Raw genomic sequence first — 54091 nt, forward strand, 5'->3', positions numbered from 1 at the left:
ATGATTGCCTCGTGCTGTCGTCGCCCGGGGCGCGCTCCTCTCGGAGCGCTACACCCAGGCTCCTGGCTAGTAGACCGTGCAGAGCAGCTCGCCGCCGACCTTCTGCTTCCGCGCCTCGGTGTCCACCAGGATGCCGCGCGAGGTGGAGAGAATGGAGATGCCCATGCCGCCGAGCACCGGCTGGATGTCGCGCACCGCGACATAGCGACGCAGGCCGGGCTTGGACACGCGGCGGATGCCGGTGATGGCCGGGCTGCGATCCGGGCCGTACTTCAGCTGGACGGTGATCTCGTTCTGCGGAGCGACCTCGTGGATGGTGAAATCCCCGATGTAGCCCTCGTCCTTGAGGACCTTGACGATCTCCACCTTGAGCTTCGAGTGGGGGATGACGACCTTGTCGTGCCGCGCACGCGAGGCATTGCGCAGGCGGGTCAGCATGTCGCCGACGGGATCATTGACCGGCATGAAGCACCTTCAAGCAAAGCAGCGGTCCCATGGGGACTCACCGCATCCGCGGCCACCGCGCCTGCCGGGCCCATCCCGGGGGTTCGCGACAACCGCCACTTCACATCCACTTCAACCGGACACCGCCCTGCCCTCTTCAGGACAGGGACGGGGTTCCGGGTCCAGCGCCTACCAGGACGACTTGGTGACGCCGGTGATCTCACCGCGCAGGGCGCGGTGACGCAGGCAGATACGGCACATCTTGAACTTGCGCAGGAAGGCGCGAGGACGACCGCAGAGACCGCAGCGGTTGTACTGACGCACGGGGAACTTCAGCTTGCGCTTCGCCTGGGCAATCTTGGAGAGCTTGGCCATGATCGATGGGAGTCCTGGGCTCGGTTACTGACGGAACGGCATGCCGAAGTGACGCATCAGCGCGAGGCCCTGCTCGTCGTTCCGGGCGGTGGTGACGAAGCTGATGTTGAGCCCCTTCACCTTTTCGATCTGATCGTAGTTGATTTCCGGGAAGATGATCTGCTCACGCACGCCGAGCGTGTAGTTGCCCTTCCCGTCGAAGGCCTTCGGAGACACGCCCTTGAAGTCACGAACGCGGGGCAGCGCGACGGTGATGAGGCGGTCCATGAACTCGAACATGCGGTCGCCGCGCAGCGTGACGGCGGCACCGATGGCCTGGCCCTGGCGCAGCTTGAAGTTCGCGATGGACTTGCGCGCGCGGGTCACGACCGGCTTCTGACCGGTGATGGCGGCCAGCTGGTCCACCGCCGACTCCAGGATCTTGTTGTTGGCGAGCGCCTCGCCCAGACCCATGTTGACGACGATCTTCTCCAGCCGCGGCACTTCCATGGGGTTTCCGAGCCCCAGTTCCTTCATCAGCGCAGGAACGCCTTCCGCGCGGAAGCGGTCCTTGAGCCGCGCCGAGCGGGCCTTCAGGCCCTCCTCGATGTTCGCGGCGAAGCCGACCTTCTTGGCTTCTTCCTTGCCGCGCTTCTTGCTCTTCTTTTCCTTCGAGTCGGCCTTCTTCTCGTCAGCCATCTTTCAGTCCTCTGCTTCGGAACGCCGTCATGACCCAGCGCGCCCGATCAGTCCTGCGTCTAGAACGTGGAAACACCCAGAGCGCTCAACCATTTCAGCTCTCTGGACGTGCACGCCCGCTTGCCCCACCACGAGGTGGGGCAAGGGGCGCGCATACATGCCCGAACACCGACCCCTAGTCAATCAGGGCGTCACACTGCTTGCAGAACCGCTTGGAGGACTCTCCCTCCTTGCGGATGCCGACGCGGGTCGGCTTGTCGCACTTGGCGCAGACCACCTGGACGTTCGAGAGCGCGATGGTGCCCGGCTTCTCGATGATGCCGCCCTCGGGGGACTGCGGCGTCTTGCGCAGGTGGCGCTTGACCAGGCGCAGGCCCTCGACCGTCACGCGGCCCGCCTCCCGGTCAACCTTCAGCACCTTGCCGCGCTTGGTCGCCGGCGTCTTCTCCGAGCGCTCAGACCCGGAGATGACCTGGATGGTGTCACCGACTTTCAGCTTCTGCATGGCTTCCTCACTCTGGCTGTTCGCCGTCAGGCCTGCGTCCTCTTAGAGGACCTCGGGCGCCAGCGAGATGATCTTCATGAACTTGCGGGCACGCAGCTCACGGGCCACCGGCCCAAAGATGCGCGTCCCGATGGGCTCCAGGTCCTTGTTGATGAGGACCGCCGAGTTGCCGTCGAACTTGATGTAGCTGCCATCCGCACGACCCACCTCGCGACGGGTGCGGACGATGACGGCCTTGGCCACGTCACCCTTCTTCACCTTGGAGTTGGGCAGGGCCTCGCGGATCGACACGACGATGACGTCGCCGATGGAGGCGTACTTGCGCTTGGAGCCGCCGAGAACCTTGATGCAAAACACCTTCTTGGCGCCCGAGTTGTCGGCCACATCGAGCACACTCTGCATCTGAATCATGTGAAGTCTCCTCTTGCTCGAACCCGTCCACGCGCTTCATGGCGCACGGACGCGGTGTGGCCTACCTAGACGTTCTTGCTCTTCTCCAGCACCTCGACCACGCGCCAACGCTTGTCCTTCGAAGCGGGCTTGGTCTCGGCGATGCGCACCCGGTCACCCTCGTTAATGGTGACCTTCTTCGGGTAGTCGTGATCCTCGACGTGCGCCTTGTACTTCTCGCGCAGGCTCATGATCTTCCCGTACTTCGGGTGGGGAGCACGACGCTGGACGGTGACGACCACCGTCTTCTGCATCTTGTTGGAGGTGACGATGCCCACGCGGGTCTTGGGACGACCCCGGGTGGAGGTCTCGGCAGCGGGCGTTTCGGTCGCTTCAGCCATGTTGGTTCTCACTGTCTGTCATGCACCCGGGCCCTCTGCCCGGATGGCCACGGACACCCGGGTGAGCCCGGATGCCCGCGGATGCACTGCTACTACTACCCCGCCTTCGCGGCCCGGGCCTTCTCGCCCAGGACGGTGAGGATGCGGGCCAGATCACGGCGGTGCTGCACGCCCTCCGCAGGGCTGTCCAGCGAGCCGGTCCGACGCTTGAGCCGATCCTGGACCAGCGTGTCGCGCAGCTCCTTCGCGCGATTCTGCAGGTCGTCCGTCGACAGTTCCTTCAGTTCCTTCGCAGTCGCCATCTTGGTCTCCTCGGCGCGGGATGCGGGCGTCCTCCCCTGTCACCAGGTGGAGCGCCCGTCCCGGCGGTGCGTGACTACAGCGAGAGCTCGCTGCGGCGCACGATCTTGGTGAGCACCGGCAGCTTCGCCTGCGCCAGCTTCAGCGCACCGGTGGCGATCTCCGACGTCATGCCCTCCATCTCGTAGAGCACGCGTCCCGGCTTGACGACCGCGACGTAGTACTCCACGCCACCCTTACCGGTACCCATACGGGTTTCGGCGGGCTTCTTCGTGATGGGCTTGTCCGGGAAGATCCGGATCCAGATCTTGCCGCCGCGCTTCACGTGGCGGGTCATCGCGATACGGGCCGCCTCGATCTGGCGCGAGGTGATCCATCCCGGCTGGAGGCTCACCAGGCCGAACTCACCGTAGGTGAGGTCGCTGCCGCGGTGGGCCGAGCCGAACATGCGGCCCTTCTGCATCTTGCGGTACTTGGTTCGAGCAGGCTGAAGCATGGTCGATGTCCTTCGTGCCTCGCGTGCAGGGCGGGCTTCTTAGGGCCCGCCCCACAGGGGCGTCTTACCGGTTGGTGGCCTGGGGGGCCTGGCCGCCCTTGCCGGGGAGGACCTCGCCCTTGCAGATCCAGACCTTGCAGCCAATCTTGCCGTAGGTCGTCTTGGCCTCGGCGAAGCCGAAGTCGATGTCCGCGCGGAGGGTGTGCAGGGGCACGCGGCCCTCGCGGTACCACTCGTAGCGGGCCATCTCGGCGCCACCCAGGCGGCCAGAGCAGGCCACGCGGATGCCCTTGGCCCCGAACTTCATCGCGGTCTGCAGCGCCTTCTTCATGGCGCGGCGGAAGGCGATGCGGCGCTCAAGCTGCGTGGCGATGTTCTCCGCCACGAGCTGCGCGTCGGTCTCGGCCTTGCGGACCTCGACGATGTTCAGGAAGACCTCGTTCTTGGTGAACTGCTGGAGGTCCTTCTTGACGGTCTCGATGCCAGCGCCGCGCTTGCCGATGACGATGCCCGGACGCGCGGTGTGGACGTTGACCTTCACCTTGTTGGCGGCGCGCTCAATCTCCACCTTGGACACGCCCGCGTGGTTCAGCGACTTCTTCACGAACTCGCGGATGCGGATGTCCTCGTGGAGCCACTGGGCGTAGTTCTTGTGCTCGAACCACTTGGAGTCCCAGGTCTTGATGACGCCGAGCCGGAACCCGATCGGATGTACTTTCTGTCCCAAACTGAATCTCCTTGGTGCGTCCGGGCGGGGCCCGACGGGTCCTACTTCTTGGCCTCGGCCAGCACGACGTGGACGTGGGCAGACTTCTTCTGGATGGGCGTCGCGCGCCCCATGGCGCGCGGCATGAACCGGCGCTGGGTGGCGGCCTGGTCCACGGAGATGGTCTTGACGTAGAGGGTATCCACGTCGACCTGGCCCTTGGACAGGTCCGTCGCGTTGGCGACGGCGCTCTTGATGAGCTTCTCCACCGGCCGCGCAGCAGCGCGCGGGGTGAACTTCAGGATGTTCAGGGCGGCCTCGACAGGCTTGCCCCGGATGAGCGCCGCGACGAGGGACAGCTTGCGCGGGCTCATGCGCAGGTGACGCAGATGTGCAGTCGACTCCATGGTCATCTCCTCAGGCTCTCAGGCGTAGGTACGGGCTACTTGCCCGGGGCCTTGGCGACCTTCTTCTCCGCCGAGTGCCCGCCGAAGGTGCGCGTAGGAGCGAACTCGCCGAGCTTGTGGCCCACCATGTTCTCCGTCACGAACACCGGAATGAACTTCTTGCCGTTGTGCACGGCGAAGGTGTGACCCACGAACTCAGGGAGAATCGTGGAGCGCCGGGACCAGGTCTTGACGACCGCCTTCTTGTTCGCGGCGATCATCCCCTCGATCTTCTTGAGGAGGTGATCGTCAACGAACGGACCCTTCTTGATCGAACGAGCCATGTTTCAAATCCTCTTACTGGCTGCGCGCGCCCTGGCGGCGGCCGCTCACGATGAACTTGTCGGTGCGCTTGTTGGTGCGCGTGGTGAGGCCCTTGGTCTTCTTGCCCCACGGAGACACCGGGTGCGGGTTACCCTGGCCGGACTTACCCTCACCACCACCGTGCGGGTGGTCGACAGGGTTCATGGCCAGACCGCGGACGGTGGGCCGGATGCCCAGCCACCGGCTCTTACCCGCCTTACCGATGCGGATGATTTCGTGCTCGATGTTGCCCACCTGGCCGACGGTGGCGCGGCACTCGATGAGCACCTTGCGCACGGCACCGGAAGGCATGCGAACCTGGGCGTAACGGTCTTCCTTGGCCATCAGCTGGCCGGAGGTGCCCGCGGAGCGGATGACCTGGGCGCCACGGCCCGGCTTCAGCTCCACGTTGTGGATGACCGTACCCACCGGGATGTTCTGCAGCGGCAGGCTGTTGCCCGGCCGGATGTCGGCGGTGGCGCCGGCGAACACGGTGTCGCCCACGCTCAGGCCCACGGGGGCCAGGATGTAGCGCTTCTCGCCGTCAGCGTAGTGCAGGAGGGCGATGTTGGCCGTGCGGTTCGGGTCGTACTCGACCGCGACCACCTTGGCCGGCACGCCGTCCTTGTCACGACGCTTGAAGTCGATCGTGCGGTAGCGGCGCTTGTGACCGCCACCCTGGTGACGACGGGTGATGTGGCCGTGAACGTTGCGGCCACCCGAGCGCTTGAGCGGCTCGGTGAGGGCCTTCTCCGGCGAGTCCTTGGTGATGTCCGCGAAGTCGGACACCGTCATCAGACGGCGGGCGGCGCTGGTCGGCTTGTACTTCTTGATGCCCATGGTGTGTTCCTCTCAGGCGGATCTGTCGCCAGTGGCGTCAGACCGCTCCCCCTTCGAAGAGTTCGATCTTGTCACCTTCTTTGAGGGTGACGACCGCCTTCTTGAAGTTGGGGCGCTGGCCGATGCTCTTGCCCACCCGCTTCGTCTTGCCACGCACGATGTTGGTGCGAACACCCTCCACCGTGACCTTGAACAGGGACTGGACCGCGCGGGACACGTCGTGCTTCGTGGCCTTGCGGTCCACGATGAACGAGTACTGGCGGAACTTCTCCCGGGCCTTGTCCAGCTTCTCCGTGATGAGCGGGCCCTTGATGACGTCGTTCAGATTCATGACAGGGACCCCTCGAGCGTCTTCGCGGCGGCGGAAGTCAGGACGATGTGCGAGTGCTTGAGCACGGACTCGAGATTGAGACCCTCGGGCGGCAGCACGTCGAACTTCGCCAGGTTGCGCACGCTGCGGTGCAGGTTGGTGTTGCCACGCTCGTCGATGACCAGCGCGTTCTGGAGCTTCATCCGGCGCGTGAGCACCTCGAAGGCCTGCTTCGACTTCGGGGCGTCCAGCTTGAAGCCGTCCAGGATGATGAGCTGCTTCTCCCGGGCGCGCAGGGACAGCACGGCGCGCAGGGCACCGCGGCGGACCTTGCGGGGCGGCCGGTAGAAGTAGTCACGGGCCTTGGGGGCCATCGCCTTACCGCCGCCCACCCAGTGGGAGGCGCGGATCGAGCCCTGACGGGCGCGGCCGGTGCCCTTCTGCTTCCAGGGCTTCTTGCCGCCGCCGCTGACGAGCGAGGTGTTCTTCACCCCGACCGTGCCGCGGCGCCGGTTGATCTGCTGCATCTTCGCCACCTCGTAGAACAGGTGGGTGTTCGGCTCGGCGCCGAAGATCTCGTCGGAGAGCTCGATCTCCGACACCTTCTTCAAATCCAGGTCGACTACGTCAAACTTCGCCATGGCACTTTCCTCGGGGGTCAGAGTGAAACCACTCCGACGCCATCCCGCTTCCTAGGACTTGATCTCGACGTCAACGCCGGCAGACAGATCCAGCTTCATCAGCGCGTCCAGCGTCTGCTGGGTCGGCTCGAGGATATCGAGCAGGCGCTTGTGCGTGCGGATCTCAAACTGCTCGCGGCTCTTCTTGTCCACGTGCGGCGAACGCAACACGGTGAACTTGTTGATGCGCGTCGGCAGGGGGATCGGACCGGCCACCTTGGCGCCCGTGCGCTTGGCCGTCTCGACGATCTCCCCAGCACTCTGATCCAGGAGCTTCGAGTCGTACGCCTTCAGCCGGATGCGGATCTTCTGTGTCGCCATTCGCAAGAACCTCTTTGAACGACCTCTGGGAACCGTGAGGCGGTACGCCCGTCAACGCCTGGATTTCAGAGAACCGTTTCTTCGGAACGAAGGGGCGCGGTGTGTACCACCACACCCCGTGGGTTGCAACTGGATTCCCACCGGCTCCCCGGAACGGCCCCCAAGGGCCCTACCGGAGAGCTGGCAGCCTGAGTACTACGCGATGATTTCCGCCACGACGCCCGCGCCCACCGTGCGACCGCCTTCACGAACCGCGAACCGGAGCTCCTTCTCCATCGCGACCGGGGTGATGAGCTCCACCTCGATGGCGATGTTGTCGCCCGGCATGACCATCTCGACGTTGTCCGGCAGCTTCACCGTGCCCGTCACGTCCGTGGTGCGGAAGTAGAACTGCGGACGGTACCCCTTGAAGAACGGGGTGTGGCGGCCGCCCTCTTCCTTCGACAGCACGTAAATCTGCGCCTTGAACTTGGTGTGCGGCGTGATGCTGCCCGGCTTCGCCAGCACCTGGCCACGCTCCATGTCCTCGCGCTTGAGGCCGCGGACCAGCGCGCCGATGTTGTCGCCCGCGCGGCCCTCGTCCAGCAGCTTGCGGAACATCTCGACGCCCGTGACCACCGTCTTCTGCGTCGCGCGCAGGCCGACGACTTCGACTTCCTCGCCCACCTTGATGACGCCACGCTCCACGCGGCCCGTGGCCACCGTGCCACGGCCGGCGATGGAGAAGACGTCTTCCACCGGCATCAGGAAGGGCTTGTCCGTCGCGCGCTGCGGCGTCGGGATGTAGCTGTCCACCGCCTCCATCAGCTTCAGGATGGCCGGCTCGCCGATGTCGCTGGTGTCACCCTCCAGCGCCTTCACCGCGGAGCCGGGGACGATGGGGATGGTGTCGCCAGGGAACTCGTACTTCTTGAGCAGGTCCCGGACTTCCATCTCCACGAGCTCGCGCAGCTCGGGGTCGTCCAGCAGGTCCACCTTGTTCAGGAAGACCACGATGTAGGGCACGCCCACCTGGCGCGCCAGCAGGATGTGCTCGCGCGTCTGGGGCATCGGGCCGTCCGCCGCCGACACCACCAGGATGGCGCCGTCCATCTGCGCCGCGCCCGTAATCATGTTCTTCACGTAGTCGGCGTGCCCCGGGCAGTCGACGTGCGCGTAGTGACGGTTCTTCGTCTTGTACTCCACGTGCGCCGTGGAGATGGTGATGCCGCGCTCGCGCTCTTCCGGCGCCTTGTCAATCTGGTCGTACGCCAGGAACGTGGCGCCACCGGTCTTCGCCAGCACCTTGGTGATGGCGGCGGTCAGCGACGTCTTGCCGTGGTCCACGTGCCCAATCGTTCCGATGTTCACGTGGGGCAGGCTGCGATCGAACTTTTCCTTGGACATGAACCGCTCCTCACGACGCCGCCGGTGCGACCCCGGCGGTATAGGACTTCGGGAGAACTTCCGAAGGGTGCTGCGTGTGCTTCAAAGGCGCTGGAACGTCAACAGAATTCGCCCGGCGGCTTCCTCAGCGGGCGGGAGGTCAGTAGCTCGGGTTGAGCGCTGACTTCGGCGCCGGTGCGTAGTGCTTGAACTGCATGGTGTAGGTCGCCCTTCCCTGGCTCTTGCTCCGCAGGTCGGTCGAGTACCCGAACATGGCGGCCAGGGGCACCTCCGCCTGGATGGCCTGCACGCCGCCAGGCCGGGGGGTCATGCCCAGGATCTTCCCGCGCCGGCCGTTCAGGTCACCGATGACGTCGCCCATGGCGGCCTCCGGGGTGACGACCTCCGTGGCCATGATGGGCTCCAGCAGGACGGGGTTCGCCGCGCGGACCGCGTCCTTGAAGGCCATGGAGCCGGCGATCTTGAAGGCCATTTCCGACGAGTCCACGTCGTGCATGGAGCCGTCGTAGGCCTCCACCTTCACGTCCACCATGGGGTAGCCGGCGACGGGGCCGTTCTGCATGGCCTCCTTCGCGCCGTCGCGCGCGGCGTCCACGAACTCCTTGGACACGGCGCCGCCGGTGATGGTGCTGACGAACTCGAAGCCCTTGCCGGGCTCGTTCGGGGACACGCGCAGGTTGATGTGGCCGTACTGCCCCTTGCCGCCCGCCTGGCGGATGTACTTGCCTTCCGCCTCCTTCGTCGTGGTCACCGTCTCGCGGTAGGCCACCTGCGGCTTGCCGATGTTCGCGTCCACCTTGAACTCGCGCAGGAGCCGGTCGACGATGATTTCCAGGTGCAGTTCGCCCATTCCGGCGATGAGCGTCTGGCCCGTCTCCTCGTTGGAGCGCACGCGGAAGGACGGGTCCTCCATGGCCAGCCGCTGCAGGGCCTGGATGATCTTGTCCTGATCCGCGGTCGACTTCGGCTCGATGGCGATGTCGATGACGGGCTCCGGAAACTCCATCCGCTCCAGGATGATCTGCTGCTTGTCGTCACAGAGCGTGTCGCCCGTCGTGGCCAGCTTCAGGCCCACCACCGCGCAGATATCGCCGGCGTAGCACTCCGTCAGTTCATCCTTCTTGTCCGCGCGCATCTGCACGAGCCGGCTGACGCGCTCGCGCTTGCCCTTCACGGAGTTCCACACCGCCGTGCCCGCCTCCAGCTTCCCCGAGTAGACGCGCAGGAACGTCAGCGTCTGCGAGGAGAAGGACGGGTCGTTCATGATCTTGAACGCCAGCGCGCTGAAGGGCGCGTCGTCGCGCGTCTCGCGGATGGCGTCCTCACCCTTGGGCGTCTTGCCGTGGATCGGCGGGACTTCCAGCGGGCTGGGCAGGTAGTCCACCACTGCGTCCAGGAGCGGCTGCACGCCCTTGTGGCGGAACGCCGAGCCGCAGAACACCGGGAACAGCTTCAGCCCCACGCAGCCCTTGCGGATGGCGCCGCGAACCTCGTCCTCGGTGAGCTCGTCGCCGTTGAGGAACTTCTCCGTGAGCGCGTCGTCCTGCTCGGCGGCGGCCTCCAGCAGCTCCCCGCGCGCGGCCTCCGCGGCGTCGCGGTACTCCTCCGGGATGTCCACGACCTCGAAGCGGCTGCCCTGCTCCGCGTCCTGGAACACCAGCGCCTTCATGCGGACCAGGTCGATGACGCCCTTGTGCTTGTCCTCGGCGCCCAGGGGCAGCTGCATGCGCACGGGACGCGCGCCCAGCTTCTCCTTGATGGTGCCGACGGACATCTCGAAGTCCGCGCCCACGCGGTCCATCTTGTTGATGAAGCAGATGCGCGGGACCTTGTAGCGGTCCGCCTGGCGCCACACCGTCTCCGACTGCGGCTCGACACCGTTCACCGCGTCGAACACGGCGATGGCGCCGTCGAGCACGCGCAGCGAGCGCTCCACCTCGATGGTGAAGTCCACGTGCCCCGGCGTGTCGATGATGTTCACGCGGTAGCGCTGGCCCATCCGCTCCCAGAAGGCGCTGATGGCCGCGGAGGTGATGGTGATGCCGCGCTCGCGCTCCTGCACCATCCAGTCCGTGGTGGTGGTGCCTTCGTGCACCTCGCCCATCTTGTGGATGGCGCCTGTGTAGAACAGGATCCGCTCGGTGGTGGTCGTCTTGCCGGCATCGATGTGCGCCATGATGCCGATGTTGCGGTAGCGCTCGAGGGGGAACTCACGGGCCATGACTCGGTTCCTTCCGGACTTCTCTTAGGCTTCTGCCAGGGCAGATAAACAAAACCGCCCGGACGCTGGCAGCGCATCCGGGCGGCAACCGCGAAGCCCCTTTCGGGACCTACCAGCGGTAGTGAGCGAAGGCCTTGTTGGCTTCCGCCATCTTGTGCGTGTCTTCACGCTTCTTCACCGCGTTGCCGCGGTTGTTGGCGGCGTCCATGATCTCGCCGGCCAGCTTCTCCTGCATGGTCTTCTCACCGCGCGCCTTGGCGTAGGAGATGATCCAGCGCATGCCCAGCGCGACGCGGCGGTCCTGACGGACCTCCACGGGAACCTGGTAGGTGGCGCCACCGACGCGGCGGCTCTTCACCTCGAGGACGGGCTTGACGTTGTCCAGGGCCTTCTTGAACGTCTTGAGGGGGTCTTCCTTCGCGCGCTCCTCCATGAGGGCGAAGGCGCCGTAGCACACGCCCTCCGCGATGGACTTCTTCCCCTTGCGCATCAGGTCGTTGACGAACTTGGTGACGAGCCGGTCCTGGAACTTCGGATCCGGGAGAATCTTCCGCTTGGCGACTACGCGACGACGAGGCATCTCTTCCCTTACGCCCCACTCTCCTCGCCTGGAGGAAAGCCTTGTTCAGGGGCTTCAAGAACGACTGCTTGGGAACTTCCAGGGACACTCCCCAGGGTGTGGGGCCAGCGTCCGACACTTCTTCAGGTACCGCGAAGGTGTTCCGCGCCAACGACGCGCGGGAGAACCGGACTAGCTGGGGCGCTTGGCGCCGTACTTGGAGCGGCTCTGCTTGCGACCGGCAACGCCCACGGAGTCCAGCGTGCCGCGGATGATGTGGTAGCGAACGCCCGGGAGGTCCTTCACACGGCCACCGCGGATCATGACCACCGAGTGCTCCTGGAGGTTGTGACCCACGCCGGGGATGTAGGAAGTCACCTCGATGCCGTTGGTGAGACGCACGCGGGCCACCTTGCGGAGGGCCGAGTTCGGCTTCTTCGGGGTCGTGGTGTAGACGCGCGTGCAGACACCGCGCTTCTGGGGGCACTCCTTCAGGGCAGGGCTCTTGCCCTTGATGTTGAGCTTCTCGCGGCCCTTGCGGACGAGCTGGCTGATGGTCGGCACTGAAACCTCTTCTTCGTGGGAACCCCGCGTCCGGCTACACGAAAGCGGAGCATATCTACCTACAGGCTACACAAAAGGCCCGCGAGTATAGGGAGGGCCCCCCGGGTGTCAAGCATGGCCTGCCCCTGGGCCAGAACCGGCCAGAGGACCCGGGTGCATCCCTCACACCCGAAAAACCTGGGACTGCGACGACGGCCGGACGCTCTACTCCCTTAGGGGACTAGAAGTCGAGGACCATCACGATCGCGTCCTCGCCCTCGTCCGCGTAGTAGTTCGGACGGATGCCGACCGGCCGGAAGCCCAGCGAGCGGTAGAGGTTGAGGGCGGACTCGTTGCCCCGGCGCACCTCCAGGGTGGCCAGCGAGCAGCGGCGGGCCACGCCCCGGCGCAGGACTTCCTCCATCACGGTGCGCGCGACGCCCCGGCGGCGGTGTACGGGGGCGGTGGCGACGTTGAGGACGTGGACCTCGTCGTGGACGATCCAGAAGATGGCCAGGCCCAGCAGGGCGACGCCGCCTTCGGGCAGGGGCTCCTCCACGAGGAGGATGGTGGACCAGTCGTGCTGGAGCTCTCGCCCGAGCAGCTCCGTGGACCAGGGGTTCTTGAAGGACGCCTTCTCCAGCGCCATCACCGCCGGCATGTCGTCCACGGTCATCTGCCGGATCAGGAAGCCCTTCCCCTTGTCGGGCGTCCCGTCATCCCGCAGCCGTCTCATCGCCGTGCCTCCCGCGCGAAGGGCGCCACCCGCCGCACCTGCGCCGATTTGCGTACTTCAGCCAGGGCCTGGGCCGCCAGCTCTCCATAGCGCGCCCGGACCAGCTCCTCGCGGATGGCCGTGCGCGCCGCCTGGTCGAACTCACCGGGGTACAGGTCCCGGTGGGCGTCATAATGGTGACGGACCTCCGCCTCGCTCACCTGTGCCTTCAACCGGACCCGGCTGTCGAGGATTCGTTCCGCTCGCAGCCCCCGCGCCAGCACGGCCTCCAGGGCCTCGCGGTTCACGCCATGCCGGTCCAGGAAGCGCCGGAGCCCCTCCTCCCCGCCCAGCCTCGCACGGACGGCGTCCAGCCGGGCCTCCACCTCCGCCGGTTCGGCCGGGAAGGCCTGCAGGCGGTCCGCGCTCAGGACCTGGAGGCGCTGGTTGATGGAAAGCTCCAGCGCCCCCCGGAGCAACTGCTCGTCCAGGGGCAGGGCGGCCGCCTGCACGGCCCCTCGCTGGATCAGCGCCACCCGGGCCTCCATCTCCAGTTCGCTCTGGGTGAGGACCTGGCCTTCGATGACCGCCACGACGCGGTCCACCACCCTGCCTTCCTCCACGGCGGGAGCGGGCGGCGGGGGGGCGGCGTGGGCGGTCCCCCCAGACCCCAGGGCCGCGGGGAGCAGCCCGCACGCCAGCCACAGGGGGGCCTTCCGGCGGGCGCGCGGTGCTGGCATGGCCTTCCTCATCTTGCGGCGACTGTAACCATCGCGGTGCTGTCCGGACATCCCGTGCTGGCGCTCACCGCACCGCTGGTTACGTTCTCCCTTGTCGGGTACTGCACCACCCTAAAAACCTATGGCTGACGACTACTACCAGATTCTGGGCGTGCCACGGACGGCCTCGGCGGACGACCTCAAGAAGGCCTTCCGGAAGCTGGCGCGCCAGCACCACCCGGACGTCAACCCCGGCGACAAGGGGGCGGAGGAGAAGTTCAAGCGCATCAACACCGCCTTCGAGGTGCTGGGAGACCCGAAGAAGCGCGCGCTCTACGACGAGTTCGGCGAGGACGCGGAGAAGATCGGCTTCGACGAGAAGAAGGCCGCGGCCTACCGCCAGTACCGCGCAGCCCAGGCGGCCGGGGGCAGCGGCGGCGGCGGCATCCCCTTCAGCACCGAGGGCGTGGACCTGGGGGACCTCTTCAACGACATCTTCGGGCGCTCGGGTGGAGGCGGCGGGGCCGGCGGCTTCGACATCAACGACCTCTTCGGCCGAGGCCGGGGCGGCAGCCGGTCCACCGCGGCCGAGCGCGGCGATGACCTGACGACCCGCGTGCAGATAACCCTGGCGGAGGCCGTCACCGGCACCGAGCGCACGTTGACGCTCCAGCGGCCGGGCCGCTGCTCCAAGTGCCACGGCGAGGGCAACACCGGGAAGCTCGTGACGTGCCCCACCTGCAACGGCACGGGGCGGGCCCGGCGGGGCGGCGCCATGTTCGGTGGCTCCGGCGTGTGCCCCACCTGCCGCGGCAGCGGGAAGGCGCCGGAGCCCTGCTCCCAGTGCGGTGGCAGCGGCATCAAGGAGGAGACGACCCGGCTGACGGTGAAGATTCCGGCGGGCGTCGTCACGGGCTCCAAGGTGCGGCTTGCCGGCCAGGGCGCGGCGGGCATCCAGGGGGGCCCTCCGGGGGACCTCTACATCGAGACGGAGGTGGCCGAGCATCCGCTGGTCCGCCGCGAGGGCGACGACCTCTACCTGGACCTGCCGGTGACGGTGTCCGAGGCGCTGCTGGGCGGCGAGGTGCGCGTGCCTACGTTCCAGGGGGAGGTGACGCTGAAGGTGCCCGCGGGTTCACAGTCCGGCCGCAAGATGCGGCTCAAGGGACGCGGCGTGCCGTCGCTCCGGGGCGGCACTCCGGGCGACATGTACCTGCTGCTCCAGGTGAAGGTCCCCGAGGAGGCCACGGACGAGGTCCGGGCCGCCGCGGAGACGCTGGCGCGGGCCTACCGGGGCGACGTCCGCCGGGAGCTCGCGTTGTAGTTGTCGTTGCCACTTGTCCTGGAAGGCGCACCGTCCTACATGGCGCCTCCACTCTTCCGAATCCGGAGCGGGTACGTACCTATGGGTCTCTTTGATTTCCTCACGGGCGGCTCGGGCCCCGAAAAAGCCCTCAAGCTCAAGTCCAAGGTGACCCAGAAGTACGGGGAGCCGTCCACGCGACAGAAGGCCCTGCAGCAGTTGGGGGAGATGAAGTACCCCGAGGCCGTCACGGTGCTGCTCAGCCGGTTCACCATCACCGTGGACCCGCTCACCACCGACGCGGACGAGAAGGAGCACACCTTCGAGCTCATCAAGCACTTCGGCCAGGACGCCGTCGCGCCGGTGAGCGCCTTCCTCAAGACGAGCGATCAGGCCACGTCCTGGGCGCTGCGCATCCTCCAGGAGCTGCTGTCCGAGGACGCGCTCATGGGCGTCATCACCGACACGCTCCAGCACCTGTCCTCCCGCTACACGCGCGACCCGGAGAAGAAGGTCGTGCTGCTCCACCACGTGCTGGGCAAGCAGGACCCGCGCGTCGCCCCGGCCGTCCTCCCCTTCCTGGAGGACATGTCCGACGACGTGAAGATCGCCGCCATCAACGTCCTGGGCCCCTTGAAGCACGAGCCGGCGCGCGAGCCCCTGCTCCAGTTGCTCACCAACGACGACACCGCGCGCCGCGTGCAGACCGTGGCGCTGGCGGCGCTGGCGGAGAGCGGGTTCGCCGTGCAGGGCTACCAGGACAAGGTGCAGGCCGCCCTCGTGGAGCCCTACAGCCTGGACAAGGACGGCCGCATCCAGCGCCGGGCCTGAGTCATTCCTGGACCCCAGGCAGGGAAGCGGCCGGGGGGGCCGGGGGGCTGTCGGGCACCTGACACGCTCGGCGTTGATGGAGGGCACCGGGCCCCGGTGCGGTTCCCTCCCACGCGACACATGAAGCAGGATTCGCGCGTGCCATCGAAGAAGAAGGGTCCGCAGCTCGCAGAGGTGGTCCAGCTGCGTCCCGCCACCACCGCGAAGAAGGCCCCACCGAAGCGGGCGGCGAAACCGCCTCCTCCGGTGGACACCGACGCCGCCGCCCAGGCCTTGCTGGAGATGGGCCGGCAGCTCACCGACAACGCGGGCCCCACCGAGGCCCTGCGCGCGCAGCTGCAGACGCTCCACACGCTGCTCAAACCGAAGGTTTGCTACGTCGCGCGCCACTTCCCGTCGCGCAACCAGTTGCACGTGGAGCACGTGCGCGGACGCTACGACGAGCGCGTCACCGCCGCCGTCCCGGGCGAGGGCGTGGTGGGCCGGTGCTTCACCGACAAGGCGCTCCTGCGCGAGGACGACACCGTCGCCGTGCCCCTGGAGGGGCCGCAGGGCGTGACGGGCGTGCTCGTGGTGCTGGGCGCGCGCCGCAAGGCGTCCGACGTGCTGATGCAGTCGCTGGCGTCGCAGCTCACCGCCGCCTACGAGGTGGCCCGGCTGCGCGATGACAGCGCCCGCCGCAACAAGGACCTGCAGACGGCCATCGCGGGCCTGAAGAGCCTGGAGCAGAACCGCGAGGAGCTGCTCGGCAATGTGTCCCACGACTTGAAGAACCCGCTCACCACCATCAAGGCCTACCTGGCCATGCTGGGCCGGGAGAAGCTGGGCACGCTGACGGACGGGCAGCGCCGCGCGGTGCAGATCTGCGACCGGAACGCGGACCGGCTGCTCCAGCAGGTGAACGACCTGGTGCTGATGTCCCGGCTGTCGTCCGGGAAGATGCAGCTCAACCAGCGTCCCTTCGGCCTCAAGGCCGTGGCGGAAGAGGTGGTGCGGGGGCTGGGCGCCGTCGCGGAGCACAGCCGCGTGCGCGTGGTGATTCCCCCCTGCCCGGAGGTGTTCGTCCGGGGCGACCGCGAGCGCATCTCCGAGGCCATCCACAACCTCGTGGAGAACGGCATCCACCACAGCGAGACGGACGACGTCGTCGAGGTGAGCGTGTCGTCCAGCGAGGGCCTGGGCATCCTCACCGTGAAGGACTCCGGCCAGGGCATGACGGCGGAGGCCCTGGAGCACGTGTTCGACTCGTTCTACCGCGCGCAGCCGGGCATGCCCCGTCCGCCGGGCACGGGCCTGGGCCTGCCGCTGGTCGCCAAGATCGTCGCGCTGCACGGCGGCCGCGTGGACGCGACCAGCGTGCTGGGCGAGGGCAGCACGTTCCAGATGGTCCTGCCCCTGTTCGCGAGCGCCGTGAGCGCCCCGGCGGACGTGAACCAGGCCGCGCCCAAGGCGGGCGGCATCCTCCTGGTCGAGGACGACGTGGACTGCCGCGAGGTGCTGGAGCAGGTGCTGGAGCAGGAGGGCTACCGGGTGATGGCCACCTCCGGCGCCGCCGAGGCGCGCTCCATCCTGTCCCACATCCGGCCGGCCATGGTGCTGCTGGACCTGCGGCTGTCGGGGGAGGACGGACGCTCCGTGCTCCACTACATCCGCACCACGGAGTCGCTGGCGGACGTGGTCGTCTACATCATCTCCGGCGCGAGCGACGTTGCGTCCCTCACCTCGGGTGAAGGGCCGGACCGCATCGACGGGTACTTCGAGAAGCCGCTGAAGCTGCCCAAGCTGCTGGACACCGTGGCCTCGGTGGTGCGCCCCAAGAGCCGCGGCCCCGCCGTGCCCTGAACGACGCTCCGGCGCCTTCCCCACAGAAGAGGTGGATGGAAGGCGCCCCGCCTTGGGTAGTATCCGCGCGGTCCATGAGCACTTCTGTCTATAGCCGCTATCGCGCCGCGTTCGCCCAGGCCCTCGCTGGGGCGCTGGGTGTCCCCGCCGCCGACATCGAGCCCCAGGTCAAGCCCGCGGATCCCGCGCACGGCGACCTGAGCTTCGCCACCTTCCCCCTCGCCAAGGCGCAGAAGAAGGCGCCCCCCGCCATCGCCGCGCAGCTCGCGCAGGCGCTCCAGGTCCCCGGCCTGGAGGTCAAGGCCGTGGGCCCCTACGTCAACGCGCGCTTCCTCCCCCTCCCCTTCACCCAGGAGGTCATCGACGGCGTGCGCCTGGCGGGGCTCGCCTATGGCAGCGACGCGGAGGACGGCAAGGGCAAGACGGTGGTCATCGACTACTCGTCGCCCAACATCGCCAAGCCCATTGGCTTCCACCACATCCGCACCACGTTCCTGGGCCACTGCATCGCGAACCTGTACCGCGCGCTGGGCTGGCGCGTGGAGGGCATCAACTACCTGGGTGACTGGGGCAAGCAGTTCGGCCTCGTGGCCGTGGGCTTCCAGGAGTACGGCGACCCGGCGCGCATCGACGACATGGCGCACCTGGTCCAGGTGTACGTGCAGGCCAACAAGCGCGCCGGTGAGGACCCGGCCTTCGACGAGAAGGCCCGCGAGTTCTTCCGCCGCATGGAGGCCAACGAGCCGGAGGCGATGAAGCTCTGGAACCAGTTCCGGGAGACGAGCCTCAAGGGCTTCAAGCGCGTCTACGCGCGCATGGGCATCGACTTCGAGCACATCGAGGGCGAGAGCCGCTACCAGGGCAAGATGGACGCGGTCATCGACCAGATCGCGAAGAAGCCCGGCGTGAAGGAGTCCCAGGGCGCCATCATCGTGGACATGCCCTACGCGGACGGCGAGCCGCCCGTGCTCCTCAAGAAGAACGACGGCAGCACGCTCTACGCCACGCGCGACCTGGCCGCCGCCGAGGACCGCCACGCGCGCTTCAACTTCGACAAGTCGCTCTACGTCGTCGCGCAGGACCAGGCGCTGCACTTCCGGCAGGTGTTCCGCACCCTGAAGGAGATGGGGCAGCCGTGGGCGGACATGTGCGTGCACGTGCCGTTCGGCCGCATCCACGGCATGAGCACGCGCAAGGGCCAGGTGGTGGAGCTGGACCAGGTGCTGGACGAGGCGAAGGAGCGCGTGCTCCAGCGCGTGAAGGAGAACATCGCGCAGGGCAACCTGGAGACGGCCGACGCGGACGCGCTGTCGGAGCAGATCGGCCTGGGCGCCATCGTCTTCGGCGACCTCAAGCACAACCGCGCCAGCGATTACACGTTCGACTGGGACGAGGTGACGAGCCTGGAGGGGCACACGGGGCCCTATCTCCAGTACGCGCACGCCCGGTGCGCGAACGTGCTGCGCAGGGGCGGCGGCGTGCCCACGGCGTATGATCCGGCGCTGCTCACGCTCCCGGAGGAGCAGGCCCTGGTGCGCGAGCTGATGCGGCTGCCGGACACGGTGAAGGCGGCGGCGGAGCTGTACGAGCCCAGCCTGGTGGCGCGCCTGCTGCTGGACGTGGCGGCGGCGTACAGCCGCTACTACACGGCCGGCAACAAGGACCGCGACAAGCGCATCCTCGTGGAGGGGAATGACGCGGTGCGCGCGGCCCGGCTGGCGCTCACGGACTCGACGCGCATCACCTTGGCGGCGGGGCTCACCTTGCTGGGCATCCCGACGCCGGAAAACATGTAGCCTGGGGGGCTGCGATGGACACCGCGCTGGCGCAGGTCGCGACGCAAGGAGAGGCCTTGAAGGAGGAATTCGGTCCCATGTCCCGGGTGCTCGGGGCTCGGTACTTCGACGGGGTGCACTTCCCCCCCGAGGCCGAGAACGAGCTGCGCGCGCTCAGCGCCCGGGGCTTCGTGGTGCACGTCATGCGCACCACCGCGTGGATCAACTTCCTCTACATCGCGTGGGCCATGGTCCGCCGGGCCATGCCGCCCATCCGCGCGGTGGTGAACCTGCGTCCGTGGTTCACCCGCCCCTGGCGCCAGACGGCCCAGGGCGGCGCGGTGGAGGAGCGCTTCCGCTACGCCCGCGAGCAGGGCGGCAGCGGCCTGGTGTTCCTGCGCCGCACGGCGCTCCTGCACGCCTCCGGCAAGGAGACGCGCGAGGACCCCTTCCCCGAGCTGGTGCGGCTGGCGCGCGGCTCCGAGCGCCCGGTGTTCCTGGTGCCGGAGCTGTTCGTCTGGGAGAAGCGCCCCGCGAAGCTCAAGCCGGGCTGGCGCGACGCGCTGTTCGGGAGCCCGGAGGCGCCGGGCTTCGTGCACTCCATGGTGGCGTTCTTCCGCAACTACAAGCGCGCGCAGTTCCGCGTGGGAGAGCCCATCGACCTGCGCAAGTTCATCGAGGAGAACCCGGGCGTCAGCGACGAGGTGCTGGCGCGCAAGGTGCGCAGCACGCTGCACGTGTTCCTCGCGCGGGAGACGCGCGCGGTGTTCGGCCCTCCGCAGAAGCCCACGGACCGGCTGATTGAAGAGACGCTGCGCGACCGGCAGCTGCGCAAGGTGCTGGACGAGCACGCCGCCGCCACGGGCCGCAAGCCCTCCAGCGTGTACCGCGAGGCCCAGCGCAACCTGGAGGCCATCGCGGCCAAGCCCAACCCGTCCGTGCTGGCGCTCATCGCGCCGATGCTGGAGTGGGTGTTCAACCGCATCTACGACGGCATTGGCGTGGACGAGGCCGGCCTGCACCGCGCGCTCAAGGCCGCGGGCAAGGCGCCGGTGGTGCTCTGCCCCAGCCACAAGAGCCACGTGGACTACCTGGTGATGAGCTGGGTGCTCTGGAACCGGGGCTACACCGCGCCGCTGGTCGCCGCGGGCGCGAACCTGTCCTTCTGGCCCCTGGGCGTGCTGTTCCGCCGCTGCGGCGCGTTCTTCCTGCGCCGCTCGTTCAAGGGCGACAAGGTCTACGCCGCGTCTTTCAAGGCGTACATCAAGAAGCTGGTGCATGACGGCATCCACCAGGAGTTCTTCCCGGAGGGTGGCCGCTCGCGCACGGGCAAGCTGCTCACGCCCAAGCTGGGCATGCTCACGTGGCAGGTCGAAGCGGTGCTGGACGGCGCGCGCAACGACCTCTACTTCGTGCCCGTCTCCATCGACTACGAGAAGGTGGTGGAGTCCGACAGTTACTCGAAGGAGCTGGCCGGCGGGGAGAAGAAGCCAGAGGACCTGAAGGCCCTCTTGAGCGCGCCCAAGGTGCTGGCCGCGCGCTACGGCCGCATCCACCTCACCTTCGACGAGCCGCTGTCGCTGGTGGAGTTCATGAAGGCGCGTGGCCTGTCGCCGCAGGAGCCGGTGACGGACGAGCAGAAGAAGGGCCTGGTGCGCGCGCTGGGCAACCGCGTGATGTACGGCATCAGCAAGGTGTCCACCGTCACGCCGCACGCGCTGGTGAGCGCGTCGCTGCTGGCCCACCGCCGGCGCGGCCTCACCCAGCGCGAGCTCACGGACCGGATCAGCCTGCTGCGCCGCATCGCCTCCGAGGACGGCGCGCGGCTCTCCAAGGAGCTGGCCAACGCGCCGAGCAACCCGGAGACGCTGGGCCCCATCCAGGACGCGATGCGCGAGTTCATCTCCGACGAGATGGTGCAGACGCGGGAGGCGCGCGGCGAGGTCAGTTACCAGGTCGAGGACTCGCGCCGTCCGGAGATGTCCTTCTACAAGAACACGCTGATGAACCTGGTGGCCGCGCGCAGCCTGGTGGCCAACGCGCTGCTCGCGGGCACGCCAGCGCCGTACGACACCGTGAAGGCCCGCGCGCTGTTCCTGTCGCGCCTCTTCAAGGTGGAGTTCATCTACCGGGTGGGCGCGTCGTTCGACACCATCTTCGCCGAGTGCGTGGAGCGGCTCGTGCGCATGGGTCTGGTCATCCACGAGGGCGACACGCTCACGCGCGCGCCGGAGGCCCACGCCCAGCCGGACCTGGAGTTCCTGGCGGACCTGCTGCGTGACTTCCTGGAGGCCTACCTGCTGGCCGCCATGACGTTGCCGGACGTGGCCGCGGGCGTGGCCACCGACCGCAAGACGTTCGTCAAGCTGGCGCTGGAGACGGGGCGCGGCGAGTACAACGCCGGCCGCATCACCGCCGCGGAGTCCCTGGCGAAGACGACGCTGGAGAACGCGGTGGAGTACCTGTTGGATCAGCGCATCCTCGTGGAAGAGGACAAGAAGCTGCGGCTGGGCGACCCGGCCTCGGCGGCGGAGCTGCCCCGGAAGAACCCGCTCGCGGAGGAGATCCGCGGCTACCTCCACCGGGCCTGACGAAGCTCCTCGCAGCGCCTCGAAGCGAACGCGGCACCCCACCCCTCTCCGCCTGACGGAGAGGGGGCAGGAGACGACACGGTGGACGAAGCCCCCCCTTCCAGCGACCCGCGGCCGGCGGAGGCCCCCGCGCCGCTGTCGCCGCCCCACCCCGTGCTCGCCGCGGCCCTGGCCTTCGGGCTCTTCATGACGGTGGGCGCCGTCACCCAGCTGCTCAACCCCGCCTTCGGCGTGTGGTTCACGGAGGTGTTCCTCTTCCTGGGGCTCGCGTGGATCATGCTGCGCCGCTCCGGGTACCGGCCCGCGGCGTACGTGGGCTTCACGCCGTTCCTGGGCGCGCCCACGCTGTTCGGCTTCCTGCTGGGCGTGGCCAACTTCGTCGGCGTGGTGGTGCCGGTTCAGTTCCTCGCGCAGAAGGTGGCGCCCGCGTGGCTGCGCGAGATGTTCGACGCCTCGCGCCTCTTCGAGGGCCAGACGCCGGTGGAGCTGGCGCTGCTGTTGGGCGGCGTGTCCGTGGCCGCGCCGCTGTGCGAGGAGTTCTTCTTCCGTGGCCTCTTCCAGCGCTCCCTGACGCCGCCGGCCCCCGCGTCCCCCTGGCGCGCGTTGATCATCTCGTCCGTGGTGTTCAGCGCGTTCCACCTGGATCCGGTGGGCTTCCTCGCCCGCGTGGAGCTGGGACTGCTGTTCGGCTGGCTCTTCTGGCGCACCGGCTCGCTGTGGCCGGGCATCGCGGCGCACGCGGCCAACAACATCGTGTCGTCCGCGCTGTTCCTCATCGCCACGCATTCGAGGCTCGCGAAGGACGGGGCGACGGACGACGTGACGGACTGGCGCGCGGTGCTGGGCCTGGTGCTGGTGGGCTGGACGGCGCTGCTCGGACTGCGCGCGGCCTCCCGGCACTTCCCCGCCGTGTGGGGACGCGGCACTCCGCCCGGCGACGAGGAGGTGCGCGCCACGAAGCCCGTGCCCCTCTTCGCCCTCCAGTTGCTGCCCTGGGTGACGGCGGCCACGCTGTCCCTGGTGGGGCTGGGCCTGGTGGATGGACGTGGCGTGTCATTGAGCGTCTACGACGTCCAGCACCCGGTGGATCCGCTGCCCAAGGACGCGGACCCGGCGCTCAAGGCCGAGCGCAAGGCCATGCGGCAGCTCCGTGACGCCGTCCGCAAGGGCGAGGTGCCCATGGAGGCCTACGAAGAAGAGCGGCTGCGCCAGTCGGAGGCCCATGGCCCCGGCAAGAACAAGCCCCGCCGCTGAGGCCCGGAGGGATGGCTCCCCCCGGGCACCACCCCTGTCACTCTGCCTTGTACGAGCTGACGTGGAACACCGGCCCCACCATGGCGGTGGTGACGGCGTCGCTCTGGATGCTGCCCTCGGCGGAGATGCGCTGACCGTCCTTCTTGATTTTCCGGTCACCGCCCGCGAGCTGGTACGTCCGGCCGTCGTCGGCCTTCAGGACCCACACGCCGCCCTCCAGGTCCTGGTACTGCACCGTGCCGGAGAGCTTCATGCGTCCTCCCGCTTGAGCATCGCGCGGGCGATGACGAGGCACACCACCGTGTTGAAGCCGAGCCACGGCTTCGCCAGGAACGTGAAGGGCATCCACGCCAGCGCCGGAGCGCCCACCCACGCCGCGTAGGCCAGGAAGCCCGCGAAGCCCAACGCCAGGCCGCCCACCGCCGGCCGGAAGCCCCGCCACGCGATGGCCGGCAGCGACAACACCAGGGGGATGAGCGCGCTGTAGAAGAGCGGGTTCACCGCGCTCCGCCCGAAGATGATCTTCTGCCAGTCCGGGATGGGCAGCGCCGCGACGCTCACCACGTCCTGGGCCGCGCCCGCCGCCCCCGCGAACCAGGTGCGCAGGAAGAAGAAGCCCACCGTGGAGAGCACCAGCGGCACGAGGAACGCCGGGCGGAAGAGCACGTTGAGGTAGCCCGGACGCTCGCGGCCGCGCAGCGTGAGCAGCACCAGCGCGAGCAGCGCGGCGGCCCAGCCCAGCGCCGGCCACCGGGGCGAAGCGCCGTTGAAGGCCTTCAGCGAGGCGTTCGCGTTGAGGACGCCATGGCCGTACTCCTCCGACCAGGCCTGGTTCTCTGTCGCCCGGGCGCCCGCGTAGAGCGCCTGCTCCACCTCGTCCGGCGTGGTGGCGCCCGCGCCGTAGAGCATCGCGGCGACGGCGGCCACGTGCGGCGCGGCCATGCTGGTGCCCTGGTACCAGGCGTAGATGGAGCGCGACGGGTCGCGCGGGTCGATGGTGTTCTGCAGGATGCCGCCCGAGTCGCCCTGGCGCTTGTCGCCACCGGGCGCCGCGATGTCCAGCTCCTTGCCGTAGGACGAGTACGGCGCGCGCGTGCCGGACGGGCCCACCGCGCTCACCGCCACCGCGCCCGGGTACGCCGCGGGGAACTCCACCCTGCCGCGCCCGGTGTTGCCCGCCGCGGCCACCACGGTGACGCCCTTCTTGCGCGCGTAGTCCACCGCGCTGGCCATGACCTGCGAATACAGGCCACCGCCCAGCGACATGTTGATGACCTTCGCGTCGTGGTCCGCCGCGAAGCGGATGGCGTCCGCGATGTCCGCGGAGGTGCCGCTGCCGAAGTGGTTCAGCACCTTGAGCGGCATCAGCGTCGCGTCGAAGGCCACGCCCGCCACGCCCTCTCCGTTGTTGGTGGCCTGCGCGATGGTGCCCGCCACGTGCGTGCCGTGGCCGTGGTCGTCGTTGGCGTGCTCGTCGTCGTTGACGAAGTCATAGCCCTTCACGAACGACACGCCCTTCAGGTCCGGCACCTGCTTGAAGTCGTCGTAATCCTCGTAGGCGATGCCCGTGTCGATGACCGCCACCACCACGCCCTTGCCCCGGTTGCCGTCCCAGGCCTTCGGCATGTCGATCATCCGGAGGTTCCACTGGGACTCGAACTGGGGGTCGTTCGGCGTGTAGCTGGTGCGCACCTGCATGAGCGGCTCGGCGGACTCCACGGCCGGGTTCTGGCGGATGCGCTGGAGCACGTCCTCCACGTCGTCCACGCCCACCGCCAGCGTGACGCCCGTGCGGGGGCCCTCCAGGGAGTTGAACTCCAGGTCCACGCCCCACTCCTGCTCCCAGGCGTCGAACTGCTCCTTGGTGGTGCCGTCCTTGAAGTCCACGACGATGGCGCCGGACACCACGTCATCCGAGCCCTCCGCCACCGCCCGGGACACCTCCGCCCGGGCTGCCGCCAGGTCCTCCCCGGCCGGCGCCTCCGGCTCCCGCGACGCGGAAGCGCACGCCGAGGCCGACAGGGCCAGCGCCGCGAGAACCACGTTCCATCGCCTCATCCGCATCGGGACACTCCTTGAACGAAGACGCCTCGAAGACCCACTACGAACGCACGGCGGGACGATTGGGTCTGCGCTTTCAGTCTGTCCGCCTCCCGGCCGGCCGTGCAAGGCGCCGGGGATGAAGAAAGGTGAAGAAGTCCAACGGTTTGCACGCCAACGCCCTACCCGCCCGACAGGCGCTGGAGCCACGCCGCCGCCGCCCGCCCCACCTGGGGAAGGTTGCGATGGAAGGTCGCCCCGGCATCGTCGATGACCTCTAAATCGCCCCCGGCCTCCGCGACAGCCGCAGCCAGCGCCGCCCGGGGCACCCGGGTGTCCTGTGCCCCCACGATCACCAGCAGCGGACACGACAGTCGCACGAGTGACAGCGGGTCCACATCCGGCGCCACCAGACACAGTCCGCCCACGGCCGGGTGCCGCTCCTGGAGCGCCAGCGCCACCCGGGCCCCGCCGTGCAGGGACGCCACCGCGAGTGCCGTCGTGCCCGCGTTCTCCAGCGCCACGCGCATGGCGGCCTCCGCGTCCTCCACCAGCGCCCCACCGGTGCCCCGGACGCCCTGGCTGGCCCCCACGCCCCGGTGGTTGAAGCGCAGGGTGGGAAAGCCCGCCCGCGCCACCGCGAACGCCAATTCCGCCGCCAGGACGTGATCCATCCCGCCCCCCTCCTCCGGCCGGGGCGGGAGGATGAGCAGCGGCGGCGACTTCTGGCCCCGGTGCACCGTGCCCTCCATCACCGCGCCGTCCGAGCCCACGGGGATGAGCGTGGAGCGCTCCAGGAACTGACCTTTCTGGACCATGGCCCCACCATAATCCTCCCCTCCTGTCCTACCCGGCCCGACTTCCGGCAACGCAGTGCGTTGCACACATTCCGTGACCTGCTCGCAACTTTTCGGCGCTTCGGGTGAGAATGGATCAACGCAGCAAGCTTTCCCTCCCCCCTTCAATAATCCGCACACCGCAGGAGCCTCAAGCCATGGGAACCATCGGGCGCACCTCCAACAACACCATCGCGCGCACCACCACGACCACGGGGACCGGCGCGGCCGCCCCTGCCAAGACGGCCACCCCGGTCACGGCGAAGCCGGCCAACACCGTGAAGGACGGCTTCGACACCAAGGCGTCGAACAGCGCGGTGCGCACCGCGGCCCCGGCGGCCGTGTTCACCGCCCCGGCGGGCGCGAAGGACAAGGCCTATGACGGCAAGATCATGGGCAAGGGCGGGCAGGCCTTCGACGCCAGCACCCCGCTGAGCCAGATCCCGGCCTACGAGCCCAAGGGCGGCGTGAAGCAGCCGGGCACCATCATCTACGTGAACGGGATGATGACGGACAAGGCGGGCCAGGAGACCACGATGCAGGCCATCGCGGACAAGACGGGCCAGAAGACCATCGGTATCCACAACTCCACCGAGGGCTTCTTCAAGGACCTGGGCCAGTGCATCACGGACAAGATGGACAAGGGCAAGAACCCGGCCGTGGACACGCTGGCGGACTCGCTCTACACGGAGCTGAAGGCCGGCCGTGACGTGCACCTGATGGCGCACAGCCAGGGTGGCCTCATCACCAGCCGCGCGCTGAACGACGTGGCCAAGCGGCTGCGCATCGAAGACGGGCTGTCCCCCGCCCAGGTGCAGGAGAAGCTGGGCAAGGTCTCCGTGGAGACCTTCGGCGCTGCGGCGGCGACCTACCCGGACGGCCCCAAGTACGTCCACTACGTCAACGACAAGGACCCCGTGCCGGGCCTGTTCGGTCTGGGCACCAGCGGCAAGGGCCCCCTGGACCTGCTCAAGCACGCGGGCAAGGACGCGAAGATCCGCTACTTCTCCGAGAAGAGCATCTTCTCCGGCGCGCACAACATCAACGACACCTACCTCAACCAGCGCGTCCCGTTCGACCAGGCGCGCGCCGGTTAGTTCTAATCCCGGGTCCGGACTGGTATGACTGCACGTATGACGCTCGAAGAAGCCCAGCGACTGGTGCAGTCATTCATCCGGGCCCACGGAGGCGATGCGCAGGCCTCCGGGCTGAACGCGAAGGGATTTGGCGGCGCCGCGCTCGGCGACGCGCAGGTCTACTTCGAACACATGAAGGACTCGGGGGCGCTGAAGTGCAGCGCCCTCATCTACCGCTTCCGCGACGCGCCCCGGCCGGGCGTCATCGACGGGTTCCGTGACGAAGAGAAGAAGGGCACGGACGCCGGCGGCGGCAAGGTGGACTACGAGACCGAGAACAAGTCCCTCTTCCTGAGCCGCACGTACGGCGTGGTGCCGTCGGAGCAGCAGTTCAAGGAAGACGTGGACCGGCTCGTGGAAGCCAGCCTCGTGTGGGGCGACGAAGTGTTCAACCGCGTCGCGGACCGCGTCATCCCCGCGAAGTGATCAGCACGTTCTCCAGCAAGATTCAGTGGCTGCTGTCCTCCATGGGCCTGGCGCGTCCCGCGCCGCCCTCGGGGGGGCCGATGACGCGCGACGCGGCCCGGCAGTTGGTGAAGTGGTACCTCCAGACGCAGGGCGCCGGCGTCACCGAGGGCCTCAACGAGCAGGGGCTGGGCGGCATGATGAACGGCGAAGGCCAGTACGCCTTCGAGCACGTCGAGTCGCCCCCGGCGCTCAAGTGCAGCGCCCTCATCTACCGGTTCCGCGAACCGCCCAAGCCCGGCATCATCGAGGGCTTCCAGCAGCAGCAGGAAGAAGGCACGGACACGGGCGGCGGCAACGTCGACTTCGAGCCCGACACCGGCAATCTCTTCCTGACCCGCACCTACGAAGTCGTGCCGGACGGCCGCGAGTTCACCCGCGACCTGGACCGGCTGGGCAAGGCCAGCGTCGTCTGGGGCAAGGACGTGCTGGACCGCGTGGCCCACAAGGTCTTCGGCACCTGAGCACTCCCGAGCACCACCGGAGGCGCGCCCCATGTCAGGCGCGCCCCGGGGCCGGGCCCTGCCGCTACACCGACTGCATCACGTAGAACTTGAGGTACTTCCCTTCCGGGAACTGCAGGCGCACGGGGTGGTCCGGCGGCTGGTAGCGCTCCTCCACGAGCGCCAGGTCCACGCCGGCCTTGAAGCCCGCCTCGCGCACGGCGCCCATGAACATGTCGCCCGTCACGCGCGCGGAGCACGACGCCGTGGCCAGCAGGCCTCCGGGACGCAGGAGCGCCAGGGCCTGCCGGTTGAGGGACGCGTAGCCGTCCACGGCCGCCTCCACCGCGCGCTGGCTCTTCGCGAAGGCGGGCGGGTCCAGGATGATGAGGTCGAACGTGCGGCCCTCCTCCTTGAACGACTGGATGAGCGCGAACACGTCCGCCGCCAGGAAGTCGTGCTTCGCCGCCGGCAGCCCGTTGCGCGTGAAGTTCTCCCGCGCCAGGGCGATGGCCTCCGGATCCTGATCCACGGAGAAGACGCTGTTGGCCCCGCCCAGCGCCGCGTTCACGGAGAAGCCGCCGCTGAAGCTGAAGCAGTTGAGCACGTCCCTGCCCTGCCCCAGCCGGCGGATGAGGTAGCGGTTCTCTCGCTGATCCAGGAAGAAGCCCGTCTTCTGCCCCTTCCACGCGTCCACCAGGAAGATGGCGCCGCGCTCGCGGATGGGGATGAGCTCCGGGGCCTCCTCGCCCCACAACATCTTCCCGCTGCCGCGCCCGTCGTCCTCCTCCACGTCGTCGCGGCCCACCTCGTCGCGGCCGAGGATGCCCTTGAGGCCCGGGACGCCCGCCTTCAGCGCCTCCACGATGAGGGGACGGTACGGGGTGAGGCCGGCGGAGTAGAGCTTCATCACCGCCCAGCCCGCGTACAGGTCCACCACCACGCCGGGCAGGCCGTCGCCCTCGCCGTGGATGAGGCGGTAGCTGTCCGTGTCCTTCAGGTCGATGAGCGCCGTGCGCGCGGCCAGGGCCCGCTGCACGCGCTGGGTGATGAAGCGCGAGTCCACCGTCTCGCGCGAGTCCCGCGTGAGCACGCGCACCGCGATGGCCGAGTGCGGGTCGTAGTACCCGCGCGCGACGAACTTCCCGTTCTCCGTCAGGTCCACCACGCTGCCGGCCGGAATCCGCGGCGTGTGCTCCAGGGCCTTGCGGAACACCCAGGGGTGCCCCGCACGCAGGTGACGCCCCAGGCCTCGGGCCAGCTCCAGCTTCACGACATTCACGTTGAAACTCCTCGACTGCGACTGCGGGCCGTCCGGCGGCGGGCGAGGAGGGCGGAAGCCAGCTCCTCGAAGCCCCGCCCCTCGGGCGCCCGGGTGATGAAGGCCGGCGGCGCGTCGATGCGGTCCAGCACCGCGCGCACGTTGGCCACGCCCACGCCCAGCTTGAACGCCTGGAACATCGGAGCGTCGTTGAAAGAATCCCCCGCGTAGACGTACCGGCCGTCCGCGGGGTCCAGCTTCTCCCCCCACGCCACCTTCGCGAAGCGGCGCGACGCGGAGAGCTTGTCGAAGCGGCCCAGCCAGCAGTTGACGTGGACGGACGAACGCACCGCCGTCACGCCCCGGGCCCTCAGCAGCGACTCGATGCGGGAGGCCCCTTTGTCGCCCAGCCGGGCCTCCTCGTTGTAGTCCACCGCCAGGTCCACTTCCGTGTACCGGCTGTCCACGGACAGCCGCGCGCCGGGCACCTGGGCGAGCACGCGCTCGACCTCCTTCTCCAGGCGCTGGCGGTTCGCCACGCGCTGGGCGGACGGCTCCAGGTACACCTTGAGCAGCTTCCCCCTGGCGTCCTTGAGGAAGAACAGCCCGCCGTTCTCCACGATGACGCCGTCCACGGGGAGCTGGCGGGCCCACGCCTCGCCCCACCCCGCCGGCCTTCCGCTCACCAGCACCACGCGCAGCCCGGACGCGGACAGCTGCTCCAGGGACCGCACCGTCTGGCTGCGCAGCTTGTGGCCCGTCGTCAGCGTGCCGTCCACGTCGGTGAAGACGCCCTGCACGCCGGACAGGTCCGCCTGCCGCAGGGGGCGCGGCTCCACGGCCTTCCCATTCGCTGGCTTCACATCACGTCCAGTTGCGCGAGCTGGGACTGGAAGGACTCGATGGTGGAGAGCAGCTCCGGCCCCGTGAGCGTGGCGAGCTTCAGCTTGCGCGCCTTGCGCAGGAACGCGTCCATGGTGGGGTCCCGGCCATAGAGCGACTGCGCGCTGGCCGCGGCCTCCGCCAGCGCCTTCGCGGACGCGACCGGATCCTTCTTCGACTGCATCAGCGCGCGCTCCAGCCGCACGCCGCACGCGGCCCACACCTCGCGGTCGTGGAGGATGAGCAGCTGGCGCTGGTTCACCGCGGACAGGCTCCGCACCAGCTCATCCAGCCCTTCGGTCACCGTCAGCAGCCGCGCCTGCTCGGGGGCGGACTCGAGTGCGAGCGCGCCAATCTCCGCGCGGGCCTCCACGATGTGGCGCTTGTCCTGCGCGCGCAGGTTCCGGTACGCGGCGGTGCGGCCGAAGGCGTCCAGCTCCGTCTGGAGCTGCTGCGCGTTCCACAGCACCTCCTCCGGCTTCGCGTCGCGCACCTTGTTGAGCCGCGCCGTGACGATGCGCGACAGGTCGGACGTGATGGCGCGCACCGTGACGGCCGCCTTCACCTCCGCCTCGTAGCCGGGCACCACCTGGGCGCGGGACACCTCGCCGAAGGTGCTCGCGGACTCGAAGACGAGCTGGCTCATCTGTTCGCGGTAGTCGGACCGGAAGCGTTGGATTTCCGCCAACAGCTGCCAGCGGTCGCTCACCACGGACGGGTTGCGCATGGCCTCACCCAGCTGGGTGATGCTCTGGGCCAGCCGGGCCATGCCCTCCTGGAGCATGGCGGGCACGTCCCCGGGGCCCTTGCCGGACGCGGCCGGCGGCGGCGTGCCGGGGAACTGCTCCCGGATGACGTTGAGCAGCGCGTTGACGTCCATCACCGTGTCGCGGATGACGGGCGCCATCTCCTCCCAGAGCGACAGGTCGGGGCTGGCGTCGACGACGGGCGTCTCGTACTTCACCAGGTCCAGGTCGCTCAGCCGGGAGATGGCCTGGGCCGCGGCGAGATACACCGCTCGCAGCCGCGCGGCGAAGGCGCGGTCGGGCAGCGACTGGAGGATTTGTTCGAGCCTCGGGGTCAGGGAGGCCGGCGGTGGATTCTCGGCGGCAGCGGACACGTTGCCCCCACTCTACCGCTCGACATCGCGTCCGGGGAGTTCTAGCAAGCGTCCCGGGCCCGAGAGGTGGGCCGGGGAGTCCACGGAAATGATCCAGGTCTGTCTGTGGGAAGACGGCAGGGTGGTCTCGGGGGGTGAAGAACTGCTCGACAGGCCGGGGCCCAAGTGGATCGACGTCCTGGAGCCGGACGCGGAGGTGATGGGCCGACTGGCCGAGCGCTTCCAACTGCACCGCCTGGCCGTGGAGGACTGCCTGCACCTGGACCAGCGGCCCAAGCTGGAGGAATACCCACACCACCAGTTCATCGTGATGCAGGGCTTCAGCTGCGGCTCGGACGTCACGGAGCTCACGCTGCACGAGCAGCACTACTTCCTCGCGCAGGACTGGCTCATCAGTGTGCACGCACTGCGCCTGCCGGGCCACGACGCCATCCTGCGGCGCGTGAAGGACGACCCCGCGGGTACGCTGGGCCGGGGCGTGGACGTCATCCTCTACCTGCTCGCGGACGCGCTCGTGGACGCGCAGTTCCCCATCATGGACGACTTCGGCGACCGGCTGGACGACCTGGAGGACGCCATCTTCGCCGATCCGGATCCGGAGCACCTGCAGCGCATCTTCCAGCTCAAGCGCGCGCTGGTGACGCTGCGCCGCGTGCTGTCCCCGCAGCGGGACGTGGTGGGCATGCTGTCGCGCCGGGGCATCCCGCAAATCCAGGAGAAGACGACGCTGTACTTCCGCGACGTCTATGATCACCTGGTGCGGCTCTACGAGCAGATCGACGCCAGCCGCGACGTGGTGGGCAACGTGATGGACGGCTACCTGTCCATGGTGGCCCAGCGCACCAACGACATCAGCAAGCAGCTCACCATCTTCGCCACCCTCTTCCTGCCCCTGTCCTTCATCGTGGGGTTCTTCGGGCAGAACTTCGAACAGTTGACGGGAGGAGGCTGGTACACCGCCATGTGGGTGACCATGGTGGGCTTCCCCCTGGGGCTCGTCGGCTGGTTCAAGTACAAGAAGTGGATCTGACGCCGTCCCCTGCGACGGGCCGCGAGGAGGCACGCATGCTGACGGTCGCCGTGGATGGGGTCGCGCTGCACTACCGGGACGTGGGCCAGGGATTGCCGGTGCTGCTCATGCACGCCTTCCCGCTGGATGGCTCCGCGTTCGACCGGCAGGTGGCCGCGCTGTCCGGGCGCTACCGCTTCCTCGTGCCGGACCTGCGCGGCTTCGGGCAGAGCCGGCTGGGTGAAGGCCCCACGGAGATGCGCAAGCTGGCGCAGGACGCGCTCGCGCTGCTGGACGCGCTGAACCTCGACACGGCGGTGGTGGGCGGCGTGTCCATGGGCGGCTACGCGGCCCTGGCGCTCCTGCGCGAGGATCCGGGCCGGGTGCGCGGCCTGGTGCTCTCCGACACGCAGTGCACCGCGGACGACGCCGCTGGCAAGGACAAGCGCGAGGCCACCGCGCAGCAGGCGCTGAAGGAAGGCACGGCGTCCGTCGTCCAGGGGCTGGTGCCCAAGCTGGTCCACGCGGGGCCGGACTCACCGGTGGGCCGCGAGGTGACGAAGCTGGGGCTGTCCGTGTCGCCGGAGTCCATCGCCGCCGCGCAGCGGGGCATGGCGCTGCGGCTGGACAGCAAGGACCTGCTCGCGCGCTACGCGGGGCCCGCGCTGATTGTCGTGGGTGAGCACGACGCCGTGACGCCGCTGGCGAAGGCGAAGCAGATGGCGGACCTGGTGCAGGGCGCGCGGCTGGAGGTCATCCCCGGCGCGGCGCACCTGCCCAACCAGGAACAGCCGGAGGCGTTCAACTCGGTGCTGGACAGCTTCCTCGCGTCGCTGGCCTGATGGACGGCGTCCCCGTCCTTTTGCCAGGGAAGTGCGCGATGCCGAAGTCCCCCGCTCCGGAAAACATGTACCTGCCCGACGTGGAGTCGCACGAGTCCGACGGGCACTACGGGAAGATGATCGCCATGGCGCGGGCCGGGGGCATGACGCCGCCGGGCATCTGGCACCTGTTCGCGTTCAAGCCGCGCATGACGGACGCGCTGTCCGCCTTCACCCACGAGGTGATGAGCGGCCCGTCCCCGCTGTCGGCCGGGCTGCGGGAGCTCATCGCCGCGTACACGTCGCGGCGCAACGCCTGCGTATTTTGAACGGGCTCCCACGCCGCGGTCGCGGCGGAATTGCTGGGCAGCACGCAGCACGTCCAGGCGGTGCTGGACAATGTGAAGACGGCCCCCATCCCAGAGGCCGAGAAGGCGTTGTTCGCCTTCGTGGACCAACTCAACGACGCGCCCGGAGACGTGCGCCGCGAGGACGTGAATCGCCTGAAGGCGGCCGGCTGGTCGGACGAGGCCGTCTACGACGCCATCTCCGTCTGCGCCCTCTTCAACTTCTACAACCGGTGGATTGACGGCACCGGCGTGCAGGGCCTCTCACCGGCCATGTACGAACGGTCCGCGAAGCGCATGGCCGCAGGCGGATACCTGCCCGCGCCCCCGCCCGGTTCCCCGCCGAAGTCCGGAGGGGAACCGGAGCGCTGAGGCTCAGGGCTGGCAGACGGCCTGGTTGTCCTGCACGGCGCAGGACGAGCAATCCGCCGTCTTCACCAGCACGCCCTGCTGGCACGTGAGGAGCGCGGCGCCGTTGGGGCTGCACACGCCCTTGCCTTCCGCGGCGATGGCGCAGCCATCGTTCTCCTGGTTGAGGGACGTGTCGCACCGCACGCTGTCCGCGAGCTCCCGGCAGCCCAGCGGCCCTCGGCACGCGAGCGGACGCCAGGTGCCGTTACGGCACTCCAGGGCCTGTGCGTCGTCCTGGCACACGTAGTCGCCGCCGTCACACGAGTCGCCCGAACCCGGCCCGCCACAGCCAGAAAGAAGGAAGAAACCGACGAGGGACAGGAGCGCGAGGGGAAGACGTTTCATGGGTGCCGGCGACTCTTTTCGACAGGTATTTCGCTGTCAACCGCCGCCGAGCGTCTCTCGAAAGTAACGCCGGAAGTTGCCACCCATCACACGTTCCACCCAGGACTCCGGGTGTCGTTTGAGCAGCGCTTCCGTGAGCCGGGGCAGATCCGTCACATCCCGCATGCCCCGGGGCAGCGCCACCATGCCGTCGTAGTCGCTGCCCACGCCCACCCCTTCCACGCCCATCACGTCCACGGCGTGCTCCACGTGGCGGACCACGTCGTCCCACGTGTCGCCGCCCAGGTACACCGGCGCCAGGATGATGCCCACCACGCCGCCGCGCTGGGCGATGGTGCGCAGGGCCGCGTCGGACAGGTTGCGCCAGCCGCCGCCCGCCGCGCGCACGCCGGTGTGCGAGCAGAAGTAGCGCACCGTGGGGTGCGCGAAGAGGTCCGTGAGCGTCTGCTCGGAGGCGTGCGCCACGTCCACGCTCATCCCCAGGCGGGCCATCTCCTCCATCACCTGGTGCCCCAGCGGCGTCAGCCCCCGGTTGCCCATCATGGGGAAGGACGAACCGCCCAGGTCGTTGTTGGACAGGTGCGTGAGCCCCATGAAGCGCACCCCGCGCCGGTGCAGCTCCGCCAGCCGCTCCACCTGCCCTTCAATCGCGTGGCCGCCTTCCACGCCCAGCACCGCTGAGAGCCGCCCGTGCGCGAGGTTGTCCTCCAGCCCCGCCCCGGTGGTGGCGACGCGCACGGTGTCTCCGGAGCGGGCGCAGAAGGCGTCCAGCTTTTCAATCTGCCAGAGCGCGCGGGTCCACTCGCTCCCGCGCGCCTCTCGGGGCCACTTGCGCCACGCGGCGAACAGCGGGAAGCCGCCAATGAAAGGGAAGCCCCGGGTCACCAGCGTGAAGCACTGCAGCTTCACCCCCGCCTCGCGCAGGCGGGGGAAGTCCACGTGCCCCTCCGTCGACCGCTCGCACAGGTCGCGGTTCCACATCAGCGAATCCGCGTGTCCATCCGCGATGCACCACTGCCGGTGCAGCTCCTTCACGTCACCCATGCCAGCAGTCTTCGCCACGGCCTCCCGCGAAGACAAGCGCCCCCCAAGCGTCTGGCGATGTCCGGACGTCACGCCTCACGTCCAGTCCGCGCCGTCATCATCGCAGCCGTCCCAGAGGTCGTCCTCCAGCGGAAGCCCGGCCTCCGCCGCCCCCGCGGGGTCCACGAGCGCGTCCGTGCGCACCTCCGCCACCTCGCGCAGCGCTTCCGGCGGGCCATAGGGCCGTCCTGAAGCGATCAGCAGATCCCGGAGCGCGTCCCGCAGCTCCGCGCCCGTCTGGAAGCGCAGGTCGCGGTCGCGCTGGAGCACCCGCTGCAGCACCGCCCGCATGCCCGGCGACAGCCCCCGCGTGGCCTGCTCCACGTGGATCGGCGTCAGGCACGCCATGCGCGCGGCCATCAGCGGCGCGGGCAGCCAGCTGGGAGTCTCCGCGCACAGCCCGCGCGTTCCGGGCACGGGCTGGGCCTGCTGCGCGGCGCGCTCCACGTCGTCCAGGTCCAGCAGGTGCAGTCCGGTGAGCAGCTCCAGCAGCACCATCCCCAGGGAGAACAGGTCCGCGCGGCCATCCAGCGGCAGGCCCTCCAGCGCCTCTGGCGACGCATAGGCCACGTCCCCGCGCACGAGCCCCGGCTCCGTCACCACTCGCCCCGGCGTCCGCGACCACGCGAGCGCGAAGTCCGACAGCCGCACCCGCCCGTGCACGTCCACGCGCAGGGAGCGGGGGCTGATGTCGCGGTGGACCACGCCCACGGGCAGGCCGCGCGCGTCCTCCAGCGAATGCGCGTGATGGAGCGCGTCCGCCACCTCCGCGCCCACGTACGCGGCGAACGCCTCCGAGAAGGGCCGCCGCCGCAGCGCCGCGAAGCTGGCCAGCGTCTCCAGGCACGGCCCGTCCACGAACTCCGTCACCAGGTGGGGCGCGCCGTCATGCACCCGCACCAGATACACTGGCGCGATGGCCGGGTGGGACAGCCGCATGAGCAGCTTCACCTCTTCCCGCAGCCGCGCCCGCGCCACGTCATCCGTCACGTCGCGCAGGCGCTTGATGAGCACCAGCCCGCCCGGCGTGCGCGCGTAGTGCCTGCGGGCGAGCAGCAGCTCCCCTCCGGCGCGCGACCCCAGGTAGCGCACCAGCTCATAGGACGTGGCCCCGGTGGTGAAGAGGATGAAGGGCCGGGACGCGGAGGACGCGGGGGGATGGGTGGCCATCGTGGGTGACGCTCCTGACGAAGAGGCGCTTCCCGGGGGTGGGAAGGCATGAGGAACTCCTCACGCCCGCGTCCTACCACCCGGGTCAGACATCCCCATCCGACCCCACCGGGCGTTTCCCCGACTAAAAAGGAAACGGCCCCCACCGCGAGGGTGGGAGCCGCCGCCTTCAAGTATTTTCCCCAGTCCCGGAGGACGTCAGGCGCGTGAGGCGCGGGGTTACTTGTCCATCTTCTTCACCGGCGCCACCAGGGTGACGTCGCGGGCGACCATGTCCTTGCCGTCCATCACGTAGGAGGCGCGCACCTGCGAGCCCTCCTGGATGTCGTCCAGCTTCACCGCGCGGCTGCCGTTGTCCATCACCGCGGTCTTGTCATTGGTCTTGATCTTCAGCTCCTTGTTGGTGCTGTCCACCAGCGTCAGCGTGTCGCCGGACTTGGACAGCACGCGGCCGTTGACGGTGGTGGCCGCCGCGGCGCTGGTGGTGCCGGCCATACCGGAGCCGCCCTCGGCCAGGTCCTCGTTCCGGTTGGCCCGGGCCTCGGCCAGGTCCTGCTCCTCGTCACGGACGTCCTCGTTGGCGCTGGCGATCTTGTCGTTCGCGTCCTGGCGCGCCTCCGCGATGTCCTCGTTGGCGTCCTGCTGCGCCGACGCCAGCTCCTTGCTCTCGTCCTGGCGCGCCTCCGCCGTCTCCTGCGCCGCTTCCTGACGGGCCTCGGCGACATCCTCGCGCTGCGACTGGACGTCATCCTTCTTGCAACCGGTGACCATCGTCAGACCCGCGACCGCCGTGACCGCAATCATGAGCTTCCGCATGTGTGACCGCCCCCTGTGAGTGTGTTCTTGAGTGCCGGTGATTTGTTCCCCGGCGTTGGGCAGAAACTGGTCGCTCCCCCCGTACCTGCACAGCGCTTGGCAACGCAGGCAGCCATGAGCAGGGGCGTCCCGCGCACGAGGGAGGCCCTGGTCGCCCGCCTGCTGGGGAAGCGGAACAAAACGCAAAGGAGCGCGAAAAATCCGTTCCGGTGCGCTGAAGCAGGCCTGTTGCACGGGGGAGGCTGTGCGTTGACAGGGCAGAACCGCCCTTGTACTGGCACCGGCGGGTCCCGTCCGAAGGGAGCCGGAAGGAGCCGTGAGGCCGTGAACGTGTGGGTCAACGGAGAAGCGCGGACGCTGCCGGAGGGCAGCACCCTTTCGTCCCTGCTGGCGCTGTTGGAGCTGGGCAGCGGCCCGGGGGTGGCGGTGGAGGTGAACGCGGAGGTGGTGCGCCGCGCCCGTCATCCCGAGCACCGGCTCCAGGACGGGGACCGGGTGGAGATCGTCACCTTCGTGGGTGGCGGGTGAGCGCAGGCCCTGGAGAGGAGACGGTCATGAGCGGCATCGCGGACAAGCCTTTCACGCTGGCGGGGGTGACGTTCACCTCGCGGCTCATCGTCGGGACGGGGAAGTACCCCAGTCACGAGGTGATGAAGCAGTGCCACGAAGCGTCGGGCGCGGAGCTCGTCACGGTGGCGGTGCGGCGGTTGGACCTGAAGGCGACGGGCGAGGCGTCGCTGATGAACTGGATCGACCGCAACAAGATGCGCCTCCTGCCCAACACGGCGCTCTGCTACACGGCCGAGGACGCGGTGCGCACCTGCCGGCTGGCGGAAGAGCTGGGCATGAGCAAGTGGGTGAAGCTGGAGGTGCTCGGCGACGAGAAGACGCTCTACCCGGACGTCGAGGAGACGGTGAAGGCCGCTCGTATCCTGGTGAAGGAGGGCTTCACGGTGCTGCCATACACCAGCGACGACCCCATCACCGCGCGCAAGCTGGAGGACGCGGGCTGCGCAGCGGTGATGCCGCTGGCGGCGCCCATCGGCAGCGGCCTGGGCATCCGCAACCCGCACAACCTGCGGCTCATCCGTGAAGTGGTGAAGGTGCCGGTCATCGTGGACGCGGGCGTGGGCACGGCGTCCGACGCGGCCATCGCCATGGAGCTGGGCGTGGACGCGCTGCTCATGAACACCGCCATCGCGGGCGCGAAGGACCCCGTGCGCATGGCCGTGGCCATGAAGAAGGCGGTGGAGGCCGGCCGCGACGCGTTCCTGGCGGGCCGCATCCCGCGCAAGGCGTACGGCTCCGCGTCCAGCCCCATCGAAGGGCTCGTGGAGTAGCGGTGCCCGCCCTGCCCCGCCTCGTGGTCATCACGGACTGGCGGCTGCCCCGGACGCGGTTGCTCACCGCGCTGGAGCGGGCGCTGGAGGCGGGGCCGGACGTCGCCGTGCAGCACCGTCACCCGGAGGCCTCCGGGCGGCTGTTCCTGGAGGAGGCTCGGCTCCTGGCGGACATGTGCCGGGGCCGGGCGCTGTTCGTGAACGGCAGGCTGGATGTCGCGCTACTCGTAGGCTCGCACCTGCATCTGCCCGCCTCCGGCCCTTCGCCCCGCGACGTGCGCCCGTTCCTGCCGGCGGGCCGGTGGGTGAGCGTGGCGGTGCATGACGCGCGCGAGGCGGAAGGCGCGGTGGGCGCGGACCTGGCGCTGGTGAGCCCCGTGTTCGCTCCGGGGTCCAAGCCGGGGGATACGCGCGACACGCTGGGGCCTCACGGGTTCAGGGGGCTCGCGGAGCGGTTGCCCTGCCCTGCCCTGGCGCTGGGGGGGATGACGCCGGAGCGGGCCCGCGAGGTGCCGGGGGCCTGGGGTGTCGCGGTCATCTCCGCCGTGCTGGAGGCGGAGGATCCACGTGCAGCGGCACTCGCGTTGCTGGACGCCCACGCGAAGCCTCACGGGCGGCCCGGGCATTGTTCGTGATGGGTGAACCCGGGCGCTGAAGGCGGCGCTATGCTGCGCGGCCGTGACGCCCTCCCCGACCTCCGTCGAGCTGCGCCCGCTCGCCATCGGAGAAATCATCGACCGCGCGGCGACGTTCTGGCGCGCGCACCTGAAGCCCCTGTTCGTGCTGTGTCTGGGGTTCGACCTCCTCAACTACATCGCGGTGAAGGCATTCACCGTCGTGATGACACGCACGGTGGGCGTGCTGCCCGGGCTGGGGAAGGCGCCTCCGGGCGCGGATCCCATGCAGGCACTGGCCCAGTCCGGCATCGTGCTGGGGCTGATGCTCGTGCTGTATGTGTTCCTCGTCTGGAACTTCTGGGTGGCCACCACGGCGGCGGCCCGGTACGTGATTCCCGCGCGGCTGGGTGAACCGGTGCGTCCATCGGAAGGCCTGCGGCGGGCGGTGTCGCGCCTGGGCACGCTGACCGCGACCTACCTGCTGTCGATTCTCTGGTCCGTGGGGGTGACGCTCCTGTTGTGCCTGCCTGGCTCGCTCGTCATGGGGATGGGCGTGGTGGCGGCCGTCACCGGCCGGGGCACGGGCGGCGGCACGGCGTTGAGCATCGCGCTGATCATCATCGGCGCCATCGTGCTGGGCCTGGGCGCTCTGGCGGCGGTGCTCTGGTACTTCCTGCGCTTCATGCTCCTGCCGCCCGTGCTGGCGATGGAGGACGTGGGCGCGTGGGCGGCCTTCAAGCGCTCCGGGGCCCTGCTGAAGGGCCGCGTCGAGCCGGGCTTCATGGGCCGGGGCACGGTGCGGGCCATGGTGCTGTCCACGGTGGTGGGCGGCATCCTCATCGCGGTGAGCCTGGTGTCGGGGCTGCCCGCGTGGATCGTCCGGCTCGCCTACGGTGGCAACCTGTTGGACCCGGCGGCGCAGGCGGCCATTCCGCAGGCGCTGCTCGTCCCCGCGGAGCTGTTGCAGGTGGTGGGGCAGTCCTTCTTCACGCCGCTGAGCTTCGTGGTGTCCGCGTTCTTCTACGTGGACATGCGCGTGCGCCGTGAGGGCCTGGACCTGGAGCGACGGATCGCGACCGCGGAGCCGGCGACGCCGTCCCCCTGACCTCCCGTGCCCGCCCTGCCCCTGCTCCTCCTGCTGGCTGCCCTGCCCCCGTGCGCGGACCGGGAGGCGGTGTCGCGCCGGCTCGAGGACACGGCGCGTTCGCGGCCCGCCGCGCTAAACGCGGAGGTGAACCGGCTGATGGAGGCACTGGACGGCGTGCCCCTGCCCCCTGGAACCTCCGGACAGACGGAGCCCGAGCGGGCCCATCAGATCTCCGTGTACCTGGAGGCCGTGTGCGCGCTGGACGCGGAGCCGGCCGTGTCACCCGGCGTGACGAGCGAACCAGAGCGGCTGCGCGCCATCCTCGACCGGCCTGAGTTCGCGAGGGCCCGGCAGCGCAACAGCGACCTGCTGACGCGCCTTCTGCGCGAGCTGCAGAACTGGCTGGAGGGCCTCTTCGAGTCCCGGGGCGCGCAGGGCTTCGCGGTGGCCACGCGCGCGGTGATGCTGGGGCTGGCGTTGGCGGTGGTGTTGTTCGGCGTGCTGCGGGTGCGCTGGCGCCGGAGCAGGAAGACCGTCACCGCGCAGGGAGTGGAAGGCGAAGCCGCGCCCCTGGAGCTGGACACGCCCGGAGAACATCTGGGCCGTGCGCACACCGCGCTGGAGACGGAGGACGCGCGCGAGGCCATCCGTGAAGGCCTGCTCGGCCTGCTGTCCACGCTGGAGCAGCGCAAGCTGGCGCGGCCGGACCGCGTGAAGACGAACCGTGAGCTCGCCGCGGAGCTGCCCACGCGAGGCGCCCCCGCGCGCGTGACGGGTGAAGTGGAGCGGCTGGTCGGTTGGTACGACCGGGCCTTCTATTCGTTGGAGCCGGTGTCGCGCGAAGAGGCCACGCGCTTCGTGGAGTCCGTGGAGCAGCTGCACGGCTCGCTCGCGGAGGTCCGCCCGTGAGGAACGCGCGCGTCGCGATCGTCCTGGGTTTGATGATCGCCGTGGCGCTGGCAGTGGGCCTGGCCTCGCATGAGGCCCCGCCGGACTCGCCCGTGCCGTCCATCACGAACCCGGGCCCGTTGGGACTCAAGGCCCTCTTCGTCTACCTGGAGGAACGTGGCCGGGACGTCAGCGCGCAGACGTCGTCCCTGGACTCGATCCCCGCCGGCACGCGCACGCTGGTCATCGCCGCGCCGCAGGCCCAACCCGTGACGAAGGAGGAAGTCGTCGCATTGGAGCGCTTCGTCCGGGGCGGCGGCACGCTGGTGTATCTGTCTCCGCACGCGCTGGCGGAACACCAGCCGGGCATGGAGGACTGGCTGCACATCGTCTCCGGCGCCCTGCCCGGCACGAACCACCAGGGCCTTGCCTCCGAGTGGGTGGATCCCGCTGGCGTCACCGTGGACGTGTGGCTGCCCGCGGGCGCGCTGCGCGACCTGTCGCTCCTGCGCGTGGCCCGGGACCGGAGCATCCGGTTGGAGCACGAAGACGCGGTGCCGCTGGCGGGCCTGGGCAGCGCGGGCGTGCTGTGGCGCTGGGGCCTGGGCCAGGGCGAAGTCTACGTCGCCGCGGGCCCGGACCTCGCGGAGAACCGGCGCCTGGAGCTGCTCGACAACCTGCGCTTCTGGGATGCGCTCGCCGCGCGTGGCCCCCTGCGCTTCGACGAGTTCCACCACGCCGTCATCACCCGCCCGCCCCTGTCCCAGGGCCTCTGGGTCTTCCTCGCGCAGAGCCTCGCCGTGGGGCTCGTCTACCTCGTCTCCCGAGGCACCCGCTTCGGCGCGCCCCGGCCCGTGCGCGTGGAGCGGCACCGTTCATCCCGCGAGTACGTGCGCTCCCTGGGCTGGCTCATGCGCCGCGCGAAGGTGGAGGCCGAGCTGCTGCCAGAGCTCGACACCGGCCTGCGGCGTCTGATGCACGAGCGCCTGGGCATCGCCCCTTCCCTGCCGGACATGGAGGCCGCGCGCCTCTTGGAAGAGACGTGCGGCGTGCCCGCGCGCGACTACCTGGACGCGAAGGAAGACCTCCTGCGCGCGCGGGAACGCACGCCCATCCGGCCCGCCGACTACACCCGCCTCGCCCGCCGCTACGCCCTGCTGGAGCGCCGCGTGACGGGCCGCGATGGCGCCCCGCAGGAATGACGAAGGCGCGGTGCCCGGGGCGCTCTCACGCTCCGGACCCGCGCCCTCTTGTCGCCCGGTACCGGACCGGACCTACAGCTTCTTGCCCGCCGCGAGCATCGCCTCACCCACGTGCTGACGGATCTCCGCGACGCGGGCCTCCCAGCTCTCGTGGAAGATCTTCTCCGCGCGCTCCCGGTTCGGGCCCGGGTTGTCCGCCAGCGCGGCGTTGACCTGCTTCACGTAGTCCTCGGGCGTGGTGGCGATGCGGCACAGGCCCACCTTGCGGACCTCCGGCAGATCCGACGACACCACCGGCAGGCCGGACGCCAGGTACTCGCGCACCTTCAGCGGGTTGGAGTTGAGCGTCAGCTCGTTGATGACGAACGGGTTGAGCGCCACGTCGAACGCCTTGTTGTAGCCCGGCAGGTCCGCGTACGGCTTGCGCCCCAGCATGTGGATGTTGGGAACGGCGCGCAGGCGGCTGTCGTCGCAGTCCGGCGTCGTCTTGCCCACGATGACCACCGAGCCCTCAGGGTGCGCCTTCGCGCACGCGATGATGGCGTCCTGATCAATCCAGTCCGCCACCAGGCCGAAGAAGCCGATGATGGGCTTGGGCAGCTTCGCGATGTCCTCCGGAATCTTCGTGGCCGGGTCGCACGCCTTCACGAAGTGCGCGTGGTCCGTGCCGTGGCGCACCAGCACCGTGCGAGGGTTCACGCGCTTCTTGTTCTCATACAGGCGCTCCGCGGACGTGATGCACATGTCCGCGCGCTTCAAGAGGCGCTCCTCCAGCTCCGCGATGTGCTTGCCGTTCGTGTCGCTGAACGCGGAGAACTCGTCCACGCAGTGGTACACGACGAAGTCCTCGCCCAGCGTGCCGGACACCGGCGCGGACGCGGGCAGGAAGCTCCAGGAGATGGGGCGCTCGAACTTCAGCTGCTTCATCGCGCGCAGCACCTGGAGCCGCAGCAGGTGGCGGTTCGCCTGGCGCACCGTCTCCGAGCCGTAGAACGGGATCGCCAGCGGCGCGAGCACGTGCAGGTTGGGCTCCACCTCCTTGATGCCCTGGGTGAACGTCTTCAGCTTCTTGATGATCCGCTGGGCGTCGTGCGCGTTCGCCTTGGGCGCGCGGTTGCCAATGCTGTTCACCCACAGCACGCGGTTGTCCCGCGAGAGGATCCGCATGATGTGGACCTTCGACAGCGGATCCCCGTCCCAGTCGTTGGAGAACACCACCAGGTCCCGCCCGCGAAGGGCCCGCTTCGACAGATCCATCTCTTCACTGCGCCGCATCGTCTACTCCTGAAGTCAAAAGTTCAGTGCTGAAGTCCCTGAAGCGCGCCCTCTCACTCGAAGGCGCCCCAACCCGTCCCCACTCCGTCACGCCGCGTTCACGGTTCCTGCACCTGCCATGCCGGACGGCAGCAACTCCGCGTACAGGTCCAGCATCACCGGCCCCGCATCCGGAGCCGTCACCTTCGCCGGGCCCGCCGCCAGCGCGTCGCGCACCGCCTGCGCCAGCGCCCGCTCGTCCCCGGCCTTGAACAACCGCGTGCCCTCGGGCCGAGCGCACACGTCGCTGGCCACGCACGGCACGCCCAACGCCAGCGCCTCGCGCACGGAGATGGAGTCCCCGTCATGCGTCGTGGGCCGGATGAAGACGTCGCTCTGGGAGATGAGCCCCAGCGCCTTCGCGTGCTCCAGCTCGCCCAGGTCATCCAGGAGCCCCGCCACGCCCAGCTCGCGCGCGTCGCGGATGAACTCCTCGGAGCGCGTGCCTGGGCCGAACAGCGCCAGGCCCACGCCCGGGTGCTCAGCAGCCACGAGCTTCAGCGCGCGGAACATCTGCTTGCGCCCGTACACGGGCGAAGGGTGGTGCGCCATCGCGAGCAGCGGACGGCGCCGGGCCCGCGCGGCCTCCACCTCCGGCGTCACCGGACCGGGCCGCACCTGCGAACCGCAGAAGGCCGGATGCACCACGACCTTCTCCGCCGGCACGCCGCACGCGACCACCGCGTCGCGCACCGCTGGAGAGACAGCCACCACCCGCGCGTAGCCCGCCAGCGCCGAGCGCGCGAACACGCGCCGGGCCTGCGACTCCGCCAGGTAGTCCGGAATCAGCCCGGAGTGCAGCGTGATGACGCGCGGCGAGCGCGGCCCGGGCATGGTGCCCACCAGCGCCGCCAGCACCCACGCCTTCGGGTTGTTGCCACTGGTGTGCAGGTGGACCGTCCAGCCCGCGGAAGTGAATCCCGCGAGCCGCAGGCCGAAGGCGGCGGCGCCGTGCACGGGGAGGACGTCCGGAGCCGGCCGGCCACCCTTCCCGATATCGAGCACCTTCGCCTCGACCCCGCGGTCGCGCAGAAATTGATGGAGTTGACGGACGTGGATGGCCACGCCCCCGTACGGCGGCGGGTAGTCCCCGACGAGCAGCACGCGCATGAAGGAAGCCCTCTTCTCCAGCGAAGCGAAGTGCCTAGCGCGCGGAAGCCTGCGCGGAGGGACGTGGGACCTGGGTGAGCTTCGGCGGCGTGCGCTGGGGCAGCAGGCCCATCTCACGCTGATACGTGGTGAGCGGATCCGCGTCCTGGCGGATGAGCTTAGCGGGCACGCCCGCGACCACCGCGCCCGAGGGCACGTCCTTCACCACCACCGCGTTGGCGCCAATCACCGCGAAGTCGCCCACGTGGATGTTGCCCAGCACCTTGGCGCCCGCGCCGATGCGCACGTAGTCGCCAATCACCGGCGCGCCCTCCAGCCCGGAGCGTCCGCCAATCGTGACCTGCTGCGAGATGAGGACGTGACGGCCCACCTTCGCCGCCTTGTGGATGACCACGCCGATGCCGCCGTAGCCCAGCTGCGTCCCCTCGCCGAGCTCCGCGTCCTCGGGGATGTAGGAGCTGTGCAGGTAGTAGATGGCCTTGCGAAGAACGGCGGGCAGCAACGGCACCCCACGCTTCTTCAGCCCATGCGCCATCCGGTACAACGTCATCGCGTCGAATCCCATCACGCCTCTCCTCGCCCTCGCCCAAAATCCGTGACGCCTGGAAGGTAGGTACCCACGCGTGGGGAGGGAAGTGCCCCCCACGCGTGCGATACCCGACGGAGGATCAGGCCGCGCGTCGGGGACGGAGGGACTGCAAGGCGCTCCACGGGCGAACGCCTTGCGCATACAGCCCCACCACGTACCCCACCACGAAGAGCAGCCCCGCCACCGCCAGTGGCAGCACCCGCCACAGGAAACCCGCGGGCAGGTTCACCCACGTGTCATGCACCCCGGAGCGCAGGAGGAAGATGCTCCCGCCCGCCGCGAACGCCGCCAGCGACGCCTGCGCCAGCTCCCGCCACGGGATGACGTCCTTGAGCGCCAGCTGCCGCTCGGGCGTGGACAGCGCGCGAGGCACGCGGATGAGCAGCATGCCCTTGCCCATCACCTCCGCCAGCGCCCAGGACGCGATGCCGCCCATCATCCCGAAGTGCTTCACCCCGAACCACAGGAGCGGCACCGTCACCACCGCCTTCACCAGGTAGGACGCGAAGATGGCCCGCGTCTGTCCCCGGGCCCGCAGCGTCCCGTCCATGGGGAGAATCGACAGCACCACGCCCAGCACGCTCACCCGGAAGATGGGGACCGCGGGCAGGAACTTCTGGCCGAACATGGCCCCCACGAACTCCGGCGCCGCAGCGAAGAGGAACGCCGCGAAGGGCAGGAACACATACGCCAGCTTGCCGGCCGCCTCCCGGAAGGCCTCCACGCCCTCCTCCAGCCGGCCCTCGCGCTCCAGCTCGCCCAGGCGCACCATCAGCACTTCGCTGGTGGGCGTGTAGAGCAGGTCCACCACCGGCAGCTGGAAGCAGCCCACCCGGTAGAGCGCATACACCGCGGGGGCCACCACGCCCGCCACCGCGTACATGTGCGCGTTCTGCTGGGGGATGGCCAGGCACATCGCGGCACCAAACGGCGCCGCGTACACCAGCTGCTCCTTGAACAGCTTCCAGTCCACCAAGGGGCCCGTGGACCCACGCAGGGACACCACCCACGTGGCCACGTAGCGAAGCCCCGCGAAGCAGGCCACGGCGATCATCATCCCGTGCAGGGAGAAGCCCAACAGCGGCGGCAGCACCATCACGCCGGAGCGCACCGCGTCCGACGCCAGGTACACCACCGCGGACGCCTTCGTCTTCCCCTGGCTGGTGAGCGAAATCTCCAGCGGGTAGCTGCCCAGGAAGAACGCCGTGTAGAGCGCCAGCGCCGCGCGGTGCTCCATCAGCGCCGGGTTGTTGAAGTAGGCCGCCACGTGGCCCAGGAAGAACCACACCAGCCCCGCGGCCACGACGCCCGCGCCCGTGACGAAGAGCAGCGCGTGGCCTAGGTAGGGCCGCTTCGCCTCCGCGCGAGGCAGGAAGTAGTAGAGGCTCTGCGCCACGCCGAACGGCAGCACGTACGACAGCGTCGTGGCGATGAGGAACAGCTGGTAGTAGGTGCCGTACTCGTCCAGGCGAAGCACCCGGGCCAGCACGAGCGGAATGGACAGCGTCAGCCCGGCGGTGAACAACCGGGCCAACACCAACGGGCCGGCCCGCCCCAGGAACGACGGGGACGGGGCCGGCTTGGGTGACGCACTCACTGGAGCTCCTCCGGCTTCGCCGCCTCCGGGGCAAGGGCCACGTTCGGCGCAGCCACGACCTGCGCACCCGTCACCACGGCCGCAACCCGCGGGTCCGTCACGATCACCGGAGCTGTCACATTCACGACGTCCACCGGCGTCGCCTTCGCGAGCGCGGCCTCCGCGGCGGCCGCCTCCTCGACCAGGATGTTGGGGGCGCCGCTCACGGCCGCGGTGAGGATGTGCGGACGGTGGCCCAGCACCGGGTGGCTCATGCCCAGCACACCGAAGCAGTCATCGAACTGGCACACCGTGAGGGCCGACGAGTAGTCCCCCATCATCCCCAGGCTGAAGTTCTCCCACATCACCTTGCGCTTGAGCGCGAACGGGTCGCCGCCCACGCGGTTGGGCAGGTCCTCCGTGGTGACGCCCGAGCGGAAGCCGTTCGCCTTGAGCACGCGGATCATCTCATCCGAGTACCAGCCGTTGCAGTACGCGAAGTCCTTCACCTGGACGCCGACCTCGCGCTCGATGGTCTCCTTGGACTCGACGATCTCCTTCTCCACCACCGACGTGGGCTCCAGCGTCAGCACCGTGTGGCCCAGCGTGTGCGCGCCGAACTCGAAGCCGTCGCGCGCCATCTGGCGCACCTCGTCCCAGTTCATCACGTCGCCCTGCTCGGGCATCAGGTCCGAGCCGCCGCCCAGCTGCTGCTCCAGCGCGTCGATGATGCCGGTGAGCACGCGCGTCGGGTGCTCGCCGATGAAGTCGTCCAGCGCCGCGGACGTCGTCTTCTGTCCGGAGAGGATGGGCCCCAACAACTGCACGGACGGGCCGGGCATGGCCGCGTAGTCCGGGCGGAAGCGGCGCTCCTGCACGCAGCGCAGCAGGTGGAACAGCCGGTCGTGGTTGAAGCGCTTGTCCGTGTTGATGAACGCGGTGGGCAGGTAGGTGATCGCCGGCACGCCCATCTGCTTCAGCACCGGGTACGCATACCGGTACACGTCGCGGTAGCCGTCATCGAACGTCACCACGAACTGGTCCTTCTTCGCCGTGCGGCGGCCCGCCATCACGTCCACCGCGTCGCCCAGGCTCGCCAGCTCGAAGCCCGCGGCGTGCGCCTGCTCCAGGTGACGGCGGAACGTCTCCTGGGAGATGAGCAGCCCCGGGATGGAGCGCTGCAGCTCCCCGGTGAAGTCGCTCACCACGCGGTGGTAGCTGACGATGAGGATGCGCCGGCCCCCCGACTGCGAACGGCGGTACGCCGCCATCGCCTTGCGCACCCCGCTGTAGTGGAAGAAGCCCGCCGCCGCCGCCTTCGCCGCCCGCCGCAACACCCTGCCTGCCATCACGCCTCCCTCGCGGCTTTCGCCGTCTGCCCGCTCCCCCCATTGGAACGAGCCCCGGCCCGCGTGACTGCATGCTGGATGCCAGGGCAGGCAGGTGGTGGAAATCCCCCGTAACCCCAGGAAACTCCGTGCCCAGGAGGGCAGGAACGCCCCTCCAGAGGTCGTACCTGGGTGTACCAGGGCAGTCGAGCGCCCACCCGTGGCGAAAACCTTTCAGTCCCCCGGCGAAAGCGGCGGAAGAAGCAGGCGTAAAAACTTCTTGTCCTCCGGCGGGCGACCCCAGGGGTTTCACTGGTGAACAACGGGGTTTAAGGCTACGAAACGGCCCGCCGATGCCCCCTCTCCCCTCTGGATCAGCGCCCGCGCTCGCCCTCCATGACGTGAGCAAGCGCTATGGGCGAAGGTGGGCGCTGGCGCGGCTCACCTACGCGCTGCCCGCTGGCCGCTCGCTGCTGCTCACCGGTCACAATGGCTCCGGGAAGACGACGCTCCTGCGCCTCGTCGCCACCGCGCTCGGGCCCACCGCGGGCCGCGTGGAGGTGCTGGGCCGGGACGCCGTGACGGACCGTGAAGCAGTGCGCCGCGACGTGGCGCTGCTGTCCCACGCCAGCTTCCTTTATGAAGACCTCACCGCGCAGCAGAACCTGATGGTGCTGGGGCGCCTGTTGGGCGTGGACGCACCCCAGGACGCCGCGGACGCGCTGCTCAACCGCGTGGGCCTCACCCGCCGCACGGACAGCCCGGTGCGAGGCTTCAGCGCTGGCATGCGCAAGCGCCTGGCCATCGCGCGACTCTTGATGAAGGCACCGGCCCTCGCCCTCCTGGACGAACCCTTCGGGGAGCTGGACCCCCAGGGCATCCAGGACATGGAGGGCGTCATCGCGGAGCTGAAGGCGGGCGGAACCACGGTGGTGCTGGCCACGCACCTCATCGAACAGGGGTTGAGCCTGTGCGAGGAGCGGCTGCACCTGCAGGATGGCCGGGCGGTGGCGGCATGAGCGCCCCGAATGCGAAGCGCCGTCCGGGCCTGCTGACGACGACGCTCGTCCTCTTGCGAAAGGACCTGCTCATCGAATGGCGCACCCGCGCGCGGCTCAACGCGCTGGTGTTCTTCGCCATGGCCACGCTCTTGCTCTTCTCCTTCGCGCTGGGCCCGGACACGAAGCTCCTGGAGCGCAACGCGGGCGGCTACCTGTGGTTGGCCATCCTCTTCGCCAGCGTGCTGTCCCTGGGCGAGTCCTTCCGCGTGGAGACGGAGAACGCCTGCCTGGACGGCGTGCGGCTGGCCCCGGCGGACGCGCGCGCCATCTTCCTGTCCAAGGCGCTGGGCAACGCCCTGCTGCTCCTGGCGCTGGCGGTCGTGCTGGTGCCGGTGATGGTGGCCCTCTACGGCGTGCGCATCGTCACCGGGGTCGGTGACCTGGCGGGCATCCTGGTCCTGGGCAGCCTGGCGCTCAGCGCCCCGGGGACCGTGTACGCGGCCATCTCCAGCAATGCCCGGGCACGGGATGTGCTGCTTCCTCTGCTATTGTTCCCGCTCGTCATCCCGGCCCTCCTCTCCGCCGCCAAGGGCACCACGCTCGTACTCCAGGGTGACCCGATGCAGCAGCTGGGCTCGTGGCAGGGGCTGCTGCTGGGGTTCAATCTGATTTACTGGGGCGTGGGCTTCTTGCTGTTCCCCCGGGTCATCGAGGACTGAAGGATGAACAAGTTCGTCAAGTTCGGGTTGCCGGTGGTGACGCTGGCGCTCTTGGGCGCGGGCTGGTGGCTGGGCCTCGCGTGGGCGCCGCCGGACCGGGAGATGGGCGAAGTGCAGCGCATCATGTACGTCCACGTGCCGCTCCAGTGGATGGCCATGATGGCCATGTTCATCAACTTCGTGGCCGCGGTGACGTACCTGATGCGGCAGTCGTGGAAGACGGACGCGATGGCGGAGGCCTCCGCGGAGGTCGGCCTGCTCTTCGGCACGCTGGGCATGATCACCGGCTCCATCTGGGGCCGCCCCACCTGGGGCGTGTACTGGTCCTGGGACCCGCGCCTGACGTCGGAGGCCATCCTGCTGGTCTCCTACACGGGCTACCTGGTGCTGCGGCGCTTCGTGGAGGACCCGGAGAAGCGCGCGGTGTGGAGCGCGGTGGTGGCCATCATCGGGGCCATCAACCTGCCCATCGTGTGGTTCTCCGTGCGCTGGTGGCGCAGCCTCCACCAGGTGCAGTCCAGCCCCAAGACGGTGGACCCGCAGATGGTGCTGCCCCTGCGCGTGTCGGCGTTCGGCATGCTGGCGCTGCTCATCGTCTTCATGGTGCACCGCTACCGCATCGCGCTCGCGGAGCGGAAGGCGGAGGTGGCGCTGCCGGAGGCGCTGCCCACGGATGACCCCGCGCTGCGCGCGTCCCATTCCTCGAAGGTGGCCTGAACATGACCTCGCTGACGTCTTTGATGCTGCTGGCCCAGGTGGGCAGCGGCCGGCTCCAGGGCGGCTGGGGCTATGTGGGGGCCTGCTACGGCATCTCCGTGGCCGCCTTCGTGCTCTACTCGGCGTCCCTCTGGGCGCGCCGTCCCCGCGCCACCGACTCGAAGGAGTGAGCCCATGACGCCCGTCAATCGCAACCGTCTCATCGCGCTGGGAGCCCTGCTCTTCGCCGGCGCCGGCCTGGGCTTCATCGCCTTTGGCAACATCGGGGACAACCTCGTCTATTACTGGAGCCCGTCGGAGCTGCTCTCCAACGGCGACAAGGCCTACACGGCCACCATCCGCCTGGGCGGCGTGGTGCAGCCGGGCAGCATCCAGTGGAACGAGGGCCACACCACCCTGGACTTCCGCGTGGCGGACGGCCCGAACGCGGACGCGAAGAGCGTGCACGTGCGCTCGCTGGAGACGCCCCCGCAGATGTTCCGCGAGAAGATCGGCGTCGTGGTGGAGGGCACCTACGACAAGTCCGGCGTCTTCACGTCCAACCGGCTGATGGTGAACCACTCCAACGAGTACCGCGCGCCCAAGGAAGGCGAGGAGCCGCGCAAGTGGCAGGACACGCTGGCTGAAGGCGCCACCACCGCGACCGCGACGCCGCCGGGGGCGCCGTGAACGGAATGCTGGGCTACGGGCTGGTCCTCGCGGGCCTGGCCTTCGCCGCGTTCGGCGCCATCCTGGGACTGGTGGGCGGCATGCGCCGCAACGACGCCAGCTACCCCTGGGTGCTGCGCGCGGTGTGGGGCTTCGCCGCGTGCATGATCGGCAGCAACCTGGTGATGGTGGAAGCGCTCATCAACCACGACTTCAGCGTGAAGTACGTGGCCCAGGTGGGCAGCCGCGCCACGCCGCTCATCTACACCATCGTCTCGCTGTGGAGCGCGCTGGAAGGCTCCATCCTCTTCTGGGGCCTCATCATGGGCGTGTACCTGGCGGCGTTCGCCTGGGTGCACCGCAAGGAGCACGCGCGCTACATGCAGCTGGCGCTGGGCACCATGCTGGCCGTGGGCGTCTTCTTCGCGTTCCTCATCGCGGGCCCCGCCAACCCCTGGGGCGCCGTGTCGCCGGTGCCGGCGGACGGCCCGGGCCCGAACCCGCTCCTGCAGAACCACTTCCTGATGATCATCCACCCGCCCATGCTCTACGCGGGCTACGTGGGCATGACGGTGCCGTTCGGCGTCGCCGTGGCGGGCCTGCTGCGCGGGGAGATTGGTGAAGCGTGGATGGCGCCGCTCAGGCGCTGGACGCTCATCGCGTGGATGTTCCTCACCCTGGGCATCGTGCTGGGCTCCTGGTGGGCGTACGCGGTGCTGGGCTGGGGCGGCTACTGGGCGTGGGACCCGGTGGAGAACGCGTCGTTCCTGCCGTGGCTGACCGCGACGGCGTTCATGCACTCCACCATGGTGCAGGAGCGCAAGCGGATGCTGAAGCTGTGGACGCTGAGCCTCGCGCTCGCGTCGTTCGTGCTCACCATTCTGGGCACGTTCATGACCCGCTCCGGCATCTTCAACTCGGTGCACTCGTTCACCCAGTCGGACATCGGGCCCACGTTCCTCGTGTTCATCGCCATCCTGCTGGTGGTGTGCATTGGCCTGCTGGCCACGCGCGGCCACCTGCTGGCGCCAGAGGGCCGGCTGTCGTCGCTGATGTCTCGCGAGGCGAGCATCCTGGTGAACAACCTGGTGTTCGTGGCCATCACCTTCACGGTGCTGCTGGGCACGCTCTACCCGCTGGTGTCGGAGGCCGTGCGCGGCATCCGCGTGAGCGTGGGCGAGCCGTACTTCAACAAGATGGCGGTGCCGGGCGGCATCGCGGTGCTCTTCCTCATGGGCGTGGGCCCGGTGCTGCCGTGGGGCACGCCGGACAAGGCCACGCTGCGCCGGCAGTTCCTCATCCCCGCGGCGGTGGGCGTGGTCATCACCCTCGCCTGCTACGCGGCGGGGCTGCGCGGGGTGTACCCGCTGCTCACGTTCGGCCTGGCGGGCTTCGTCACCGTCGTCACCCTGCGCGAGCTGGTGGTGCCGGTGCGCGTGCGCATGACCGAGCGCAAGGAGGGCTTCGTCACGGCGCTGACCACCGCGACGGGCAAGGCGCGCCGCCGCTTCGGCGGCTACGTGGTGCACCTGGGCATCGTGCTCATCATCGTCGCCGTGGCGGCCTCCAGCGCGTACGTGAAGCACACGTCCGGCACGCTGAAGAAGGACGGCACGATGATGCTGGATGGCTACCAGCTGAAGTACCTGGGCCTGTCCAGCGGCGAGGAGCCGCACCGCACCTTCGTCGCCGCGCGCCTGGAGGTGACGGCGCCCAACGGCGACGTGAGGGAGCTGCGCCCGCGCATGAACTACTACGAGCGGAGCACGGACCCCGTGGGCACGCCCGCGGTGCGTGAGTCGCCGAAGGAGGACCTGTACATCTCGCTGATGGCCTTCAGCGAGACGACGGGCACGGCGAGCTTCAACGTCTGGGTGTTCCCGCTGGTGGGGTGGATCTGGTACAGCCTGCCGCTCCTGCTGCTGGGCACGCTCATTGCGGTATGGCCTTCGCGCCGGGCGGCGGTGCTGCGCACGGACGCGGCTCCGGTGGGCGCGGCGCCTCCCCTCCCCGGCACGGACGCCGAGCGGGGTGCGGCATGAAGCGCTGGCGGCTTCCCCTGGTGTTCACCGCGGTGGGGGCGGCGCTGCTCTTCGTCCTCTTCCGGGGGTTCGGGCGCGATCCGCACGAGGTGCCCTTCATGCTGAAGGGCGCGGCCGCGCCGGACTTCACGTTGAAGCCCCTGAGCGGCGGAGACCCCGTGAAGCTCGCGGACCTCAAGGGCCGGCCGGTGGTCATCAACTTCTGGGCGTCGTGGTGTGGGCCCTGTAAGTACGAACACCCGGTGCTCGAGTGGGGCGCGCGCGAGCTGGGCGCCCAGGCCGTGTTCATGGGCGTCGTCTTCGAGGACACGGAGCCCAACGCGCTCGACTTCCTGCGCCGCATGGGCGCGAGCTTCCCGCAGCTGATGGACGAGCGCTCGCGCATGGCGGTGGACTACGGCGTCGCGGGCGTGCCGGAGACGTACTTCATCGACGCGCAGGGCATCATCCGCGGCAAGCACGTGGGCCCCATCGACCCGAAGACGCTGGCCACCCGGGTGCAGGAGCTGAACCAGCCCCTGGCCCCGACGGCGGAAGCCGCGCGCCAGAACTGAGTCACCTGAAGCCCGCTTGGACGGCAGGCGCCCGGGAGCCCCGCGAGGGAGTCCCGGGGGCCGCCTCGCGGGAGGCCTGGAAACCGTAGTAAGTCCCATCTGTCGGCGTCGTTCGCGAGGGCTTCCCCCGGCCCCTGCTCCAGCGAGGTGGGCTCCCCATGCAGTGCCCCGAGTGCGGTGAAAGCGCGGCGGACGTCCGCCTGATGTACTGCGAGAACTGCGGCGCGAAGATGCCCGCGC

At 69.3% G+C, this 54091-nt stretch carries 64 protein-coding genes (2 of these 64 cut by a window edge); 27 read left to right on the forward strand and 37 right to left on the reverse strand.

Annotation, left to right across the window (positions count from 1 at the left end):
• The 22 genes from rplF to JYJ93_RS27895 all read right to left on the reverse strand — a co-directional run.
• Nucleotides 1-2: a 2-nt sliver of a 50S ribosomal protein L6 gene (gene rplF, locus JYJ93_RS27790; RefSeq protein WP_014395875.1), read on the reverse strand. Its footprint begins 565 nt before the window's first position; only 2 of the gene's 567 nt are visible here; the start codon is cut by the window's left edge — 2 of its three bases fall inside, at nt 1-2; its stop codon lies beyond the left edge, outside the window.
• A 64-nt stretch (nt 3-66) separates the two neighbouring features.
• A complete protein-coding gene (gene rpsH, locus JYJ93_RS27795) occupies nt 67-465 on the reverse strand; it encodes a 30S ribosomal protein S8 (protein WP_014395874.1) in 399 nt (132 codons plus the stop codon).
• Nucleotides 466-633: 168 nt separating this feature from the next.
• Nucleotides 634-819, reverse strand: coding sequence for a type Z 30S ribosomal protein S14 (locus JYJ93_RS27800; RefSeq protein WP_014395873.1), 186 nt, complete (start codon nt 817-819; stop codon nt 634-636).
• A gap of 24 nt (nt 820-843) precedes the next feature.
• The gene (gene rplE / locus JYJ93_RS27805) at nt 844-1497 is read right to left on the reverse strand and encodes a 50S ribosomal protein L5 (protein WP_014395872.1); all 654 of its coding nucleotides are present in this window, start codon (nt 1495-1497) and stop codon (nt 844-846) included.
• A 175-nt stretch (nt 1498-1672) separates the two neighbouring features.
• Nucleotides 1673-2002 carry a 50S ribosomal protein L24 gene (rplX, locus tag JYJ93_RS27810; RefSeq protein WP_014395871.1) on the reverse strand — a complete coding sequence of 110 codons (330 nt, stop codon included), beginning with the start codon at nt 2000-2002 and terminating at the stop codon, nt 1673-1675.
• A 42-nt stretch (nt 2003-2044) separates the two neighbouring features.
• Entirely contained in the window at nt 2045-2413 is a 369-nt protein-coding gene (gene rplN / locus JYJ93_RS27815) for a 50S ribosomal protein L14 (RefSeq protein WP_014395870.1), read from the reverse strand.
• A gap of 65 nt (nt 2414-2478) precedes the next feature.
• The gene (rpsQ, locus tag JYJ93_RS27820) at nt 2479-2805 is read right to left on the reverse strand and encodes a 30S ribosomal protein S17 (protein ID WP_169821648.1); all 327 of its coding nucleotides are present in this window, start codon (nt 2803-2805) and stop codon (nt 2479-2481) included.
• A gap of 83 nt (nt 2806-2888) precedes the next feature.
• A complete protein-coding gene (rpmC, locus tag JYJ93_RS27825; RefSeq protein WP_014395868.1) occupies nt 2889-3095 on the reverse strand; it encodes a 50S ribosomal protein L29 in 207 nt (68 codons plus the stop codon).
• 74 nt (nt 3096-3169) lie between these two features.
• The gene (gene rplP / locus JYJ93_RS27830) at nt 3170-3589 is read right to left on the reverse strand and encodes a 50S ribosomal protein L16 (protein ID WP_206797056.1); all 420 of its coding nucleotides are present in this window, start codon (nt 3587-3589) and stop codon (nt 3170-3172) included.
• Nucleotides 3590-3653: 64 nt separating this feature from the next.
• Nucleotides 3654-4316, reverse strand: a complete 663-nt coding sequence (gene rpsC, locus JYJ93_RS27835) for a 30S ribosomal protein S3 (RefSeq protein ID WP_014395866.1) — start codon at nt 4314-4316, stop codon at nt 3654-3656.
• A 41-nt stretch (nt 4317-4357) separates the two neighbouring features.
• Nucleotides 4358-4702 carry a 50S ribosomal protein L22 gene (gene rplV, locus JYJ93_RS27840; protein WP_014395865.1) on the reverse strand — a complete coding sequence of 115 codons (345 nt, stop codon included), beginning with the start codon at nt 4700-4702 and terminating at the stop codon, nt 4358-4360.
• Between the two features lie 35 nt (nt 4703-4737).
• Entirely contained in the window at nt 4738-5025 is a 288-nt protein-coding gene (rpsS, locus tag JYJ93_RS27845) for a 30S ribosomal protein S19 (RefSeq protein WP_014395864.1), read from the reverse strand.
• Nucleotides 5026-5038: 13 nt separating this feature from the next.
• Nucleotides 5039-5884, reverse strand: coding sequence for a 50S ribosomal protein L2 (gene rplB, locus JYJ93_RS27850; protein ID WP_120586477.1), 846 nt, complete (start codon nt 5882-5884; stop codon nt 5039-5041).
• A gap of 37 nt (nt 5885-5921) precedes the next feature.
• Entirely contained in the window at nt 5922-6215 is a 294-nt protein-coding gene (locus JYJ93_RS27855) for a 50S ribosomal protein L23 (protein ID WP_120523548.1), read from the reverse strand.
• Nucleotides 6212-6835: a 50S ribosomal protein L4 gene (gene rplD, locus JYJ93_RS27860; protein ID WP_206797058.1), complete on the reverse strand. Its 624-nt coding sequence runs from the start codon at nt 6833-6835 to the stop codon at nt 6212-6214. Before rplD ends, JYJ93_RS27855 begins: the two co-directional genes overlap by 4 nt.
• Before the next feature lie 51 nt (nt 6836-6886).
• On the reverse strand, nt 6887-7195 hold the full coding sequence (rpsJ, locus tag JYJ93_RS27865) for a 30S ribosomal protein S10 (RefSeq protein WP_002633608.1): 309 nt from the start codon (nt 7193-7195) through the stop codon (nt 6887-6889).
• A 195-nt stretch (nt 7196-7390) separates the two neighbouring features.
• The gene (gene tuf / locus JYJ93_RS27870) at nt 7391-8581 is read right to left on the reverse strand and encodes an elongation factor Tu (protein ID WP_143901324.1); all 1191 of its coding nucleotides are present in this window, start codon (nt 8579-8581) and stop codon (nt 7391-7393) included.
• A 139-nt stretch (nt 8582-8720) separates the two neighbouring features.
• The gene (gene fusA, locus JYJ93_RS27875; RefSeq protein WP_206797060.1) at nt 8721-10802 is read right to left on the reverse strand and encodes an elongation factor G; all 2082 of its coding nucleotides are present in this window, start codon (nt 10800-10802) and stop codon (nt 8721-8723) included.
• Nucleotides 10803-10911: 109 nt separating this feature from the next.
• Nucleotides 10912-11382, reverse strand: coding sequence for a 30S ribosomal protein S7 (gene rpsG / locus JYJ93_RS27880; RefSeq protein WP_014395858.1), 471 nt, complete (start codon nt 11380-11382; stop codon nt 10912-10914).
• A 171-nt stretch (nt 11383-11553) separates the two neighbouring features.
• Nucleotides 11554-11925, reverse strand: coding sequence for a 30S ribosomal protein S12 (gene rpsL / locus JYJ93_RS27885; RefSeq protein ID WP_014395857.1), 372 nt, complete (start codon nt 11923-11925; stop codon nt 11554-11556).
• 220 nt (nt 11926-12145) lie between these two features.
• Nucleotides 12146-12640 (reverse strand): ribosomal protein S18-alanine N-acetyltransferase, encoded by a 495-nt coding sequence (rimI, locus tag JYJ93_RS27890; RefSeq protein ID WP_206797068.1) that lies wholly within the window; start codon nt 12638-12640, stop codon nt 12146-12148.
• Complete coding sequence (locus tag JYJ93_RS27895) at nt 12637-13227, reverse strand: hypothetical protein (protein ID WP_242543949.1); 591 nt, start codon at nt 13225-13227, stop codon at nt 12637-12639. The genes rimI and JYJ93_RS27895 overlap by 4 nt, the downstream gene beginning before the upstream one ends.
• A 253-nt stretch (nt 13228-13480) precedes the next feature.
• Between JYJ93_RS27895 and JYJ93_RS27900 the strand changes: the two genes are divergently transcribed.
• The 6 genes from JYJ93_RS27900 to JYJ93_RS27925 all read left to right on the forward strand — a co-directional run bounded on the left by JYJ93_RS27900 (nt 13481) and on the right by JYJ93_RS27925 (nt 22934).
• Nucleotides 13481-14662: a J domain-containing protein gene (locus tag JYJ93_RS27900; protein WP_206797072.1), complete on the forward strand. Its 1182-nt coding sequence runs from the start codon at nt 13481-13483 to the stop codon at nt 14660-14662.
• Between the two features lie 81 nt (nt 14663-14743).
• Nucleotides 14744-15472, forward strand: a complete 729-nt coding sequence (locus tag JYJ93_RS27905) for a HEAT repeat domain-containing protein (RefSeq protein WP_206797074.1) — start codon at nt 14744-14746, stop codon at nt 15470-15472.
• Nucleotides 15473-15610: 138 nt separating this feature from the next.
• The gene (locus tag JYJ93_RS27910) at nt 15611-17314 is read left to right on the forward strand and encodes a hybrid sensor histidine kinase/response regulator (RefSeq protein ID WP_206797083.1); all 1704 of its coding nucleotides are present in this window, start codon (nt 15611-15613) and stop codon (nt 17312-17314) included.
• Between the two features lie 74 nt (nt 17315-17388).
• On the forward strand, nt 17389-19110 hold the full coding sequence (gene argS / locus JYJ93_RS27915; RefSeq protein ID WP_206797085.1) for an arginine--tRNA ligase: 1722 nt from the start codon (nt 17389-17391) through the stop codon (nt 19108-19110).
• Nucleotides 19111-19124: 14 nt separating this feature from the next.
• A complete protein-coding gene (locus tag JYJ93_RS27920) occupies nt 19125-21680 on the forward strand; it encodes a 1-acyl-sn-glycerol-3-phosphate acyltransferase (RefSeq protein WP_206797096.1) in 2556 nt (851 codons plus the stop codon).
• 81 nt (nt 21681-21761) lie between these two features.
• The gene (locus JYJ93_RS27925) at nt 21762-22934 is read left to right on the forward strand and encodes a type II CAAX endopeptidase family protein (RefSeq protein WP_269012378.1); all 1173 of its coding nucleotides are present in this window, start codon (nt 21762-21764) and stop codon (nt 22932-22934) included.
• A gap of 37 nt (nt 22935-22971) precedes the next feature.
• Here JYJ93_RS27925 and JYJ93_RS27930 read toward each other — a convergent pair whose 3' ends face one another.
• The 3 genes from JYJ93_RS27930 to JYJ93_RS27940 all read right to left on the reverse strand — a co-directional run bounded on the left by JYJ93_RS27930 (nt 22972) and on the right by JYJ93_RS27940 (nt 25792).
• Entirely contained in the window at nt 22972-23187 is a 216-nt protein-coding gene (locus JYJ93_RS27930) for a DUF5818 domain-containing protein (RefSeq protein WP_206797098.1), read from the reverse strand.
• A complete protein-coding gene (locus JYJ93_RS27935; RefSeq protein ID WP_206797100.1) occupies nt 23184-24998 on the reverse strand; it encodes a S8 family serine peptidase in 1815 nt (604 codons plus the stop codon). The genes JYJ93_RS27930 and JYJ93_RS27935 overlap by 4 nt, the downstream gene beginning before the upstream one ends.
• Before the next feature lie 158 nt (nt 24999-25156).
• Complete coding sequence (locus tag JYJ93_RS27940) at nt 25157-25792, reverse strand: alpha/beta hydrolase (protein ID WP_206797102.1); 636 nt, start codon at nt 25790-25792, stop codon at nt 25157-25159.
• Nucleotides 25793-25968: 176 nt separating this feature from the next.
• On the opposite strand from JYJ93_RS27940, the gene JYJ93_RS27945 reads away from it, so the two are divergent.
• Genes JYJ93_RS27945 through JYJ93_RS27955 form a run of 3 tightly spaced genes read left to right on the forward strand, consistent with a single transcriptional unit; the run spans nt 25969 to nt 27875 of the window.
• Nucleotides 25969-26907: a hypothetical protein gene (locus tag JYJ93_RS27945; RefSeq protein ID WP_206797104.1), complete on the forward strand. Its 939-nt coding sequence runs from the start codon at nt 25969-25971 to the stop codon at nt 26905-26907.
• A gap of 36 nt (nt 26908-26943) precedes the next feature.
• Nucleotides 26944-27372 (forward strand): hypothetical protein, encoded by a 429-nt coding sequence (locus tag JYJ93_RS27950; protein ID WP_206797106.1) that lies wholly within the window; start codon nt 26944-26946, stop codon nt 27370-27372.
• Nucleotides 27369-27875: a hypothetical protein gene (locus JYJ93_RS27955; protein ID WP_269012377.1), complete on the forward strand. Its 507-nt coding sequence runs from the start codon at nt 27369-27371 to the stop codon at nt 27873-27875. The genes JYJ93_RS27950 and JYJ93_RS27955 overlap by 4 nt, the downstream gene beginning before the upstream one ends.
• Before the next feature lie 64 nt (nt 27876-27939).
• Here the strand turns inward: JYJ93_RS27955 and JYJ93_RS27960 are convergent, their stop codons facing one another.
• Genes JYJ93_RS27960 through JYJ93_RS27970 form a run of 3 tightly spaced genes read right to left on the reverse strand, consistent with a single transcriptional unit; the run spans nt 27940 to nt 31117 of the window.
• Nucleotides 27940-29136, reverse strand: coding sequence for a class I SAM-dependent rRNA methyltransferase (locus tag JYJ93_RS27960; protein WP_206797108.1), 1197 nt, complete (start codon nt 29134-29136; stop codon nt 27940-27942).
• Nucleotides 29133-29978 carry an HAD-IIB family hydrolase gene (locus JYJ93_RS27965; RefSeq protein WP_206797110.1) on the reverse strand — a complete coding sequence of 282 codons (846 nt, stop codon included), beginning with the start codon at nt 29976-29978 and terminating at the stop codon, nt 29133-29135. The genes JYJ93_RS27960 and JYJ93_RS27965 overlap by 4 nt, the downstream gene beginning before the upstream one ends.
• The gene (locus JYJ93_RS27970; protein WP_206797112.1) at nt 29975-31117 is read right to left on the reverse strand and encodes a hypothetical protein; all 1143 of its coding nucleotides are present in this window, start codon (nt 31115-31117) and stop codon (nt 29975-29977) included. The genes JYJ93_RS27965 and JYJ93_RS27970 overlap by 4 nt, the downstream gene beginning before the upstream one ends.
• An 88-nt stretch (nt 31118-31205) precedes the next feature.
• On the opposite strand from JYJ93_RS27970, the gene JYJ93_RS27975 reads away from it, so the two are divergent.
• The 4 genes from JYJ93_RS27975 to JYJ93_RS27990 are packed head-to-tail and all read left to right on the forward strand — an operon-like array spanning nt 31206 to nt 33666.
• Nucleotides 31206-32147 carry a magnesium transporter CorA family protein gene (locus JYJ93_RS27975; RefSeq protein ID WP_206797114.1) on the forward strand — a complete coding sequence of 314 codons (942 nt, stop codon included), beginning with the start codon at nt 31206-31208 and terminating at the stop codon, nt 32145-32147.
• Between the two features lie 35 nt (nt 32148-32182).
• The gene (locus JYJ93_RS27980) at nt 32183-32968 is read left to right on the forward strand and encodes an alpha/beta fold hydrolase (protein ID WP_206797116.1); all 786 of its coding nucleotides are present in this window, start codon (nt 32183-32185) and stop codon (nt 32966-32968) included.
• Between the two features lie 38 nt (nt 32969-33006).
• Nucleotides 33007-33276, forward strand: coding sequence for a peroxidase (locus JYJ93_RS27985; RefSeq protein ID WP_206797119.1), 270 nt, complete (start codon nt 33007-33009; stop codon nt 33274-33276).
• A gap of 30 nt (nt 33277-33306) precedes the next feature.
• A complete protein-coding gene (locus tag JYJ93_RS27990; RefSeq protein ID WP_206797126.1) occupies nt 33307-33666 on the forward strand; it encodes a peroxidase in 360 nt (119 codons plus the stop codon).
• Nucleotides 33667-33669: 3 nt separating this feature from the next.
• Here the strand turns inward: JYJ93_RS27990 and JYJ93_RS27995 are convergent, their stop codons facing one another.
• From JYJ93_RS27995 to JYJ93_RS28010, 4 genes are all read right to left on the reverse strand, one after another.
• On the reverse strand, nt 33670-34050 hold the full coding sequence (locus JYJ93_RS27995) for a hypothetical protein (RefSeq protein WP_206797128.1): 381 nt from the start codon (nt 34048-34050) through the stop codon (nt 33670-33672).
• Nucleotides 34051-34086: 36 nt separating this feature from the next.
• Entirely contained in the window at nt 34087-35094 is a 1008-nt protein-coding gene (locus tag JYJ93_RS28000) for a membrane dipeptidase (protein ID WP_206797130.1), read from the reverse strand.
• Between the two features lie 75 nt (nt 35095-35169).
• On the reverse strand, nt 35170-36303 hold the full coding sequence (locus JYJ93_RS28005) for a serine/threonine-protein kinase (protein WP_206797132.1): 1134 nt from the start codon (nt 36301-36303) through the stop codon (nt 35170-35172).
• A gap of 219 nt (nt 36304-36522) precedes the next feature.
• Nucleotides 36523-37107, reverse strand: a complete 585-nt coding sequence (locus tag JYJ93_RS28010) for a hypothetical protein (protein ID WP_242543951.1) — start codon at nt 37105-37107, stop codon at nt 36523-36525.
• Between the two features lie 336 nt (nt 37108-37443).
• Between JYJ93_RS28010 and thiS the strand changes: the two genes are divergently transcribed.
• Genes thiS through JYJ93_RS28040 form a run of 6 tightly spaced genes read left to right on the forward strand, consistent with a single transcriptional unit; the run spans nt 37444 to nt 42253 of the window.
• Nucleotides 37444-37647 (forward strand): sulfur carrier protein ThiS, encoded by a 204-nt coding sequence (gene thiS / locus JYJ93_RS40855; RefSeq protein WP_120530083.1) that lies wholly within the window; start codon nt 37444-37446, stop codon nt 37645-37647.
• 26 nt (nt 37648-37673) lie between these two features.
• Entirely contained in the window at nt 37674-38459 is a 786-nt protein-coding gene (locus JYJ93_RS28020) for a thiazole synthase (RefSeq protein WP_120552339.1), read from the forward strand.
• Nucleotides 38460-38461: 2 nt separating this feature from the next.
• Nucleotides 38462-39094 carry a thiamine phosphate synthase gene (locus JYJ93_RS28025; protein ID WP_206797136.1) on the forward strand — a complete coding sequence of 211 codons (633 nt, stop codon included), beginning with the start codon at nt 38462-38464 and terminating at the stop codon, nt 39092-39094.
• A 43-nt stretch (nt 39095-39137) separates the two neighbouring features.
• Nucleotides 39138-40181 carry a hypothetical protein gene (locus JYJ93_RS28030; protein WP_206797138.1) on the forward strand — a complete coding sequence of 348 codons (1044 nt, stop codon included), beginning with the start codon at nt 39138-39140 and terminating at the stop codon, nt 40179-40181.
• 6 nt (nt 40182-40187) lie between these two features.
• Complete coding sequence (locus JYJ93_RS28035; RefSeq protein ID WP_206797140.1) at nt 40188-41072, forward strand: DUF4129 domain-containing protein; 885 nt, start codon at nt 40188-40190, stop codon at nt 41070-41072.
• Nucleotides 41069-42253 carry a DUF4350 domain-containing protein gene (locus JYJ93_RS28040; RefSeq protein ID WP_206797142.1) on the forward strand — a complete coding sequence of 395 codons (1185 nt, stop codon included), beginning with the start codon at nt 41069-41071 and terminating at the stop codon, nt 42251-42253. Before JYJ93_RS28035 ends, JYJ93_RS28040 begins: the two co-directional genes overlap by 4 nt.
• A 72-nt stretch (nt 42254-42325) precedes the next feature.
• Here the strand turns inward: JYJ93_RS28040 and exoP are convergent, their stop codons facing one another.
• The 5 genes from exoP to exoL all read right to left on the reverse strand — a co-directional run bounded on the left by exoP (nt 42326) and on the right by exoL (nt 48113).
• On the reverse strand, nt 42326-43528 hold the full coding sequence (exoP, locus tag JYJ93_RS28045; protein WP_206797144.1) for a spore coat polysaccharide biosynthesis glycosyltransferase ExoP: 1203 nt from the start codon (nt 43526-43528) through the stop codon (nt 42326-42328).
• An 87-nt stretch (nt 43529-43615) separates the two neighbouring features.
• Nucleotides 43616-44677, reverse strand: a complete 1062-nt coding sequence (locus JYJ93_RS28050; protein ID WP_206797150.1) for a glycosyltransferase family 4 protein — start codon at nt 44675-44677, stop codon at nt 43616-43618.
• Nucleotides 44678-44711: 34 nt separating this feature from the next.
• Entirely contained in the window at nt 44712-45242 is a 531-nt protein-coding gene (locus tag JYJ93_RS28055; RefSeq protein ID WP_269012375.1) for a serine acetyltransferase, read from the reverse strand.
• 103 nt (nt 45243-45345) lie between these two features.
• Nucleotides 45346-46863 carry an oligosaccharide flippase family protein gene (locus JYJ93_RS28060; RefSeq protein WP_206797152.1) on the reverse strand — a complete coding sequence of 506 codons (1518 nt, stop codon included), beginning with the start codon at nt 46861-46863 and terminating at the stop codon, nt 45346-45348.
• Nucleotides 46860-48113 carry a spore coat polysaccharide deacetylase ExoL gene (gene exoL / locus JYJ93_RS28065; protein WP_242544728.1) on the reverse strand — a complete coding sequence of 418 codons (1254 nt, stop codon included), beginning with the start codon at nt 48111-48113 and terminating at the stop codon, nt 46860-46862. The genes JYJ93_RS28060 and exoL overlap by 4 nt, the downstream gene beginning before the upstream one ends.
• Before the next feature lie 410 nt (nt 48114-48523).
• On the opposite strand from exoL, the gene ccmA reads away from it, so the two are divergent.
• The 8 genes from ccmA to JYJ93_RS28105 all read left to right on the forward strand — a co-directional run.
• On the forward strand, nt 48524-49189 hold the full coding sequence (gene ccmA / locus JYJ93_RS28070) for a heme ABC exporter ATP-binding protein CcmA (protein ID WP_206797163.1): 666 nt from the start codon (nt 48524-48526) through the stop codon (nt 49187-49189).
• The gene (locus tag JYJ93_RS28075) at nt 49186-49890 is read left to right on the forward strand and encodes a heme exporter protein CcmB (RefSeq protein ID WP_120586507.1); all 705 of its coding nucleotides are present in this window, start codon (nt 49186-49188) and stop codon (nt 49888-49890) included. Before ccmA ends, JYJ93_RS28075 begins: the two co-directional genes overlap by 4 nt.
• Before the next feature lie 3 nt (nt 49891-49893).
• Nucleotides 49894-50607 (forward strand): cytochrome c biogenesis protein CcsA, encoded by a 714-nt coding sequence (gene ccsA, locus JYJ93_RS28080; protein ID WP_206797171.1) that lies wholly within the window; start codon nt 49894-49896, stop codon nt 50605-50607.
• A 2-nt stretch (nt 50608-50609) separates the two neighbouring features.
• Nucleotides 50610-50777: a hypothetical protein gene (locus JYJ93_RS28085; RefSeq protein WP_206797173.1), complete on the forward strand. Its 168-nt coding sequence runs from the start codon at nt 50610-50612 to the stop codon at nt 50775-50777.
• 4 nt (nt 50778-50781) lie between these two features.
• Nucleotides 50782-51276 (forward strand): cytochrome c maturation protein CcmE, encoded by a 495-nt coding sequence (locus JYJ93_RS28090; RefSeq protein WP_206797175.1) that lies wholly within the window; start codon nt 50782-50784, stop codon nt 51274-51276.
• A complete protein-coding gene (locus tag JYJ93_RS28095) occupies nt 51273-53297 on the forward strand; it encodes a heme lyase CcmF/NrfE family subunit (protein WP_206797177.1) in 2025 nt (674 codons plus the stop codon). Before JYJ93_RS28090 ends, JYJ93_RS28095 begins: the two co-directional genes overlap by 4 nt.
• Nucleotides 53294-53851 (forward strand): redoxin domain-containing protein, encoded by a 558-nt coding sequence (locus JYJ93_RS28100; RefSeq protein WP_206797179.1) that lies wholly within the window; start codon nt 53294-53296, stop codon nt 53849-53851. The genes JYJ93_RS28095 and JYJ93_RS28100 overlap by 4 nt, the downstream gene beginning before the upstream one ends.
• Nucleotides 53852-54009: 158 nt before the next feature.
• Nucleotides 54010-54091, forward strand: partial view of a zinc ribbon domain-containing protein gene (locus JYJ93_RS28105; protein WP_242543952.1) — the start only. The gene runs 1151 nt beyond the window's last position; the window shows 82 of its 1233 coding nt (coding positions 1-82); its start codon is at nt 54010-54012; its stop codon lies beyond the right edge, outside the window.

This window comes from Corallococcus sp. NCSPR001 (assembly GCF_017309135.1).
In the GTDB taxonomy this organism is placed as follows: domain Bacteria; phylum Myxococcota; class Myxococcia; order Myxococcales; family Myxococcaceae; genus Corallococcus.

What these genes read in the sequence shown, in the direction of transcription:
- rpsH (WP_014395874.1), bottom strand. Translation starts at nt 465, where the DNA reads ATGCCGGTCAATGATCCCGTCGGCGACATGCTGACCCGCCTGCGCAAT.
- JYJ93_RS27800 (WP_014395873.1), bottom strand. Translation starts at nt 819, where the DNA reads ATGGCCAAGCTCTCCAAGATTGCCCAGGCGAAGCGCAAGCTGAAGTTC.
- rplE (WP_014395872.1), bottom strand. Translation starts at nt 1,497, where the DNA reads ATGGCTGACGAGAAGAAGGCCGACTCGAAGGAAAAGAAGAGCAAGAAG.
- rplX (WP_014395871.1), bottom strand. Translation starts at nt 2,002, where the DNA reads ATGCAGAAGCTGAAAGTCGGTGACACCATCCAGGTCATCTCCGGGTCT.
- rplN (WP_014395870.1), bottom strand. Translation starts at nt 2,413, where the DNA reads ATGATTCAGATGCAGAGTGTGCTCGATGTGGCCGACAACTCGGGCGCC.
- rpmC (WP_014395868.1), bottom strand. Translation starts at nt 3,095, where the DNA reads ATGGCGACTGCGAAGGAACTGAAGGAACTGTCGACGGACGACCTGCAG.
- rplP (WP_206797056.1), bottom strand. Translation starts at nt 3,589, where the DNA reads ATGCTTCAGCCTGCTCGAACCAAGTACCGCAAGATGCAGAAGGGCCGC.
- rplV (WP_014395865.1), bottom strand. Translation starts at nt 4,702, where the DNA reads ATGGAGTCGACTGCACATCTGCGTCACCTGCGCATGAGCCCGCGCAAG.
- rpsS (WP_014395864.1), bottom strand. Translation starts at nt 5,025, where the DNA reads ATGGCTCGTTCGATCAAGAAGGGTCCGTTCGTTGACGATCACCTCCTC.
- rplB (WP_120586477.1), bottom strand. Translation starts at nt 5,884, where the DNA reads ATGGGCATCAAGAAGTACAAGCCGACCAGCGCCGCCCGCCGTCTGATG.
- JYJ93_RS27855 (WP_120523548.1), bottom strand. Translation starts at nt 6,215, where the DNA reads ATGAATCTGAACGACGTCATCAAGGGCCCGCTCATCACGGAGAAGCTG.
- rplD (WP_206797058.1), bottom strand. Translation starts at nt 6,835, where the DNA reads ATGGCGAAGTTTGACGTAGTCGACCTGGATTTGAAGAAGGTGTCGGAG.
- rpsJ (WP_002633608.1), bottom strand. Translation starts at nt 7,195, where the DNA reads ATGGCGACACAGAAGATCCGCATCCGGCTGAAGGCGTACGACTCGAAG.
- tuf (WP_143901324.1), bottom strand. Translation starts at nt 8,581, where the DNA reads ATGTCCAAGGAAAAGTTCGATCGCAGCCTGCCCCACGTGAACATCGGA.
- fusA (WP_206797060.1), bottom strand. Translation starts at nt 10,802, where the DNA reads ATGGCCCGTGAGTTCCCCCTCGAGCGCTACCGCAACATCGGCATCATG.
- rpsG (WP_014395858.1), bottom strand. Translation starts at nt 11,382, where the DNA reads ATGCCTCGTCGTCGCGTAGTCGCCAAGCGGAAGATTCTCCCGGATCCG.
- rimI (WP_206797068.1), bottom strand. Translation starts at nt 12,640, where the DNA reads ATGAGACGGCTGCGGGATGACGGGACGCCCGACAAGGGGAAGGGCTTC.
- JYJ93_RS27900 (WP_206797072.1), top strand. Translation starts at nt 13,481, where the DNA reads ATGGCTGACGACTACTACCAGATTCTGGGCGTGCCACGGACGGCCTCG.
- JYJ93_RS27905 (WP_206797074.1), top strand. Translation starts at nt 14,744, where the DNA reads ATGGGTCTCTTTGATTTCCTCACGGGCGGCTCGGGCCCCGAAAAAGCC.
- argS (WP_206797085.1), top strand. Translation starts at nt 17,389, where the DNA reads ATGAGCACTTCTGTCTATAGCCGCTATCGCGCCGCGTTCGCCCAGGCC.
- JYJ93_RS27920 (WP_206797096.1), top strand. Translation starts at nt 19,125, where the DNA reads ATGGACACCGCGCTGGCGCAGGTCGCGACGCAAGGAGAGGCCTTGAAG.
- JYJ93_RS27930 (WP_206797098.1), bottom strand. Translation starts at nt 23,187, where the DNA reads ATGAAGCTCTCCGGCACGGTGCAGTACCAGGACCTGGAGGGCGGCGTG.
- JYJ93_RS27935 (WP_206797100.1), bottom strand. Translation starts at nt 24,998, where the DNA reads ATGCGGATGAGGCGATGGAACGTGGTTCTCGCGGCGCTGGCCCTGTCG.
- JYJ93_RS27940 (WP_206797102.1), bottom strand. Translation starts at nt 25,792, where the DNA reads ATGGTCCAGAAAGGTCAGTTCCTGGAGCGCTCCACGCTCATCCCCGTG.
- JYJ93_RS27945 (WP_206797104.1), top strand. Translation starts at nt 25,969, where the DNA reads ATGGGAACCATCGGGCGCACCTCCAACAACACCATCGCGCGCACCACC.
- JYJ93_RS27950 (WP_206797106.1), top strand. Translation starts at nt 26,944, where the DNA reads ATGACGCTCGAAGAAGCCCAGCGACTGGTGCAGTCATTCATCCGGGCC.
- JYJ93_RS27975 (WP_206797114.1), top strand. Translation starts at nt 31,206, where the DNA reads ATGATCCAGGTCTGTCTGTGGGAAGACGGCAGGGTGGTCTCGGGGGGT.
- JYJ93_RS27980 (WP_206797116.1), top strand. Translation starts at nt 32,183, where the DNA reads ATGCTGACGGTCGCCGTGGATGGGGTCGCGCTGCACTACCGGGACGTG.
- JYJ93_RS27985 (WP_206797119.1), top strand. Translation starts at nt 33,007, where the DNA reads ATGCCGAAGTCCCCCGCTCCGGAAAACATGTACCTGCCCGACGTGGAG.
- JYJ93_RS27995 (WP_206797128.1), bottom strand. Translation starts at nt 34,050, where the DNA reads ATGAAACGTCTTCCCCTCGCGCTCCTGTCCCTCGTCGGTTTCTTCCTT.
- JYJ93_RS28000 (WP_206797130.1), bottom strand. Translation starts at nt 35,094, where the DNA reads ATGGGTGACGTGAAGGAGCTGCACCGGCAGTGGTGCATCGCGGATGGA.
- JYJ93_RS28005 (WP_206797132.1), bottom strand. Translation starts at nt 36,303, where the DNA reads ATGGCCACCCATCCCCCCGCGTCCTCCGCGTCCCGGCCCTTCATCCTC.
- JYJ93_RS28010 (WP_242543951.1), bottom strand. Translation starts at nt 37,107, where the DNA reads ATGATTGCGGTCACGGCGGTCGCGGGTCTGACGATGGTCACCGGTTGC.
- JYJ93_RS28020 (WP_120552339.1), top strand. Translation starts at nt 37,674, where the DNA reads ATGAGCGGCATCGCGGACAAGCCTTTCACGCTGGCGGGGGTGACGTTC.
- exoP (WP_206797144.1), bottom strand. Translation starts at nt 43,528, where the DNA reads ATGCGGCGCAGTGAAGAGATGGATCTGTCGAAGCGGGCCCTTCGCGGG.
- JYJ93_RS28050 (WP_206797150.1), bottom strand. Translation starts at nt 44,677, where the DNA reads ATGCGCGTGCTGCTCGTCGGGGACTACCCGCCGCCGTACGGGGGCGTG.
- JYJ93_RS28055 (WP_269012375.1), bottom strand. Translation starts at nt 45,242, where the DNA reads ATGGGATTCGACGCGATGACGTTGTACCGGATGGCGCATGGGCTGAAG.
- exoL (WP_242544728.1), bottom strand. Translation starts at nt 48,113, where the DNA reads ATGGCGGCGTACCGCCGTTCGCAGTCGGGGGGCCGGCGCATCCTCATC.
- ccmA (WP_206797163.1), top strand. Translation starts at nt 48,524, where the DNA reads ATGCCCCCTCTCCCCTCTGGATCAGCGCCCGCGCTCGCCCTCCATGAC.
- JYJ93_RS28075 (WP_120586507.1), top strand. Translation starts at nt 49,186, where the DNA reads ATGAGCGCCCCGAATGCGAAGCGCCGTCCGGGCCTGCTGACGACGACG.
- ccsA (WP_206797171.1), top strand. Translation starts at nt 49,894, where the DNA reads ATGAACAAGTTCGTCAAGTTCGGGTTGCCGGTGGTGACGCTGGCGCTC.
- JYJ93_RS28085 (WP_206797173.1), top strand. Translation starts at nt 50,610, where the DNA reads ATGACCTCGCTGACGTCTTTGATGCTGCTGGCCCAGGTGGGCAGCGGC.
- JYJ93_RS28090 (WP_206797175.1), top strand. Translation starts at nt 50,782, where the DNA reads ATGACGCCCGTCAATCGCAACCGTCTCATCGCGCTGGGAGCCCTGCTC.
- JYJ93_RS28100 (WP_206797179.1), top strand. Translation starts at nt 53,294, where the DNA reads ATGAAGCGCTGGCGGCTTCCCCTGGTGTTCACCGCGGTGGGGGCGGCG.